The organism is Catellatospora aurea, from assembly GCF_042663325.1.
Lineage (GTDB): Bacteria > Actinomycetota > Actinomycetes > Mycobacteriales > Micromonosporaceae > Catellatospora > Catellatospora aurea.
This window is the reverse complement of sequence record NZ_JBHTAC010000006.1, coordinates 1-55,979: the sequence shown is the minus strand read 5'-3', so window position 1 is coordinate 55,979 and position 55,979 is coordinate 1. Positions and strand designations below refer to the sequence as shown.

Annotated in this window: 48 protein-coding genes and 2 pseudogenes (1 of these 50 running past the window's edge); 27 read left to right on the top strand and 23 right to left on the bottom strand. The window is 71.7% G+C overall.

Going from position 1 to position 55,979, the window contains the following annotated elements; translation table 11 throughout:
- The 4 genes and pseudogenes from ACFQO7_RS07995 to hisN form a co-directional block, all read right to left on the bottom strand.
- Nucleotides 1–154, bottom strand: the beginning of a protein-coding gene (locus ACFQO7_RS07995) for a hypothetical protein (RefSeq protein WP_376805806.1). The gene continues 239 nt to the left of window position 1, outside the view; the window shows 154 of its 393 coding nt (coding positions 1–154); the start codon lies at nucleotides 152–154; the stop codon falls past the left edge of the window.
- A 32-nt stretch (nucleotides 155–186) separates the two neighbouring features.
- Nucleotides 187–1,596, bottom strand: a complete 1,410-nt coding sequence (locus tag ACFQO7_RS07990; RefSeq protein WP_376805805.1) for a DUF1254 domain-containing protein — start codon at nucleotides 1,594–1,596, stop codon at nucleotides 187–189.
- Between the two features lie 538 nt (nucleotides 1,597–2,134).
- Nucleotides 2,135–2,947, bottom strand: a pseudogene (locus ACFQO7_RS07985) (hypothetical protein); the annotation flags it as partial.
- Nucleotides 2,948–3,053: 106 nt separating this feature from the next.
- A complete protein-coding gene (hisN, locus tag ACFQO7_RS07980; RefSeq protein WP_191841793.1) occupies nucleotides 3,054–3,857 on the bottom strand; it encodes a histidinol-phosphatase in 804 nt (267 codons plus the stop codon).
- A gap of 102 nt (nucleotides 3,858–3,959) precedes the next feature.
- On the opposite strand from hisN, the gene ACFQO7_RS07975 reads away from it, so the two are divergent.
- Nucleotides 3,960–4,238 carry a DUF2087 domain-containing protein gene (locus ACFQO7_RS07975; RefSeq protein WP_376805804.1) on the top strand — a complete coding sequence of 93 codons (279 nt, stop codon included), beginning with the start codon at nucleotides 3,960–3,962 and terminating at the stop codon, nucleotides 4,236–4,238.
- Here the strand turns inward: ACFQO7_RS07975 and rsgA are convergent.
- Entirely contained in the window at nucleotides 4,223–5,218 is a 996-nt protein-coding gene (gene rsgA / locus ACFQO7_RS07970; protein ID WP_376805953.1) for a ribosome small subunit-dependent GTPase A, read from the bottom strand. The genes ACFQO7_RS07975 and rsgA overlap by 16 nt on opposite strands.
- Before the next feature lie 49 nt (nucleotides 5,219–5,267).
- Nucleotides 5,268–6,554, bottom strand: coding sequence for a 3-phosphoshikimate 1-carboxyvinyltransferase (gene aroA, locus ACFQO7_RS07965; RefSeq protein ID WP_376805803.1), 1,287 nt, complete (start codon nucleotides 6,552–6,554; stop codon nucleotides 5,268–5,270).
- Nucleotides 6,555–6,665: 111 nt separating this feature from the next.
- Here aroA and ACFQO7_RS07960 point away from each other — a divergent pair, with 111 nt between their 5' ends.
- The 5 genes and pseudogenes from ACFQO7_RS07960 (at nucleotide 6,666) to rsrA (ending at nucleotide 10,077) form a co-directional block, all read left to right on the top strand.
- A complete protein-coding gene (locus tag ACFQO7_RS07960; RefSeq protein ID WP_360521221.1) occupies nucleotides 6,666–7,346 on the top strand; it encodes an SOS response-associated peptidase in 681 nt (226 codons plus the stop codon).
- A 179-nt stretch (nucleotides 7,347–7,525) separates the two neighbouring features.
- Nucleotides 7,526–7,873, top strand: a pseudogene (locus tag ACFQO7_RS07955) (WhiB family transcriptional regulator); the annotation flags it as partial.
- Nucleotides 7,874–8,203: 330 nt separating this feature from the next.
- Complete coding sequence (locus tag ACFQO7_RS07950) at nucleotides 8,204–8,845, top strand: alpha/beta hydrolase family protein (protein ID WP_376805802.1); 642 nt, start codon at nucleotides 8,204–8,206, stop codon at nucleotides 8,843–8,845.
- Between the two features lie 120 nt (nucleotides 8,846–8,965).
- The gene (locus ACFQO7_RS07945; protein ID WP_239168068.1) at nucleotides 8,966–9,802 is read left to right on the top strand and encodes a sigma-70 family RNA polymerase sigma factor; all 837 of its coding nucleotides are present in this window, start codon (nucleotides 8,966–8,968) and stop codon (nucleotides 9,800–9,802) included.
- Nucleotides 9,799–10,077 (top strand): mycothiol system anti-sigma-R factor, encoded by a 279-nt coding sequence (gene rsrA, locus ACFQO7_RS07940; RefSeq protein ID WP_203699406.1) that lies wholly within the window; start codon nucleotides 9,799–9,801, stop codon nucleotides 10,075–10,077. Before ACFQO7_RS07945 ends, rsrA begins: the two co-directional genes overlap by 4 nt.
- 59 nt (nucleotides 10,078–10,136) lie before the next feature.
- Here rsrA and ACFQO7_RS07935 read toward each other — a convergent pair whose 3' ends face one another.
- The 3 genes from ACFQO7_RS07935 to ACFQO7_RS07925 are packed head-to-tail and all read right to left on the bottom strand — an operon-like array spanning nucleotide 10,137 to nucleotide 13,221.
- Nucleotides 10,137–11,987, bottom strand: coding sequence for a vWA domain-containing protein (locus tag ACFQO7_RS07935; RefSeq protein ID WP_376805801.1), 1,851 nt, complete (start codon nucleotides 11,985–11,987; stop codon nucleotides 10,137–10,139).
- A 55-nt stretch (nucleotides 11,988–12,042) separates the two neighbouring features.
- Entirely contained in the window at nucleotides 12,043–13,104 is a 1,062-nt protein-coding gene (locus ACFQO7_RS07930) for an ATP-binding protein (protein WP_376805800.1), read from the bottom strand.
- Nucleotides 13,105–13,146: 42 nt separating this feature from the next.
- Entirely contained in the window at nucleotides 13,147–13,221 is a 75-nt protein-coding gene (locus tag ACFQO7_RS07925; RefSeq protein ID WP_120321693.1) for a 50S ribosomal protein bL37, read from the bottom strand.
- Between the two features lie 125 nt (nucleotides 13,222–13,346).
- Here ACFQO7_RS07925 and ACFQO7_RS07920 point away from each other — a divergent pair, with 125 nt between their 5' ends.
- Both ACFQO7_RS07920 and ACFQO7_RS07915 read left to right on the top strand, forming a co-directional pair.
- On the top strand, nucleotides 13,347–13,562 hold the full coding sequence (locus tag ACFQO7_RS07920; protein ID WP_155374475.1) for a biotin/lipoyl-binding carrier protein: 216 nt from the start codon (nucleotides 13,347–13,349) through the stop codon (nucleotides 13,560–13,562).
- A gap of 14 nt (nucleotides 13,563–13,576) precedes the next feature.
- Nucleotides 13,577–14,077, top strand: coding sequence for a GNAT family N-acetyltransferase (locus tag ACFQO7_RS07915; protein WP_376805799.1), 501 nt, complete (start codon nucleotides 13,577–13,579; stop codon nucleotides 14,075–14,077).
- Here the strand turns inward: ACFQO7_RS07915 and ACFQO7_RS07910 are convergent.
- Complete coding sequence (locus tag ACFQO7_RS07910; protein WP_376805798.1) at nucleotides 14,074–14,652, bottom strand: TetR/AcrR family transcriptional regulator; 579 nt, start codon at nucleotides 14,650–14,652, stop codon at nucleotides 14,074–14,076. The genes ACFQO7_RS07915 and ACFQO7_RS07910 overlap by 4 nt on opposite strands.
- 219 nt (nucleotides 14,653–14,871) lie before the next feature.
- Here ACFQO7_RS07910 and ACFQO7_RS07905 point away from each other — a divergent pair, with 219 nt between their 5' ends.
- Nucleotides 14,872–16,389 (top strand): MDR family MFS transporter, encoded by a 1,518-nt coding sequence (locus ACFQO7_RS07905; protein ID WP_376805952.1) that lies wholly within the window; start codon nucleotides 14,872–14,874, stop codon nucleotides 16,387–16,389.
- 131 nt (nucleotides 16,390–16,520) lie between these two features.
- Here the strand turns inward: ACFQO7_RS07905 and ACFQO7_RS07900 are convergent, their stop codons facing one another.
- Complete coding sequence (locus ACFQO7_RS07900) at nucleotides 16,521–18,353, bottom strand: tetratricopeptide repeat protein (RefSeq protein ID WP_376805797.1); 1,833 nt, start codon at nucleotides 18,351–18,353, stop codon at nucleotides 16,521–16,523.
- Between the two features lie 255 nt (nucleotides 18,354–18,608).
- Here ACFQO7_RS07900 and ACFQO7_RS07895 point away from each other — a divergent pair, with 255 nt between their 5' ends.
- The 5 genes from ACFQO7_RS07895 to ACFQO7_RS07875 all read left to right on the top strand — a co-directional run bounded on the left by ACFQO7_RS07895 (nucleotide 18,609) and on the right by ACFQO7_RS07875 (nucleotide 24,933).
- Entirely contained in the window at nucleotides 18,609–19,643 is a 1,035-nt protein-coding gene (locus ACFQO7_RS07895) for an SIS domain-containing protein (RefSeq protein ID WP_376805951.1), read from the top strand.
- Nucleotides 19,644–19,667: 24 nt separating this feature from the next.
- Entirely contained in the window at nucleotides 19,668–21,194 is a 1,527-nt protein-coding gene (locus ACFQO7_RS07890) for a sensor histidine kinase (protein WP_360521199.1), read from the top strand.
- A 344-nt stretch (nucleotides 21,195–21,538) separates the two neighbouring features.
- Nucleotides 21,539–23,233, top strand: coding sequence for a nitrite/sulfite reductase (locus ACFQO7_RS07885; RefSeq protein ID WP_376805796.1), 1,695 nt, complete (start codon nucleotides 21,539–21,541; stop codon nucleotides 23,231–23,233).
- A gap of 262 nt (nucleotides 23,234–23,495) precedes the next feature.
- Nucleotides 23,496–24,206 (top strand): phosphoadenylyl-sulfate reductase, encoded by a 711-nt coding sequence (locus tag ACFQO7_RS07880; protein ID WP_376805795.1) that lies wholly within the window; start codon nucleotides 23,496–23,498, stop codon nucleotides 24,204–24,206.
- On the top strand, nucleotides 24,196–24,933 hold the full coding sequence (locus tag ACFQO7_RS07875; protein ID WP_376805794.1) for a sirohydrochlorin chelatase: 738 nt from the start codon (nucleotides 24,196–24,198) through the stop codon (nucleotides 24,931–24,933). The genes ACFQO7_RS07880 and ACFQO7_RS07875 overlap by 11 nt, the downstream gene beginning before the upstream one ends.
- A gap of 161 nt (nucleotides 24,934–25,094) precedes the next feature.
- On the opposite strand, the gene ACFQO7_RS07870 is transcribed toward ACFQO7_RS07875, so the two are convergent.
- Together ACFQO7_RS07870 and ACFQO7_RS07865 are read right to left on the bottom strand one after the other, a co-directional pair.
- Complete coding sequence (locus ACFQO7_RS07870; RefSeq protein WP_120318209.1) at nucleotides 25,095–25,349, bottom strand: WhiB family transcriptional regulator; 255 nt, start codon at nucleotides 25,347–25,349, stop codon at nucleotides 25,095–25,097.
- Between the two features lie 410 nt (nucleotides 25,350–25,759).
- Complete coding sequence (locus ACFQO7_RS07865) at nucleotides 25,760–26,701, bottom strand: diacylglycerol/lipid kinase family protein (RefSeq protein ID WP_376805793.1); 942 nt, start codon at nucleotides 26,699–26,701, stop codon at nucleotides 25,760–25,762.
- A 91-nt stretch (nucleotides 26,702–26,792) separates the two neighbouring features.
- Between ACFQO7_RS07865 and ACFQO7_RS07860 the strand changes: the two genes are divergently transcribed.
- Entirely contained in the window at nucleotides 26,793–27,197 is a 405-nt protein-coding gene (locus ACFQO7_RS07860; protein ID WP_376805792.1) for a hypothetical protein, read from the top strand.
- A gap of 129 nt (nucleotides 27,198–27,326) precedes the next feature.
- On the opposite strand, the gene ACFQO7_RS07855 is transcribed toward ACFQO7_RS07860, so the two are convergent.
- Together ACFQO7_RS07855 and sodN are read right to left on the bottom strand one after the other, a co-directional pair.
- The gene (locus ACFQO7_RS07855; RefSeq protein WP_376805791.1) at nucleotides 27,327–27,737 is read right to left on the bottom strand and encodes an ATP-binding protein; all 411 of its coding nucleotides are present in this window, start codon (nucleotides 27,735–27,737) and stop codon (nucleotides 27,327–27,329) included.
- A 119-nt stretch (nucleotides 27,738–27,856) separates the two neighbouring features.
- A complete protein-coding gene (gene sodN / locus ACFQO7_RS07850) occupies nucleotides 27,857–28,267 on the bottom strand; it encodes a superoxide dismutase, Ni (protein ID WP_360521181.1) in 411 nt (136 codons plus the stop codon).
- A gap of 36 nt (nucleotides 28,268–28,303) precedes the next feature.
- On the opposite strand from sodN, the gene ACFQO7_RS07845 reads away from it, so the two are divergent.
- The 3 genes from ACFQO7_RS07845 (at nucleotide 28,304) to ACFQO7_RS07835 (ending at nucleotide 31,272) form a co-directional block, all read left to right on the top strand.
- Nucleotides 28,304–28,681 (top strand): S26 family signal peptidase, encoded by a 378-nt coding sequence (locus ACFQO7_RS07845; protein WP_376805790.1) that lies wholly within the window; start codon nucleotides 28,304–28,306, stop codon nucleotides 28,679–28,681.
- A 223-nt stretch (nucleotides 28,682–28,904) separates the two neighbouring features.
- Nucleotides 28,905–30,029 (top strand): NAD(P)-dependent malic enzyme, encoded by a 1,125-nt coding sequence (locus ACFQO7_RS07840; RefSeq protein WP_361040865.1) that lies wholly within the window; start codon nucleotides 28,905–28,907, stop codon nucleotides 30,027–30,029.
- 271 nt (nucleotides 30,030–30,300) lie between these two features.
- A complete protein-coding gene (locus ACFQO7_RS07835; RefSeq protein WP_376805789.1) occupies nucleotides 30,301–31,272 on the top strand; it encodes a zinc-binding dehydrogenase in 972 nt (323 codons plus the stop codon).
- Between the two features lie 6 nt (nucleotides 31,273–31,278).
- Here ACFQO7_RS07835 and ACFQO7_RS07830 read toward each other — a convergent pair whose 3' ends face one another.
- A complete protein-coding gene (locus tag ACFQO7_RS07830; protein ID WP_376805788.1) occupies nucleotides 31,279–31,533 on the bottom strand; it encodes a hypothetical protein in 255 nt (84 codons plus the stop codon).
- A 44-nt stretch (nucleotides 31,534–31,577) separates the two neighbouring features.
- On the bottom strand, nucleotides 31,578–32,123 hold the full coding sequence (locus ACFQO7_RS07825; RefSeq protein ID WP_376805787.1) for a GNAT family N-acetyltransferase: 546 nt from the start codon (nucleotides 32,121–32,123) through the stop codon (nucleotides 31,578–31,580).
- Between the two features lie 139 nt (nucleotides 32,124–32,262).
- On the opposite strand from ACFQO7_RS07825, the gene ACFQO7_RS07820 reads away from it, so the two are divergent.
- On the top strand, nucleotides 32,263–32,715 hold the full coding sequence (locus ACFQO7_RS07820; protein WP_376805786.1) for a LysM peptidoglycan-binding domain-containing protein: 453 nt from the start codon (nucleotides 32,263–32,265) through the stop codon (nucleotides 32,713–32,715).
- Nucleotides 32,716–32,773: 58 nt separating this feature from the next.
- Here the strand turns inward: ACFQO7_RS07820 and ACFQO7_RS07815 are convergent, their stop codons facing one another.
- From ACFQO7_RS07815 to ACFQO7_RS07795, 5 genes are all read right to left on the bottom strand, one after another.
- On the bottom strand, nucleotides 32,774–33,868 hold the full coding sequence (locus ACFQO7_RS07815; protein ID WP_376805785.1) for an acetate kinase: 1,095 nt from the start codon (nucleotides 33,866–33,868) through the stop codon (nucleotides 32,774–32,776).
- Nucleotides 33,865–35,943 carry a phosphate acetyltransferase gene (pta, locus tag ACFQO7_RS07810; RefSeq protein ID WP_376805784.1) on the bottom strand — a complete coding sequence of 693 codons (2,079 nt, stop codon included), beginning with the start codon at nucleotides 35,941–35,943 and terminating at the stop codon, nucleotides 33,865–33,867. The genes ACFQO7_RS07815 and pta overlap by 4 nt, the downstream gene beginning before the upstream one ends.
- A 52-nt stretch (nucleotides 35,944–35,995) precedes the next feature.
- Complete coding sequence (locus ACFQO7_RS07805; protein WP_170213164.1) at nucleotides 35,996–36,172, bottom strand: DUF6104 family protein; 177 nt, start codon at nucleotides 36,170–36,172, stop codon at nucleotides 35,996–35,998.
- Between the two features lie 70 nt (nucleotides 36,173–36,242).
- Nucleotides 36,243–39,959, bottom strand: coding sequence for a multifunctional oxoglutarate decarboxylase/oxoglutarate dehydrogenase thiamine pyrophosphate-binding subunit/dihydrolipoyllysine-residue succinyltransferase subunit (locus tag ACFQO7_RS07800; RefSeq protein WP_376805783.1), 3,717 nt, complete (start codon nucleotides 39,957–39,959; stop codon nucleotides 36,243–36,245).
- Between the two features lie 210 nt (nucleotides 39,960–40,169).
- Nucleotides 40,170–40,847 (bottom strand): hypothetical protein, encoded by a 678-nt coding sequence (locus ACFQO7_RS07795; RefSeq protein WP_376805782.1) that lies wholly within the window; start codon nucleotides 40,845–40,847, stop codon nucleotides 40,170–40,172.
- Nucleotides 40,848–40,926: 79 nt separating this feature from the next.
- On the opposite strand from ACFQO7_RS07795, the gene ACFQO7_RS07790 reads away from it, so the two are divergent.
- The 5 genes from ACFQO7_RS07790 (at nucleotide 40,927) to ACFQO7_RS07770 (ending at nucleotide 46,612) form a co-directional block, all read left to right on the top strand.
- The gene (locus ACFQO7_RS07790; protein WP_376805781.1) at nucleotides 40,927–41,670 is read left to right on the top strand and encodes a GNAT family N-acetyltransferase; all 744 of its coding nucleotides are present in this window, start codon (nucleotides 40,927–40,929) and stop codon (nucleotides 41,668–41,670) included.
- A gap of 35 nt (nucleotides 41,671–41,705) precedes the next feature.
- The gene (locus ACFQO7_RS07785) at nucleotides 41,706–42,581 is read left to right on the top strand and encodes a lysophospholipid acyltransferase family protein (RefSeq protein ID WP_376805780.1); all 876 of its coding nucleotides are present in this window, start codon (nucleotides 41,706–41,708) and stop codon (nucleotides 42,579–42,581) included.
- A gap of 85 nt (nucleotides 42,582–42,666) precedes the next feature.
- Nucleotides 42,667–43,353 carry a response regulator transcription factor gene (locus tag ACFQO7_RS07780; protein WP_373314440.1) on the top strand — a complete coding sequence of 229 codons (687 nt, stop codon included), beginning with the start codon at nucleotides 42,667–42,669 and terminating at the stop codon, nucleotides 43,351–43,353.
- Nucleotides 43,354–43,409: 56 nt separating this feature from the next.
- Complete coding sequence (locus tag ACFQO7_RS07775; protein ID WP_376805950.1) at nucleotides 43,410–44,954, top strand: sensor histidine kinase; 1,545 nt, start codon at nucleotides 43,410–43,412, stop codon at nucleotides 44,952–44,954.
- Between the two features lie 107 nt (nucleotides 44,955–45,061).
- The gene (locus ACFQO7_RS07770; RefSeq protein WP_376805779.1) at nucleotides 45,062–46,612 is read left to right on the top strand and encodes a S1C family serine protease; all 1,551 of its coding nucleotides are present in this window, start codon (nucleotides 45,062–45,064) and stop codon (nucleotides 46,610–46,612) included.
- A gap of 747 nt (nucleotides 46,613–47,359) precedes the next feature.
- On the opposite strand, the gene ACFQO7_RS07765 is transcribed toward ACFQO7_RS07770, so the two are convergent.
- Entirely contained in the window at nucleotides 47,360–50,569 is a 3,210-nt protein-coding gene (locus ACFQO7_RS07765; RefSeq protein ID WP_376805778.1) for an efflux RND transporter permease subunit, read from the bottom strand.
- 322 nt (nucleotides 50,570–50,891) lie between these two features.
- On the opposite strand from ACFQO7_RS07765, the gene ACFQO7_RS07760 reads away from it, so the two are divergent.
- From ACFQO7_RS07760 to ACFQO7_RS07750, 3 genes are all read left to right on the top strand, one after another.
- The gene (locus ACFQO7_RS07760; RefSeq protein ID WP_376805777.1) at nucleotides 50,892–51,605 is read left to right on the top strand and encodes a response regulator transcription factor; all 714 of its coding nucleotides are present in this window, start codon (nucleotides 50,892–50,894) and stop codon (nucleotides 51,603–51,605) included.
- An 8-nt stretch (nucleotides 51,606–51,613) separates the two neighbouring features.
- Nucleotides 51,614–53,074 (top strand): sensor histidine kinase, encoded by a 1,461-nt coding sequence (locus ACFQO7_RS07755; RefSeq protein WP_376805776.1) that lies wholly within the window; start codon nucleotides 51,614–51,616, stop codon nucleotides 53,072–53,074.
- Between the two features lie 261 nt (nucleotides 53,075–53,335).
- Nucleotides 53,336–55,930: a chitinase C-terminal domain-containing protein gene (locus ACFQO7_RS07750; RefSeq protein ID WP_376805775.1), complete on the top strand. Its 2,595-nt coding sequence runs from the start codon at nucleotides 53,336–53,338 to the stop codon at nucleotides 55,928–55,930.
- Nucleotides 55,931–55,979: the final 49 nt, after the last annotated feature.

Genomic DNA, 55,979 nt, shown 5'->3' with positions numbered 1-55,979 from the left:
CCACCTGGGACCAGAGCACCTCGGTCGCCCAGGCGCCCCGAGTCAGCGCCAGGCTGTGCGCATCGACCCGGAACCCGTGCCACGGACCGTGCCAGAAAGCACTGCTCCAGCGCCGGAACCTGCTGAGCCACCCGTTGAACCGCCCGCCAGCCATCGGGCACATGCTAGGGGACGGCGTTGCGGGAGTCAGCCCGTGCGCTCGATCTCGCCGGGTCGCCAGGTCTGGTCGTACCAGGGCTGGAGCGGGCCGTAGAGGCGCAGCATGGTGAACCAGTTTTTGCCGGGCACGGTCTGGATCCAGTTCGGCTCCCGGCCCGGCGGCGGCGTCGGGCCGAAGAACACGTCGGTGGTGCCGTCGGAGTTCGCGACGACGGAGCCCGAAAGACTGCTCACGCTCGGGTACGGATTGTCGGTGACGAGCAGCGAGCGGGTCTGGCAGTCGTACACGGTGACCGACCAGAACGTCTTCGCGGGCACGTGCCGGGGCAGGCGCAGCCGGTAGGAGCGGCTTCCGTCGAGCCACCGGCCGTCGGCGTCCTCGGCGGTGTAGGCGTACGCGGAGCCGGTGCCCACCGGCGACGCCGCCATCGCGGGCGTGACCACGGTGGCGAGGTAGTGGAACATCGCGCGGGCGTCCAGCAGGCGGGCGCCCTCGCTCAGGAACTCGTGGCTGCCGCCGACGAAGACGCGCTTCCACGAGGAGTCCGGGTAGTAGTAGGCGTGCGGGTCGCGAGGGCGGAAGGCCAGCGCACGGGCGATGCCCGCACCCAGCGGCGCGGCCGTGGAGAGGATCGCGCGCAGCCGTTGGTCGGGGCCGAACACGTCGCCCTTGACGATGCCGATGCTCGCCAGGATGCCGCGCCGTTCGGGGTCCAGCGACTCCAGCGGCTCCTCCTGGACCACCACGTCGACCTCGTCGTAGAAGGTCGCGTCGTTGGCGTGCACGGTGTTGTGCGGCCGGTCGGCGAGGTCGACGAACTCGTTCGGCGGCGGGTAGGCGGCCTGTGCCAGGGGGTACACCCGGACCTGGCGGACCGCGTCGACGCCGTCGAGCGCCCGGAACACCGCCCAGTTGGTGAAGGTCGGGCAGCGGAAGGTGTAGTAGCCGTCGGGCACCTCGTCCTCGTGGTCCGGGGGCAGGAACAGGTACTTGCCGCCCCTGCCCTGGTCGGGCCCGGCCAGGCCGAGGTCGGTCACGTAGCGGAACCAGAAGTCGTCGACGACGCACAGTGAGTTCGGCGGCACCTCGACCACGGTCGGCCCGTCGGTGTCCAGGTCCAGGAAGGTGTGCCCGTACGTGGTGTCGGTGTTGGGGGTCAGGTAGAGGCTGGTGGAGTTCAGGCGCGGGTCGGTGATGCCGATCTGGCGGGCCGAGGTGACGCCGACGTTGCGCAGCCCGGCCCGCATCGCCGACAGCGACGCGGCGGGCATGGCCACCAGGAACGCCTCGATCGCGCGGACCAGGTCGAGGGCTTCGTACAGCCCGTCGACGCTGTCCGCGGCGGGCAGGCCGTCGTGGAAGGCGAACCTGCCGAGCGGGGTGTCCAGGCTCTCGGGCATGCCGACGGCGGCGAGGATCTCCTTCGGGATGGACATGGCGCGCACCTCTCGCGCGGCCGCGCGCCGCGCCCTTACCGCACCGTACGCAGAGCTGATGCGCTATGTCCCGGGTATGCCGAGGAAGTGCCCGCCGGACCGGTGACCTGGTCCGTGGTCAGTCGGCGTTGACCGACAGCGGGCGGCGGACGGGGCCGGGCAGCGTCATCGGCGGGTGGCCGGCCGGGTGGTTCCCGTCGGCGGGGCCATGGCCGTGCGCGGCACCGGGTCCGAAGCCGTTGCCGGGCAGGTAACCGCCGGTCGCCTGCTCGGGGGCCGGGCCTGCCGGCGCGGGCAGGTGACCGTTGGCCGCGGCGTGGCCGTTCGCCGGCAGGTGCGTCGTCGAGACGGGGACCATGACCGGCACGTAGCCGCCGGTCGCGGGCTCGGGGTCGGGGTCGGGGGTGCGGGCGGGCAGCGGGATGGTTCCGGTGCGCGGGCCCGCCTCGCCCGCGCCGGGCACCTGGAACACGCCGCGCGCCGGATGCTCGGGCAGACCGGGCACGGAGACGGAACTGAACCGCACCGGTAGCGGCACCGGCTCGGCGACCAGGTCGTGTTGCGGTTCGGCGTAGCGGGTGAGCGCGATGACCGCGCCCAGCGTGATCACGAAGCCGAGCGCGGCGACCCAGGACATGCCGGGGCGGATCTTGTCGCCGAGCAGCAGCATGCCGATCACCGCGGCGGGCACCGCGCCCGCGGCGTCCATGGCGGCGACCGCGGCGTTGGTGGAGCCGCGCTGCATGGCCAGGCCGAGCAGCAGCTGCCCGGTGAGCGAGTGCGCGATGACCAGGTAGAGCAGCGGGTTCAGGCCGAACTCGACGATGGTCTGGGCCGAGGCCAGCGGCCGGGCCGCGATGGCGGCGGAGGCGAAGCAGAGCCCGGCGAGCGAGCCGAGCACCACCGAACCGAGCACGCCCTTGACCTTGCCGGCGAACGCGCTCACCCCGGCGATCGCCACCAGCGCGACGACCAGCGAGATCACGCCCTTGGTGTCCAGCGGCTCGGCGTGGCCGGGCTCGGCGGACACGGCCAGCATGCCGATGCCGGCCATGACCCCGAACAGCAGCAGGATCTCGGCGAGCGGCAGTTTCCACTTGAGCAGCACGACCCCGGCGAACGCGGTGACGCACAGGCCCGCGGTCACCGCGGACTGGACGAGGAACAGCGGAAGGTCGCGCCGCGCGCCGAGGGCGAGGAAGAAACCGAGGATCTGGCAGCCGAGGCCGAGCAGGTAGGTCGAGTTGCCGAACAGGCGCAGCAGCAGCCCCGGATCAAGGCTGTCCGTCGTCGCTGTGCGTGTCGCCGCGATGGACTGCAGCAGGTTGGCGATGCCGTACGCGGCGATCATCGCCACCAGGAACCACCAGCCAGAGGACACCACCCACGCAGCTTAGACCCTTAGGGGTCGGCTGCGCCCTACCCGCCCGGCGACTTCACCGAGTGAATGAGAGTGACTACAGTGCGCGAAGACCGGCGGGGCTCAACCGTTCCAGCACGTCATCGTGCAACTGCCCGTTGGTGGCCACCGCGGAGCCCCCGCCCGCGCCCGTCCGGCCGGACAGGTCGGTGAAGGTGCCGCCCGCCTCGGTGACGATCGGGACCAGCGCGGCCATGTCCCAGAGCATCAGCTCCGGCTCGATCATGATGTCGAGCGCGCCCTCGGCCAGCAGCATGTAGCCGTAGAAGTCGCCGTACGCGCGGCTGCGCCAGGTCTTGCGCATCAGGTCGAGCACCGAGGCCAGCCGGCCGGTCTGCTCCCAGCCGTCGAGCGAGGAGTAGCAGAAGCTCGCGTCGGCCAGGCGGCGTACGCCGGAGACCCGGATCGGCTGCGCGGCAGCCTGGTGGCGGCCCGCGAACGCGCCGAGCCCCCGCGCGGCCCACCAGCGGCGGCCCAGCGCCGGGGCGGAGACCATGCCGACGACCGGCTCGTCGCCCTCCATCAGCGCGATCAGGGTGCCCCAGATCGGCACGCCGCGGATGAAGTTCTTGGTGCCGTCGATCGGGTCGATGACCCACTGCCGGTTGCCGCTGTTGCCGGTGACCCCGAACTCCTCGCCGAGCACACCGTCTCGCGACCGGGTCCGCGCCAGCGTCGAGCGCAGCGCCTTCTCCACCGCCGTGTCCGCGTCCGAGACGGGCGTCAGGTCCGGCTTGCTCTCCACGTAGAGATCGAGCGCCTTGAACCGGGACATGGAGATGGAATCGGCGGTGTCCGCCAGCACGTGGGCAAGCCCAAGGTCGTCCGAATAGCGGGCCATGGCGAGAACTTATCGGATCTCCGCCCCGCCGAGGTAACGGGTTGGCGGACCCGCCGCAAATGGGAACGCGTGGACCGCGAAAGGAGGGGTACTTTCCCCGTTATGAGCGCGAACCCGGAAAAGGTGCTCCGGACGTTTCTGGACGAGCACGGGCGGCTGACCTCGATGCCGGCGAAGGCGGGCAAGCGCCAGGTGCTGCTGGAGCACATCGTCGCGGCGTTCGAGCCCGGCGTGAAGATGACCGAACGCGAGGTCGACGCGGTGCTGCGCGCCTTCTACGAGACCGACTGGGTGTCGCTGCGGCGCTACCTGATCGAGGCCGGCCTGATGGCCCGCGCCGACGGCGTCTACTGGCGCACCGGCGGCTACGTCGAGGTCTGACCGGGGTCGGTGTCGCCCGCCCGGGAGGCCAGCAGGCGGCGGAACGAGGCCAGGCGGCGAGCGTCGGCCTTGCCCTGGGCCACCCAGGCGTCCAGGGCGCACTCGTCGCCGGTGTGCTCGCAGTTCGGCGGGCAGTCGACGGTGCCCTCGACCAGGTCGGGGAAGCCGTGCAGCAGGTCGTCGGAGGAGACCAGGGCCAGGCCGAAGCTGCGTACGCCCGGGGTGTCGATGATCCACGACTCGCGCTTGTCGGGCAGCCGCAGCGCGACCGCGCTGGTCGAGGTGTGCCGCCCCTTGCCGATGGCGCTGACCACGCCGACCGCCCGGCGGGCGTCCGGGATGAGCCGGTTCACCAGGGTCGACTTGCCCACGCCCGAGTGCCCGACCAGCACCGAGCGTCGCCCGGACAGGCGCTCGCGCAGCTCGTCGAGGTCGCCGTCAGGTCGGGTCAGCACGTAGTCGAGGTCGAGCTCGGCGTAGTAGCCGATCACCTGCTCCGGTCCGGCGAGGTCGGCCTTGGTCAGGCACAGCAGCGGCTCGATGTCGGCGGCGTACGCGGCGACCAGGCACCGGTCGATGAAACCCTCGCGCGGCGGCGGGTCGGCCAGCGCGCTGACGATCACGAGCTGGTCGGCGTTGGCGACCACGACCCGCTCGATGCGGCCCTCGGCGGTGGTCTCGTCGTCGTCGGCGGTGCGCCGCAGCACCGAGCGCCGCTCCTCGATGCGCACGATCCGGGCCAGGCTGCCCGCGTCGCCGGTCACGTCGCCGACCAGGCCGACCTCGTCGCCCACCACGACGGACTTGCGGCCCAGCTCGCGCGCCCGCATGGCGGTGACCTCGAAGACCTTCTTGCCCTCGTGCACCACGCAGGTGTAGCGGCCCCGGTCGACGGCGACCACGAAGCCGGTCACCGCGTCGTCGTGCTTGGGCCGGGTGCGCGTGCGGGGACGCGAACGCGACGACTTGGTGGCCCGCACCTTCACGTCGTCCTCGTCGTACTCCCGCTTCTTCTTCACCGCCGGCCCCTCATCTTCCCGCGACCACCGCGCTCCATAGTGACGGGAATTCGGGCAGCGTCTTGGACGTACACGCCACGTCGCTGAGCTGCACGCCGGGCACCCGCAGGCCGATCACGGCGGCGGCGTGCGCCATCCGGTGGTCGTCGTAGGTCTCGAAGACCGTGCCGGTCAGCGGGCCGGGCGTGATGGCCAGGCCGTCCGCGGTCTCCTCGACCCGCGCGCCGAGCGCCGTCAGCTCGCGGGCCAGCGCGGCCAGCCGGTCGGTCTCGTGGGTGCGGATGTGCCCGACGCCGCGCAGCGTCGACGGCCCGTCGGCGAGCGCGGCCAGCGCGGCGACGACCGGGGTCAGCTCACCCACGTCGGACAGGTCGGCGTCGATGCCGTTGATGGTCCCCGTGCCGGTGACGGTGAGGCCGTGCTCGGAGAGGGTGACCGTGCCGCCCAGCGCGCCGAGCAGCTGCCGGACCTTGTCCACCGGCTGCACGCTGCTGCGCGGCCAGCCGGCCAGGGTGACGCTGCCGCCGGTGACCAGCGCCGCGCCGAAGAACGGGGCCGCCCCGGACAGGTCCGGCTCGATCTGCCAGGCCCGGCCGGACAGCCGGCCCGGAGCCACGTGCCAGACGTCGCGGACCGAGTCGTCGACCGCCGCGCCCGCGGCGCGCAGCATCTGCACCGTCATCCGCAGGTGCGGTGCACTGGGCACGGGGTTGTCGCCGGTGTGGCGCACCGTGATGCCCTCGTCGAAGTCGGCTGCGGCCAGCAGCAGGCCGGAGATGAGCTGGCTGGACAGCGAGGCGTCGACGGCGACGTCGCCGCCGCGCAGGCCGCCCTTGCCGTGCACGGTCAGCGGCAGGCCGTCGATGCTCGACGCCTCGATCGTCGCGCCCAGCGCGCGCAGCGCCTTGAGCAGCGGACCGAGCGGGCGCTGCCGGGCACGCGGGTCGCCGTCGAAGGTGACCGGCCCGTTGGCGAGCGTCGCCACCGGCGGCAGGAAGCGCATCACCGTGCCGGCCAGGCCGACGTCGACGTGGGCGGGCCCGACCGGCGGCCGGGGCCGGATCTCCCAGCGCTCGTCGTCGGAGGTGGACACGTGCGCGCCCAGTGCCCGCAGCCCGGCCGCCATCAGCTCGGTGTCCCGGGCGCGCAGCGGGGCCAGCAGCGTCGACGGCCCCATGCCGAGCGCGGACAGCACGAGTGCCCGGGCGGTGATGGACTTCGAACCCGGCAGGCGCACGACGGCGTCCGTCGCATCGACGGCGGTCGGTGCGGTCCAGGGCACGAGTGCTCTGCTCACGCCTTCTCCTCGCTGCGCTTCTTCGGCGGCTTCTCGGCCGCGCACGGTTCGCTCCCTGCGTTCGCTTACGCTCACAGTCTGCCTGATAACCGCTGGCGTAAGGTGAGCGGCATGTGTGGGCGGTACGCGACGACACGTACGGCGGCGGATCTGACCCGGCTGTTCGGGGCCGAGGACGAGACCGCCGAATCGCTGGCCCCCGACTACAACCTCGCGCCCACCGACCCGGCCCCGATCGTGCGGGTCGACGCGGCGCGCGACGCCCGGGTGCTGAGCCTGGCGCGGTGGGGCCTGGTGCCGCCGTGGGCCGACGACCCGCGCACCGGCCTCAAGATGATCAACGCGCGGGCGGAGACGCTCGCCACCTCGCGGGTGTTCGCGCCCTCGTTCGCCGGCAAGCGGTGCATCGTGCCCGCCGACGGTTGGTATGAGTGGGTCCGCACCGACAGCGGCAAGCAGGCCTACTACATGACCGACCCGGCGGGAGGGCTGGCCTTCGCGGGCCTGTGGACGGCGTCGAGGTTCGGCTTGAGCTGCACGATCGTCACCACGGCGGCGCAGGGCGAGCTGGCCCGGGTGCACGACCGGATGCCGCTGCTGCTGGAGCCGGAGTTGTGGGCGGCCTGGTTGCAAGGCCCGGCGGACCCGGAACTGCTCGCGCCCCCGGCGCCCGGCTACCTGTCCGGTCTGGAGATCCGCCCCGTGGGTCCGGCCGTCGGCAACGTACGCAATGATGGTCCTGAATTGACGGTGCGGCTCGCGGAGCCTGACGTTCAGGCTGGCCTGTTCTGATTTTGCGCTGGATCGTTCCAGTTTGTGTCACCGGTTTTCGGGTAAACCCTTGCCCCGTCCTTCTACCGTGCGGTAGAACGCAGCGTCGGTGGTAAGCGGCAGTGCCGCGCGTCACCGTCTGTCTGAGCCGGATCCTCCCGCCGGGGGCGGGGGGACCGACCCACGGGGGAGGTGGGTGGATGACCCGCGCGCGTATTCCACGCCCGCATGAAGTCGCCGCTGCTCGCAGAGACCCGCGCTTGGTGCGGGCCGTGCGGGAGCGGCATGACAACGCCTGGCGGACCAGAGGAGCCTGCCAGGCCGTCGACCCGGAGACGTTCTTTCCGGCGCCGCTGGAGCCGGCCGACACAGCCGTCCAGCTGTGCGGCAGGTGCCCGGTGTCGGGGGCCTGCCTGGCCTGGGCGCTCAGTGTCGGCGACTGCCACGGTGTCTGGGGTGGCACGACCGCACGTGAGCGGCGGGCCATGCTGGTCGCCTGGCGCACCGAGGAACAGCAGGAGGAACTGCCCTACACGGCGTACGGGCCCCAGCCGGACCTGGTGGTCTCGGCCGGGCAGCTCGCCCCGCCGCAGCGGGCGCCCGGGGTGGCCCGGCAACTGCCGCGCATCCCCACCCAGTCCCGCGCCGAACTCGCCCTCTGCACCCTGGGCGAAGCCGACCGCGACAACGCCCTTCTCCTGACCAGAGAACCCGCCCACGCCGCCTGACCCACACCACCCATCCACCCGCGTTGATCATGAACTTATGGCACGGCTCGACGGTGTGTTGCTGCCACAACTTCATGATCGACGCGGATGGAAGGGGTGTGCCGCACGGAGACCGGGTGGTCGGGGCGGGATGATCGTGGTGTGCGAGGTGTGACGGAGACGGTTGAGACCGGGCGTGGGCCGGCGCAGGTTGCTGTCACGGTGCCCGGTGGGGCGGCCGGGCGAGCAGGAAAGCAGGCGAAGGCCGGTGCTCCGGGCGCGTTGCTGGTGCTCGGGCACGGGGCCGGGGGCAGCGTGGACGCGCCTGATCTGATCGCCGTGCATGACGCCGCGGCCGCGGCCGGGCTGGTGGTGGCCCTGGTCACCCAGCCGTATCGAGTGGCTGGGCGGCGTGCGCCCGCCCCGGCGGGACATCTCGACGAGGCATGGCGGACGGTCGTGGACGGGCTCACCGAGCGCTTCCCCGGACTGCCGCTGATCGTCGGCGGCCGGTCCAGCGGAGCGCGGGTCGCCTGCCGCACCGCCGGTGCGGTCGGCGCGGCCGGCATCGTGGCGCTGGCGTTCCCGCTGCACCCGCCTGGCAAGCCGGAGCGCAGCCGGGCCGAGGAGCTGCGTACGGGGCTGCCGACGCTGGTCGTCAACGGTTCGGCGGATCCGTTCGGCGTGCCCGACACCGGACCCGGGGTCGAGGTCGTTGTTCTCGAAGGAGAGCGGCACGACCTGCGCAAAGCGCCGGAAACCGTCGGTCGGGCCGTGCTCGGGTGGCTGCGCGCCCGCGGCTGGGCGCGGTAGCGGCGAGCCGGAGTGACGGTCGCCACTGCCCAGGTCGTCCCGCGGAATGCGACAGCCGTCGCGTGGCGTTACAGACCGCGAGTGGGCCGGAAGCATGCGGCCCCGGCGAGAGGTGGATCCATGGTGCGGACGGGAACGCGCTGCCTGACGCGGTCGGGCGACGATCCGGTGCTGAAGACCGTGGAGCGGCTGCTGTCGGCTCCCGCGTGGCCGGCGGCGCTGGACGACGACGCCGCATCGGGCATTACCGCGGTGCCCGCCCCGCGGGTGCACCTGGCATCGGTAGAGTCAGCCTCAGCGCTGCGGTCCGCTGTCAAGGAGCCGCGGCAAGAGCGTACTCCGAGGGTGGTCTCGCGGTTGACCAGCACCGACAGCGTCGAAGAGCGTCGTTCCCGCTTCGAGCGGGACGCGATGCCCTTCCTCGACCAGCTCTACGCGGCCGCCCTGCGGATGACGCGCAACCCGGCCGACGCCGAGGACCTGCTCCAGGAGACGTTCCTCAAGGCGTACGCCGCGTTCCACCAGTTCGAGGACGGCACGAACCTCAAGGCGTGGCTCTACCGCATCCTCACGAACACCTTCATCAACTCGTACCGCAAGAGGCAACGGCAGCCCATCCAGGCGCCGACGGACGAGATCACCGACTGGCAGCTGGCCGAGGCGGAGTCGCACACCTCCTCGGGCCTGCGTTCGGCCGAGACCGAGGCGCTCGACCGGCTGCCCGACAGCGACGTCAAGGACGCGCTGCAGTCGTTGCCGGAGGAGTTCCGGTTGGCGGTGTACCTCGCCGACGTGGAAGGCTTCTCCTATAAGGAGATCGCGGACATCATGAACACGCCGATCGGCACCGTGATGTCCAGGCTGCACCGTGGCCGGCGCAACCTGCGCAAGCTCCTGGAGGGCTATGCGGCGGAGCGCGGGTTCTCGGGCACGACCAGCGCTCGGGAGGCGTCATGACGACGGAACACGAGGACGGCGACTGCCGCGAGGTGCTCACCGAGGTATACCTCTACCTCGACCTCGAATGCTCCGACGACCGGCGTTCGCTGATCAAGCAGCATCTCGACGAGTGCTCGCCTTGCCTGCGCGAGTACGGCATCGAGCAGGAGGTCAAGGCGCTGGTGAACCGGTGCTGCGGGCAGGAGCAGGCGCCCGCGGAGCTGAAGGACCGGCTCCGGGCCAAGCTCTCCGAGCTGGTCGTCGAGGTCGAGGTCACCCGCGAGCTGGGCTGACCGGCCCATTTCTGGAATCGAAGCTCCGCCGCCTCCGGGCAGGCGGAGCTTCGATCGTGTCAGCGCAGCCGGAACACCTCGCCGCGCGGGGTGAACGGCAGCCGGGCCCGCTCGGGCATCAGGTACGCGTGCTCGCGGCGCACCCGCAGCACGTCGCACTCGCCGTCGGTGATGATCAGGATCGGGCCGTCGGCGGGGAAGTCCTCGGCCCGCTCCAGCAGCCGGATGCCGGGCTGCAGCTCGGTGCCGCCGCGCCCGCGCACCTTCACCCGGCCGGCGATGTCCTCGACCGGCAGGTAGCCCGCGTCGTAGGCGGCCGCGTCGCAGAACACCACCCGCGCCGCGGGCACGTCGCGAGCCAGCGCGTACGCCGCGATCGCCCCCAGCGCCCGGCCCATCAGCTCGCTGCTCATCGAGCCCGAGGTGTCCAGGACCACGCCGAAGGTGCGCTGCCGCTCGACCAGCTCGGGCCGGGCCTTACCGGGCCGGGGGATGTCCGGGGTCGCCGCCTGGCGGCGGGAGGCACGGGCATACGAGCGGGTCGGCTCCAGCGGTGTGAAGTAGCGGTCGAACCACTGCGCCAGCTGCACGTCCCAGGGCGGCGGCGGGTGGTCCAGCACCCTGATCTCGGCGACCAGTCCGGCCGGGAGCAGCCCGCGGCCGCTCCGCTCGTGGTGCGCGAGCCCGCCGAGCAGCGCCCGGCGGCAGAAGTCGTCGACGTCGCCCGCCCGCCGGGCCTCGCCCACCCCGGGGATCGGCCGGTCGAGCATGTCACCGAGCCCGCGCCCGCGCAGCGTGGCCAGCTTGCGGTAGCGGCGCAGGTTGCCGGTGATCAGGTCGTACACCTCCTCGGCGGAGTGGTCCTTGAGCGCCGGGTCGTAGAGCACGTCCTCGGGCAGTTCGCCGACGCCCATCTGCACCAGCCAGCCGTTGATGACGTAGTCCGCGGCGACGTTCCACAGGTACGGGTCGCGGGGACCGACGCGCTGCCCGTGGCGCAGCGCGGCGTGCAGCATCTCGTGCGCGAGCGTGAACCGGCGCTCCGGGCCGGACATGCGCCGCAGCGGGTTCACGTAGATCTCGCCGGCCGCGGCGTCGACGGCGGCGACGGAGATCTGCCAGGTCCGCGCCAACTCCGCATCGGCAACGATCTTGAAGCCGGCGGCCAAGGCCCCGAGCAGCGGGTACGACGACACGAACCAGCGCCTGGCCTGCTCCCACGGGTGGTCGGGCGGCAGCTCGCCGTCGGTGCGCGGCCGGTGCTGCCCGGCCTCCTCGACGGCCTCGGTCGCGGCCTCGGCCAGCCCGACCGCGAACAGCTCCGACCAGGTCGGCGGGGGAGCCGAGGTGGCGGCGGCCTGCCGCGCCCAGCGCCCGCGCGGCTGCTCCGGGGTGTAGTCCAGGTCCTGATCGGAGGACACGCCGCCGCAGCCCAGCGCGGCGTACTCGGCGGGCACACCGGTGTCGCGCCACAGCGCGGCCAACCGCTCCTCGTCGGCGCCGGGCAGCTCGGCGGGCACCGGGAACGGCGGCACGCCGATCCGCAGCTGCTGCTGGAACCGGGTCACCACCAGGCACGCCGCGGCCTGCGCGGCGTGGTCGGCGGTCCGGCCCGGCTCCAGGTGTCCGAAGCCGAGGTGCAGCGTGCAGTGCGCGAGCACCCACATCCACTCCGCCGGCTCGGCGGGCGCGTGGCGGTTGACGGTGATCCGGCCGTCCGCCCGCACCCGGGCCCAGCCGCGGGCGCGGCTCAGCTCGTCGTCCTCGGTCCACGAGGTGACCAGCGACCGGCCGTCGTACCCGACGTCGTTCATGGTCTGGAACATGCGCCGCTGGAAGACGGCGCGGGCGGCACCGTCGAACGCCTCCCGGCGCGGGTCCTTGCGCGACGCGCCGCGACCGCGGCTCATGCCGGACCACTTCGGCGACCGTGCGGCCGGGGCGCGTCCGGGCGGGCGCGGCCGGTCATGTGCGGGCCGCGACCAGGCGTGGCAGGTCGCGGGTCACCTCCACCAGGAACCAGGCGGGCAGCACGGGGCGACCCTCGGCGTCGGTGGCGACCACGAGCTGCGCGCACTCCAGCGAGATCTCGGCCAGCTCGACCAGCAGACCCTTGGCCCGCAGCGCGAACTCGCGCACGGCCCGGCTCGCGTGCTCGCGGCTGTCCGGCAGGTCCCGGATCAGCCGGGCCCGGAACGCCTCGGCGAAGAAGAACAGCAGGTCGCGGTCGGTCGCGGCGCGCGGCCAGGAGGCGTCGCCGCGCACGATCGCGTCCAGGCCGTAGCGGTGGCGCACCGTCTTGACGTACGCGCAGAAGCCCGACGCGTGCGCCGGGGTGAGCGTGCCGCCCGCGAGCAGGCGCAGCGTGTCCTCGACGATGTCCTCGCCGTAGGAGTGCAGCGCGTCGGACAGCATGTGCCAGGCGCGCGGGGTGGAGAACGGCTCCTCGGTCTTCGGCGGCTGCACCCACAGCTGGTCGGGGCGCTGGGTGAGGTAGTCGAGCACCCACGGGTGGATGCCCGCGCCGGCCGCCCAGTCCAGCCAGTCCACCGCCGACGCCCGCAGGTGCAGGTGCAGTAGGCGGTTGACCAGGGCGGACGCCATCGGGCGGGCGAGCGCGTTGTCGGTGGCGCGGTTGCCGGCGCCGATCACGATCGAGCCCGCGGGCAGCTCGTACTCGCCGATGCGGCGGTCGAGGATCAGCGAGTAGAACGCCTTCTGCACATCGGGGCTGGAGGCGTTGAGTTCGTCGAGGAAGAGGCAGTACGGCTCGGGGCGGGCGATGGACTCGGGCGGCGCGAAGCGGCTGCGGCCGTCCCGCAGCTCCGGAACGCCGATCAGGTCCTCGGCGGCGAGCTGAGTGCCGACGAGCGTGACGCAGGGCAGGCCGAGCGAGTCGGCGAAGGCGCGGACCAGCGAGCTCTTGCCGATGCCGGGCGCTCCCCACACGAAGACGGGCCGGACCACCGCGACGTGCAGGAGCAGGTCGGGCAGCTGGGCCGGGGTGAGCGTGAGGGCGGAGTGCACGGCGGGAAATGATCCGCCCCGGCGTGCACTCCGGCAACGTGTTTAGGCGTTGGGTCGCTTGCCGTGGTTGGCCTTCGAGCCCTTGCGAGCCTTCTTCTTACGGGCCTTCTTGCCCATGGTCACTCCCCTTCCGTCGGCGGTTACGCAGCTCGAATCCTATGCTCAGGTTGAACGGCGCTCGCCAGGCGCTCCGTGATTGGATACGACTCGTCCTGCTTGCGATCCAAGGGAAGGGGCCGGCGATGGCCGAGGAGATCAAGGCCGAGATGGTGGCCAACGTGTGGAAGGTCGTGGCGTCCGCCGGAGACGAGGTGTCCGAGGGCGACACCCTGGTCATCCTCGAGTCGATGAAGATGGAGATCCCGGTCATCGTGGAAGCCGACGGCGTGGTCTCCAAGATCGCCGTCAACGAGGGCGACGTCGTCCAGGAGGGCGACCTCATCGCCGTGATCGAGTAGTAGCGTCACCGGGCATGACCGAGATCCACGTCCGCCCGGCCACGCCCGCCGATCATGACGCGATCGGCGCGCTGTCCGTCGCCGCCTACCGTGGCGACGGGCAGACCAGGCAGGACCATCCGTACGAGCCGCACCTGCGGGACGTGGCCGCCCGCGCGGCCGGCGGCGAGGTGCTGGTCGCCGTGGACGAGGCCACGGGGGCGGTGCTGGGCTCGGTCACCTTCGTGCTGCCCGGCAGCCCCCTGGCTGAACTGGCGACCGACGGCGAGGCCGAGTTCCGGATGCTCGCCGTGTCGCCGCAGGCCCAGGGCCGTGGCGTGGGCGAGGCCCTGGCACGGGCGTGCCTGAGGCGGGCCGGGGAGCTGGGCTGCCGCAGCGTCGTCATCTGCGTACGCGACTTCGCCGCCGACGCGCGCCGCCTGTACGCCCGGATGGGTTTCGAACGCGCCCCCGAGCTGGACTGGTCGCCGCTGCCCGAGGTCACCCTGCTCGGCCTGCGCTACCCGCTGGCCTAACGGAGCAGGTCGAACGCGACCTCCATGGCCGCCGCGCGCCGTTCCTCGTCGCTGATCTCGGTGTCGCGCAGCAGGAACCAGCTGGTGTTGATGGCGAGCACGGCCATGCCCGCGCGCAGCTTCGCGGTCGGCGTCGACTCGTGCTCGACGAGCAGGCCGATGATGTCCATCATGGCCTGGCGCATCTTCGCCCCGGCCGGCGCGTTCTTGAAGGCCGGCTGGTTCTGGTGGAAGAACTGCATCACCTTCGAGTACCGGCCGGTGTAGAGGTCGTCGGCGTAGCGCTGCAGCAGCTCGCGCCGGAACTCCGGCGAGCTGGTGTCCGGCTGGCTGCGGGCCCACTCCACGATCCGGTCGAGCTTCTCCAGCTGGTCGGCGCTGAAGCTGTCGACGATCTCCTCTTTGCTCTTGAAGTGGTAGTAGAGGGCGGCCTTGGTCACCCCGAGCCGCTCCGCGATCTCCCGCAGCGAGGTGGCGTCGTAGCCCTGCTCGGTGAACAGGTCGAGGGCGACGGTCTGGATGCGGGCGCGGGTGTCCGGCCGGGGCTCGGCACGGCTCGCTGCGGGCTCGTTCATCACTGCTCCGTGTTACGTCGACCACACTGTCATCCGGTCGCGCGAACTAACTTGACGGCCGGCAAGTAGGGAACTTACCGTACGGCTAGTAAATATTCTAGCCGGGCGGCAAGTAAGCGTACCGGTGAACGAGTGGAGCCCCCCGTGACCACAGTGCAGGACGCCACGTCCTCCCCCGACATCCCCAAACCGAACCTCCGGGTGGTGCTGCCCGGCCTCATGCTCGCCATTCTGCTGGCGATGCTCGACAACATGATCGTGGGCACGGCCATGCCCCGCATCGTCGGCGAACTGGGCGGCCTCGACAAGCTGTCGTGGGTGGTCACGGCGTACGTGCTGGGCACCACGATCTCGACCCCGATCTGGGGCAAGCTGGGCGACCTGTACGGCCGCAAGACCATCTTCCTGGTCTCGATCGTGATCTTCCTCATCGGCTCGGCGCTGTCCGGCGCGGCCGGTGAGATCGACCCCGCGTCGGGCATGAACCAGCTCATCGCCTTCCGTGCCCTGCAGGGCCTCGGCGGCGGCGGTCTGATGGTCGGCGCGATGGCGATCATCGGTGACCTCGTGCCCCCGCGCGAGCGCGGCAAGTACCAGGGCATGATGGCCGCGATCATGGCGATCGCGATGGTCGGCGGTCCGCTCATCGGCGGCCTCATCACCGACCACGCCGACTGGCGCTGGGCCTTCTACGTGAACCTGCCGATCGGTGGCGTCGCGCTGTTCGTGCTGGCCAGCACGCTGCACCTGCCGAAGTACCGGACCGAGCACCGCATCGACTGGCTGGGCGCGGCCCTGCTGAGCGTCGGCGTCACCGCGCTCGTTCTGATCACCACCTGGGGCGGCAACAAGTACGCCTGGGACTCCAGGCAGATCCTCGGCATGGCCGCCGTGGGCGTGGTGATGATCGGGCTCTTCCTGTGGACACAGACCCGGGTCGCCGAGCCGATCCTGCCGCTGGGCATCTTCCGCAACCGCAACTTCAGCCTGGTCTCGATCATCGGCTTCATGGTCGGCTTCGCGATGTTCGGCGCGATCTCCTTCCTGCCGCTCTACATCCAGACCGTGCAGGGCGCGTCGGCCACCAACAGCGGCCTGCTCCTGCTGCCGATGATGCTGGGCATGATGGTCACCTCGGTCGTCGCCGGCCGCACCATCACCAAGACCGGCAGGTACCGGATGTTCCCGATCATCGGCGGCGTCACGCTGGCGCTGGCGATGTTCCTGCTGACCCGCCTGGACGTGGACACCAGCATCACCGAGTCCTCGATCTACATGGTCGTGCTGGGCGTCGGCATGGGCTTCCTGATGCAGACCACCATGCTGATCGCGCAGAACAGCGTGGAGCAGAAGGACCTGGGCGTCTCCAGCTCGACCGCGACGTTCGTGCGCTCCATCGGCGGCTCGTTCGGCGTCTCGATCTTCGGCGCGGTCTTCGTCAACCGGCTCAAGGACGACCTGTCCGGCGCTATGCCGGCGGGCAGCCCGGCCGGCGGCATGTCGCTGGACGTGGGCGGTCTGCAGCCGGACAAGCTGGAGCTGCTGCCCGAGCCGGTCAAGGCGGCGGTGCTGCACGGCATCGCGTACGCCACCTCGGGCCTGTTCTGGTGGGCCCTGGGCTTCGCGATCCTGGTCCCCGTGGCGGCCTGGTTCGTCAAGGAGGTGCCGCTGCGCGGCTCCGAGCCGGCGGACGGCGCGGCCGAGCAGGCTCCCCGCCCGCTGGTGGCCGTCGACTGATCAGCCCGCGCGTGTCCGGTCGGCACCGAGCCTGAGTCGACCCGCCCGCGCCGGGTGAGGCCCCGTTCCGCTGCTTCGGCAGCCGGGACGGGGCCTCACCCGTTCTGGGGGTTCGCGGCGGCCTGCTGCCCTCAGTCGCGGCCGAGCAGCCGCCCGAGCCAGGAGCGGCGCGGGCGGGGCAGCGGCATGGCCGGGCCGGGTTCGTAGGCCGCAGAAGCCGGCCAGCGGTCCTCGGCCAGGTCCCGGGCGAGCCTGCGCACAGCGGCCGGCATGCCCGGCGTGATGAAGGCGAGCTGGGCCACGGACACGGCGACCGGCACCACACGGGTGCGCCGGGCGTCGAGCACCGCCCGCAGCCGTGCCGTGAGCAGCTCGGCGACGTCGGCACGGCACGACGGGTCCACCCAGGCGGCGGTGACCAGCGCGTAGAGGGCGGCCTCGGTGGTCCAGTCCTCGGCCCCGAAGGCGATCTCCACCAGCAGCCGCCGCCGGGTCGAGGTCGCCCACGGCTCGGCGGTGCGGTGGTGCAGCAGGCCGAGGCACGCCCACGCCTGCAGCTGCCGTTCCGGCACCGACACCCGATCGCGGTCCGTCTCGACGGTCGGGGTCGGCGGGTGCACCAACGCGGCGAGCAGCTCGTCGACCGGCACCCCGGACAGCCGCACCGCCATGTCGTACGCCACCGGCGGGGCTGCCCAGCCGAGTGGCAGCATCGCGGCGAGCTCGCGGCCGGCGTGCGGGCTCGGCGGGTCCAGCGCGGCCGACGGGCGGGTGCCGTCGAAGTCCCAGAGGCGTACCCCCGGCCGCTGCGCCAACCGCGGGTCCGGCGGGCCTGGCTCGCCTGCCGCCACCGCCACGCCGGGCCAGGCGCGCCGCAGCAGCGCGAGCGCGCTGGGCGAGCCCATCGTGGACATGCCCAGCTCACCGCGGTGCGACCGCTCCTCGTCGGTGGTCTGGCGCAGCACGTCGACGTATGGCTCGGCGGCCGCCGGCACGTAGCCGAGCCAGGGCAGCCCGGCGCAGCAGTGCTGCAGGTCGTGGTGCTCGTGGCTGGCGTCGGTGGTGGTGCGCATGAAGTCCGCCAGCGCCACCAGGTGGTCCGGGTCGCCGTCGGACTGGAAGCGCAGGCGGTGCGCGGTGTGCACGGCGCAGTCGTACGAGGGGTTCTTGGCCAGCGCCTGCTCGATCAGCTCAAGTGCCTCCGCCGTGTGGCCGAGTTCGGTGAGCCACAGCGCGAGGTCCGAGGTGACCGACAGGTCGTCGGGGTCGTGCCGCTGGGCCGCGCGCATCGCCTGCACCGCGTCGGTCAGCCGGCCGTCGGCGCGCAGCGCGTTGCCCCACCACATCTCGGTGAGCTTGCTCGACTCCAGCTCCACCCCGCGCTGGGCCCAGCGCAGCGCCAGGGGCACCTCGCGCAGCCGCCGGGCCACCCCGGAAGCCGCTCCGTGCAGCAGCGCCTCCTGCGGGTACGCGGCCAGCGCCCGCTCGGCGAGGTGCAGGTAGGGCCGGGTGGCGGCGGCGATCGGCGCGGGCGCCGGGTCGGGCAGCGCGCCCAGCACGGCGAGCAGCACCCGCACCAGGCGGTCGGCGGTGATCCGTGCGGCGTCCAGGGCCTGCACCCAGCTGACGTCCGCCCACGGTCGGCTCGGGTCGTGCACCGTCGCCTGGGCAAGCAGGCTGAGCGCGTCGGCTTGCGCACCGTGCCGGGCCAGCACGTGGGCGAACGCGACGACCCGGCCCACCGGCGCGCGCTCACCGGGCCGGAACAGCGCGAGGCCGCCGTCGTCGCAGCGAGCGGCCAGCTTCGCCAGCAGTTCGTGCGCCTCGGGCAGGCAGGGCTCGTGGGCCAGGGCCACGGACAGGTGGCTGACCGCATGGTCGAGGTCGTGCTCGTCGAGGGCCAGGGTGGCCAGGGCGAGCTCGCCCAGCGCCTCCTGGTGCGGGTCGTTGACGCCGTCTGCCACGTGCTCTCCCTCGGTCCGCGGAACGCGTGGGGAGTCCCCTGGCATGCGCCGCGCGAGGCGGCTGTGCCCGGACGGGCCATGTTCCGGCACGGACAGGCTAGAGCCGGTCGGGCGAGTTGTGTGCCCCTGCTCATTTCTGCGCAGTGCGTTGCTTTCACGGTCATGAACGTGCAAGACTGCGCACGGAACGCGCGATATCGCGCAGTACTCCAGGTGAAGTGGTAGGAGAGAGAGATGGCCCAGCGTGGCACCGGAATGGCAGCCGACATCGCCGAGCAGCCGGAGGTGTACGCGACGCTGCTGGAACCGGCCCACGCCGGCGCCATCGCGCAGGTCGCGAAGGTGATCGCGGAGCGCCGGCCGCAGCACGTGGTGTTCACCGCGCGCGGCACGTCCGACCACGCCGCGCTCTACGCCGCGTACCTCACCGAGATCCGCCTCGGGTTGCCCGCCGGGCTGGCCTCGCCGAGCGCGATCACCGTCTTCGGCGCCCGCCCCGACCTGTCGCACGCCCTGGTCATCGGGGTCTCGCAGAGCGGCGGCTCGCCCGACCTGGCCGAGGTGCTGCGGGTCGCCCGGGAGTCGGGCGCGCTCACCCTCGCCGTCACGAACAACCCCGAGTCGGTGCTGGCGCAGACCGCGGAGCTGTCCGTGGACGTCGTCGCCGGGCACGAGCGCGCGGTCGCGGCCACCAAGACCTACACCGCCGAGCTGATGGCGCTGCTGATGCTGATCGAGGGCGTACGCGCCGGTGACGGCGTGCTGCCCGCCGACGAGCACGCCGCCCTGGCCAAGCTGCCCGAGCTGGCCACCCGCACGCTGGCCGACACCACCGCGACCGACCTGGCCGCGCGCTACCGATTCGCGGCCCGCATGGTGACCACCGGCCGGGGATACGCCTACCCGTCGGCCCGCGAGGCCGCGCTCAAGCTGATGGAGACCTCGTACCTGCCCGCGCTGGCGTTCTCCGGCGCGGACCTGCTGCACGGCCCGCTTGCGATGACCGACCCGGACGTGCCGGTGCTGGCCATGGTGGGGGCCGGGCTCGGCGGGCAGGCCATGCGCGAGGTGCTCGCGCGCCTCGACGAGCGCCGCGCCGACGTGGTCGCGGTCGGCCCCGAGGCGGTGCCGGGTGCGAAGGCTCTGCTGAACGTGCCTGCCGTCGACGAGCGATACGCCCCGCTGCTGGAGATCCTGCCGCTGCAGCAGCTCGCCCTCTCCCTGGCGCTGGCCCGCGGCGAGGACCCCGACGCCCCCCGCGGCCTGAAGAAGGTCACCGCCACGCTGTAAGGCGTGTCATGAGAGGCTGACAGCGTGTCAACGCTGCGTGAACTGGTCGAGGAGCACACCTCGCTCGGCCCGGTCGACATCGACCACCTGCACCGGCTCGCCGGTGACTGGCAGTTGATCTCCGACCTGTCCTTCGCCGACCTGCTGCTGTGGGTGCCGGTCGAGGGCGATCCCGGCGCTGGCCAGTCGTTCCTCTGCGTGGCGCAGGTCCGGCCGACCACCGCGCCGACGGCGTACCAGGACGACCAGGTGGGGCGCACCTCCAGCGGCGCGGAGGTGGCCCACCTGGGCGTCGCGCGCGAGCAGGGCCGCATCTGGCGTGAGGGCGACCCCGTCTGGTACGGCGACACCCCCGCCCGCCACGAGGCGATCCCGGTCCGCCGGCGCGGCGAGGACGGCGAGGCGGGCGAGGTGATCGCCGTGGTGGGCCGCGACACCAACCTGTCCACCGCGCGCACGCCCAGCCAGCTGGAACTGAACTACCTGACCACGGCCGACGACCTGGCCCAGATGATCGCCGACGGCACCTTCCCGTCGGTGCGCCACCCGGGCGAGACCACCTCAGCGCCGCGCGTCGGCGACGGCCTGATCCGGCTGGACGGCAGCGGCAAGGTCACCTACGCCTCGCCCAACGCGCAGTCCGCGATCCGGCGGCTCGGCTTCTCCGCGCACCTGGTCGGTGAGGACCTGGCGGCGCTGTTCAACCGGCTGGCCGAGGACCCGCTGGAGGGCTCCGAGGCCAGCAACCGCATCCTGGGCGCGCTGCGCGGGGACGCCCCGCCGCGCAAGGAGATCGAGGCGCGCACCGCCACCGTGCTCAGCCGCGCGCTGCCGCTGATGCCCGCGGGCGTGCCGATCGGCGCGCTGGTGCTGGTCCGCGACATCACCGAGGTCAAGCGCCGGGACCGTGCGCTGATCACCAAGGACGCCACCATCCGGGAGATCCACCACCGGGTGAAGAACAACCTGCAGACCGTCGCCGCGCTGCTGCGGCTGCAGGCCCGCCGGGTCAACCATCCGGAGGCGCGGGCCGCGCTGGAGGAGTCGGTGCGCCGGGTCGCCTCCATCGCGCTGGTACACGAGACGCTGGCCATGTCCGCCGACGAGGCGGTCGAGTTCGACGGCATCGTGGACCGGGTGGCCAACGCCGCCGCCGAGGTCGCCTCGCCCGAGTCGCCGGTGCGCACCCGCCGCGAGGGCACCTTCGGCGTGCTGCCCGCCGAGATCGCCACACCGCTGGTCATGGTGCTCAACGAGCTGCTGCTCAACGCCGTCGAGCACGGCTTCGAGTCGCTGGAGGGCAAGGCCACCGACGGGGCGGAGGTCGTGGTGCACGTCGAGCGCGCCAAGCGGGAGCTGCACGTCGTCGTCGCCGACAACGGCCGGGGCCTGCCCGAGGACTTCAACCCGACCACGAACAAGCGGCTCGGCCTGCAGATCATCCGCACGCTGACCACCGGTGAGCTGCGCGGCACCATCGAACTGCGCAACCGCGACGGCGGCGGCACGGAGGCCCTGCTGTTCGTGCCGCTGGCGAAACGCGACAGGTAGTCCCGGTTTTAACAAAGAGCGATCTGCGTCACCCTCGCGTCAATATGTGGGATGCAACGCGACCGGTGATTGGCACGGGCCCGCCCGCCGTGAGAAAGTGACACCATGACCGCCGCTGCCAGCCGCCGCTTGATGGGGCTCGGGCTCACCGCCCGCCGCCACATCGATTTCGGCCGCGTGCGCAGCGCCATCTGTCCGGCTGGCTGACTGCGCCCGTCCGTTTTTTCGAAACCCGGGCGCGCATACGCGCCGGGAGCATTCATTTCTTTGAATCTCGACCGCTGACCCGCGGTGCTGGCGCATAGGCGCGTCCTCGCTCACTGGACTTACAGGAGGACGCTGCGATGGCAGCAAGCACGCCAGCCGCCACCCCGGGCCGGGCCGCGCGCAAACCGCGTGGTGAAGGGCAGTGGGCGCTCGGGCACCGCGAGCCCCTCAACCCGAACGAGCGCACGAAGAAGGACGACAACGGCCTGAACGTGCGCGCGCGGATCGAGAACATCTACGCCCACCGCGGCTTCGCCTCGATCGACCCCGCCGACCTGCGCGGCCGGATGCGCTGGTGGGGGCTGTACACCCAGCGCAAGCCCGGGATCGACGGCGGCCGCACCGCGGTGCTGGAGCCGCACGAGCTCGACGACGAATACTTCATGCTGCGCATCCGCATCGACGGCGGCCAGCTCGACCTGGCTCAGCTGCGCGCCATCGCGAACGTGTCCGGCAAGTACGGTCGCGACACCGCCGACATCACCGACCGGCAGAACATCCAGCTGCACTGGGTGCGGGTCGAGGACGTGCCGGCGATCTGGCGCGAGATCGAGGCGGTCGGCCTGTCCACCACGGAGGCCTGCGGCGACACCCCGCGCGTCGTGCTCGGCAGCCCGGTCGCCGGGATCAGCGAGCACGAGGTCCTCGACGCGACGCCGGCCATCGACGAGATCGTCGAGAAGTACATCGGCGACCCGGCGCTGTCCAATCTGCCCCGCAAGTTCAAGTCCGTGGTGTCCTGGCTGGCCGACGTGCCGTACGAGGCCAACGACATCGCGTTCCTCGGGGTCGAGCACCCGGAGCACGGGCCCGGCTTCGACCTGTGGGTCGGCGGCGGCCTGTCCACCAACCCGATGCTGGCCCAGCGCCTGGGCACGTGGGTGCCGCTGGGCGAGGTCGCCGAGGTGTACGCCGCCGTCGCGCGCCTGTTCCGCGACTACGGCTACCGCCGGCTGCGCGCCCGCGCCCGCATCAAGTTCCTGGTCGCCGACTGGGGCGTGGCGAAGTTCCGGCAGATCCTGGAGGACGAGTTCCTCGGCCGCAAGCTGATCGACGGCCCCGCGCCGGAGCTGCCCGAGCACCCGATCGACCACATCGGCGTGCACCGCCAGCGCGACGGGAAGTTCTACGTCGGCGCGGCGGCGGTCGCGGGCCGGGTCAGCGGCACGGTGCTGGCGCAGGTCGCCGACATCGCCGAGGCGCACGGCTCGGGCCGGGTGCGGCTCACGCCGTACCAGAAACTGCTGGTGCTCGACGTCGCCGAGGACAAGGTCGAGTCGCTGATCGCGGCGCTGGACGCGGTGGGGTTGCAGGCCCGGCCGTCGTCGTGGCGGCGGGACACGATGGCCTGCACCGGCATCGAGTACTGCAAACTCGCCATCGTCGAGACCAAGGCGACCGCGGCGCGCACCATCGAGCACCTGGAGCGCACCATCGGCCGGATCGACGGCTCCATCTCGATCAACGTCAACGGCTGCCCGAACGCCTGCGCCCGCACCCAGGTCGCCGACATCGGCCTCAAGGGACAGCTCGTCCCGGGGCCCGACGGCGAGATGGTCGAGGGCTTCCAGGTGCACCTGGGCGGCGGCCTGAGCATGGCGCAGGGCCAGAACCCGAACTTCGGCCGCAAGCTGCGCGGTCTCAAGACCACCGCCGCGGAGCTGCCCGAGTACGCCGAGCGCCTGGCCCGCCGCTACCTCGACGGCCGCAAGGACGCGTCCGAGCCGTTCGCGGAGTGGGTGCTGCGGGTGGACGAGGAGGAACTGCGGTGATGCGTCGTGAGTGAGCGCAGCGAGCGAATCATGAGGCCCGTCGGACTCGTGGCGACGCCGGAGGCGGCGTCATGAGCGAGGGTGCGCAACGCGCGGTGCCGTATTACTGCCCGTTCTGCGGTGAGGAGGCCTTCCTCCGGCCGCACGCGGGTCCCGAGACCGAGGACGCAGAGCCCGCCAGCACACACGGGCAGTGGGAGTGCCGAGCATGCCGCAGGGTTTTCGCGCTGAAGATGATCGGACTGCTGGGGAGGGTGACGCCATGACCGTGGACGTGCGACGTTCCACCGCCGAGCTGATGGATCTGGCCGCCCGTGCCGGAGCCGAGCTGGAGGGCGCGCCGGCCGAGGAGATCATCGGCTGGGCCGCCGAGACGTTCGGGCCCCGCTTCTGCGTCACCAGCTCCATGGCCGACGCGGTCCTGGCCCACGTGGCCTCGCGGGTGGTGCCCGGCGTGGAGGTTGTCTTCCTCGACACCGGCCTGCACTTCCCGGAGACGCTGCGGGTGCGCGACCAGGTCACCCGCACCATCCCGGTGACCGTGGTCACGGTGCGGCCCGAGCTCACCGTCGAGGAGCAGGACGAGCGCTTCGGCCCGCGGCTCTACTCCCGCGACCCCGACTCGTGCTGCTACCTGCGCAAGGTGAAGCCGCTGGAAGACGCGCTGGCCGGCTACGACGCGTGGGCGGCCGGGCTGCGCCGCGACGAGTCGCCGACCCGAGCCAACACGCCGGTGGTGCACTTCGAGCAGGCCCGCGGCAAGGTGAAGGTCAACCCGCTGGCCACCTGGACCCAGGCCGAGGTCGACCAGTACATCGCCCGCTACGACATCCCGGTCAACCAGCTGTTGAACTCCGGATACGGCTCGGTCGGCTGCTGGCCCTGCACCCGGCGCATCCAGCCCGGCGAGGACGCCCGCGCCGGCCGCTGGGCCATGTTCGACAAGACCGAGTGCGGTCTGCATGCGGCCTGATCCGGAGGTCCGCGCCGCGGCGCCCGTGGTGCTGGTCGCGCACGGCTCCCGCGACCCGCGGGCGCAGGCGGCGACGCGGGCGCTGGCCCGTGCCGTCGCCGCCGCGCGCCCGGGGCTCGACGTGCGGGTGGCGTTCCTGGAACTGGCCGATCCGCGCCCGGCCGACGTGCTGGGCGCGCTGCGGGCGGCGGGGGAGCCCGCGCCCGTGGTGGTCCCGCTGCTGCTCACCCGGGCCTACCACGGCCGGGTGGACCTGCCCGCCCAGGTCGCCGGGTTCGACTGCACGATCTCCGACACCCTGGGTGAGGTGTCCGAGCCGCTGCTGGCCGGCCTGGTCCGGCGGCTGCACGAGTCGGTGACCGGGTACGACGCGGTCGTGCTCGCCGCGGCCGGCACCAGCGTGGCGTCGGGCCGGGCCATGGTCGACGAGGTCGCCGGGGCACTCACCCTGCGGCTGGGCGTGCCGTGTGTCGCGGCGTACGCGAGCGCGGCCGCGCCCACCGGTGGCGAGGCCGTCGCGGCGCTGCGGGCCCGCGGAGCGCGCCGGGTGGCGGTGGCGTCGTACTTCCTCGCGCCGGGCCGGCTGCACGAGGCCGTGCTCGCCGACGCCCGAGCCGCGGGCGCGATCGGGGCGGCAACCCCCTTGGGAGCCTCGAGAGAGCTCGTTCGGCTCGTTCTGCAACGCGTGGACGCGGTCACGCCGCAACGCGCTCTGCTGGCCGTCTGAGCCCGTTCCCGCGCCCGTTCACCAGCCGTAAGCGCCTGCTCACAGCCCTGTCGGCGGGCCGTCAGACGGCGCGCAGTCGGATCCTGGACAACGTAAAAGCCCCGGAGCAGCGGCGCTCGGGGCTTTCTACGTTTTCGGTGAGGCGTTGCGGTGTGCGGTGCTCAGAGCGAGTGTGCGCGGACCCGAAGGCCGCCGCGGCGCTTGACGGCGCGCCGCTCCTCCTCGCTCATCCCACCCCAGACACCAGCGTCCTGCCCGGTCTCCAGCGCCCACTTGAGGCACTCGGTGGAGACGGGGCACCGCCCGCACACCTTCTTGGCCTGCTCGACCTGAAGCAATGCGGGGCCGGACGTCCCGATCGGGAAGAACAGCTCCGGGTCTTCGTCGCGGCAGACCGAATGGTGGCGCCAGTCCATGGCGGAAACACTCCTTGTGATGGCAGTGGAAATTGCTAACGCTTCGTTTGGTACGTTCGGGCTTCTCTGTATGCGAACGCGCGTGAAGCGATTTGGATGCGGATCCAGTTGGTTACGGACCGCTACCGAAATCAGCAGCGCGTGTAGGAGCAACAGGTTCAGCGCTCGGTACGCTTGTGAATGCTTTCACGAACTCCCACGATGTCAAGGGGGGTGCCGGAAATTAGGACAGACGGGTGAGCAAGCTCACGACCGTTTTGTCCGGATCACCGGGCGTTACCCTGACCCCCGACATCCGACAGTCAGTGATCAATGTAGTACGGGGCGTAATAGGCCGCCAGTATTTCCAGCGTGTGTCACGTGTGCCCATTGACACAAATCTCCGCCGCGCTGCCTTTCGACAGCGACTCTTAGCAGATTACGCGCAGTGCCCCGGGCACAGCGGTGAATTTCACCTTTTCGCGTTCACCTAGGTAGTCCCCGTCTAGTTGGAACGCCTGCGGGGTGGCGCAACGGACGACGAACTCCGCCAGATCGTGGCGCACTGTGATCTTCTTTCCGGTCATGTCACCCCGTTCGTCGGGGTCGTCCGGCTGGTGGGCCAGCATCTGCGTGACCGTATGGAGGGTGCTTGGCAGGTGGAGGGCTTGCAGCGCAAGCACATCGAGCCCGCGGTCGAACGATGCGCGAGGGCTGGCGTGGATCTCCCGGTCCCCGAGATAGGTCCACGGCGCGGTGTTCTGGATGATCAGGTTCGCCAGGCCGCTCACGGCTTCGGCTCCCGGCTCCTCCAGGGTGATGCCCGGCTCCCGGCGGCCCTCGACGAAGTACTGCCCCAGCGTCGAGCGCAGGTAGAGGCCCGGGGTCGAGCGGCGGCCCTTGCGCCGCGCTCGCTCGACCCGGCGTACCACCGCGGCGTCGAGGCCCAGGCCCGCGCAGAAGGTGAAGTAGCGGTCGTCGGCCAGCCCCAGGCTGACCCGGCGGCTGGTGCCCCGGCGCAGCGCCTTGAGGATCACCGAGGTGGCGTCGACGGCATGGCGGGGCAGGCCCAGGGCGCGCACGAAGACGTTGGTCGAGCCGCCGGGCACCACCGCCAGCGCGGGCGTCGCCGCCCCCTGCTGCGCCGCCATCAGGCCGTTGACGACCTCGTTGACGGTGCCGTCGCCGCCGAGCGCGACGACCACGTCGACGCCGCCCGCAGCCGCGTCGCGAGCGAGGTCGAAACCGTGGCCGCGGCGGCGGGTGAAGCCGAGGGTCAGCTCCATCTCGCTGCGCAGCGCGCCGGCCAGCACGTCCCGGGTACGGGCGGACGTGGTGGTCGCCTTGGGGTTGACGACGAGCAGACCTCGCATGACCGGCAATGTACCGGGTGTGGTGACCTCGCGTTACGCCGCCCGCACGCGGCGAGACGGCGGCCACCGCGGGTTCGCTAGGGTGTCATTCATGTCCGCCGCAGAGACGACCACCGCCCGCCCGCCCGCCACCCTGACCGGCGCGGTGGCGCTGATGGCGCTGCAGGCGGTCGCGGTCACCGTGCTGGGCGCGGTGCTGATCTACGCCGACCTGACCGCCGAGGCCGCCGACATCCGGCTGGCGGTCGGGGTCACGCTGTTCGCGCTGGCCATCGCCGGCAGCCTGGGCGGGCTCGCCCGCGCGCTGAGCCGCCGCCGCCCGGGGGCCCGGGGGCCGTCGCTCGCGCTGGAGCTGATGCTCTGCGCGCCCGCCTATTTCATGATCAATGGCGGGATGCCGCAGCTCGGCTGGACCGTCCTGCTCGGCGCGCTGGCCGTGATGGCCCTCATCCTGGCCCCGGCCACCACCCGCTGGCTCGGCTGGAACCCCCGCTGACCGATCCGCGCCGCCCGGTGTGGGAATGCCTGCCCGCGACGTGGAGATCGGCGTTTCGGGTCACTTCCTGTGGTCAGGTGCCGTCTTCTGTCCTGAAACGGCGATCTTGGCCGCAGTCCGTGCGGGCCGTCAGGAGGTGGGGAGTTCGGTGACCAGGCGGATGGTGGCGCGGCCGTCGGCCTGCTCGGCGTCGACGCGTGAGGTCAGGCCGCTGAGGACCTTCCAGGCGAACGCGGACTGCTCCGGGAGCTTGCGCTTGCCGTTGACCGGTGCGGAGATCGCCACGGTCAACTCGCTGTCGCCGATCTCGAAACGGCAGTGCAGCTGCCCGCCGGGTGGGGCGATGACCAGCAGCATCGCGCACGCCTCGTCGACGGCGATGCGGAGATCCTCGATCTTGTCGCCCGCGAAGCGCAGCCGGGCGGCGAGGCCCGCGGTCGCGGTGCGCAGCACACCCAGCCAGCCGCCGTCGGCAGGCACGGTGACAGCGACGACGTTGTCGGTAAGCGCCGTCGCCGCCGGTTGCAGAATCTGACTCACCTGGCCCAACCCCCCGCGCGGAGCCTAGCTCATAGCCGGGCGGTTGTGCGCACTCGTCGTCCGGTGATGCCGGGTGGCCGTGCGGGCCACCCGGCATACGTCGGCGCTGACGTCCAGGCTCAGGCCTGCTTGGTCTCCCAGAAGATCTTGGAGATCTCCTCGATCTTGCCCAGCAGCTGCTCGGCCACGGCCGGGTCGGCCTGACCCTTGGTGCCGGCGGCACCGGACAGCTTGGTGGCCTCGTTGAACAGCTGGTTCAGGTTCGGGTACTTCTCGAAGTGCGGGGCCTTGAAGTAGTCGGTCCACAGCACCCACAGGTGGTGCTTGACCAGCTCGGACCGCTGCTCCTTGATGATCAGAGCCCGGGTGCGGAACTCCGGGTCCGTGTTGGCCTGGTACTTCTCGCAGATGGCCTTGATCGACTCAGCCTCGATCCGGGCCTGGGCCGGGTCGTAGACGCCGCACGGCAGGTCGCAGTGAGCACTGACCACCGTGCGCGGCTTCAGGCTGCGTCCTTTCAAGAACTGCATCGGATCCTCCATGAGGTACGTGGTCTGAACGGGACAATGATCCCCTTGCGACCCTACTCCGCCGGGGAGGCTCAGTTGCGCTGGCCGCTGTTTCCCGTACTGGTTCACGGACCGTCCATGGCGCCGACCCTGCGGCACGGGGACATGCTGCTCGTGCGCTGTGGCGGCCGGCCGGTGCGGCCCGGCGACGTGGTGGTCGCGCGCTTCCGGTCCCGGCCCGACCTGCTGGTCGTCAAGCGCGTCGAGCGCGCCCAGGAGGGCGGCTGGTGGCTGCTCGGCGACAACGGCCTGGTCACCGACGACTCGCGGGCGTACGGCGTCGCCGACGTGCTCGGCCGGGTGCTGTGCCGGTACTGGCCGCACCCGGCGCGGATGCCCGCCCGCCCGCCGGCCGGCCTGGGCGACGACGCGTGAACCGGACACCGTCCCCAGCAGGTGTGAAATGCTCCACGACCGGCGGCCCCGCTCATTGATCAAGTGCAGGCCCGGGTCTAGACTCCTGACCTCGGGAGAACCCCGTGACCTCGCCGCGCCGTGTCAACGCTGACCCGTCGTTGAACCGACCCGGCTCTGTGCGTTGTCATCGTGGGAGTCCAAAGTGGATCATCCAGCATTCGAGCGGCATCGCGGCGGCAAGATGGCCGTCGCCAGTACGGTGCCCCTGAGCACCCGAGAAGACCTCTCCCTCGCCTACACACCCGGCGTCGCGCTGGTGTGCGAGGCGATCGCGGAGAACCCGGCCCTGATGGACGACTACACCTGGGTCGGGCACACCGTCGCGGTGGTGACCGACGGCTCGGCCGTGCTCGGCCTGGGCAACATCGGCCCGCGCGCGGCGATGCCCGTGATGGAGGGCAAGGCCGTCCTGTTCAAGCAGTTCGGCGGGGTGGATGCGGTGCCGGTGTGCCTGGACACCCAGGACCCCGACGAGATCGTGTCGATCGTCAAGGCGCTCGCGCCCAGCTTCGGCGGGATCAACCTGGAGGACATCGCCGCGCCGCGCTGCTTCGAGATCGAGCGGCGGCTGGTCGAGGCGCTGGACATCCCGGTGTTCCACGACGACCAGCACGGCACCGCGGTGGTCGTGTTCGCGGCGCTGCGCAACGCGGCGACGCTGCTCGACCGCAAGCTGTGCGACCTGCGCGTGGTGGTCTCCGGCGCCGGCGCGGCCGGGGTCGCGGTCACCAAGATGCTGATCGCGGGCGGGGTCGAGGCGTCCGCGGTGATCGTGTGCGACTCGCGCGGCGCGATCCACGCGGGGCGGGCCGACCTGGTGCCCGGCTCGGCCAAGGCCGACCTGGCCGAGCGCACCAACGCGGCCGGGGTCACCGGTGGCATCGAGGCGGCGCTGGACGGCGCGGACGTGCTGATCGGCGTCTCCGGTGGGCAGATCCCCGAGCGGGCGGTGGCGGGCATGGCCCCCGGCGCGATGATCTTCGCCCTGGCCAACCCGACGCCCGAGGTGCACCCGGACGTGGCCGGCCGGTACGCCGCCGTCGTGGCCACCGGGCGCAGCGACTTCCCGAACCAGATCAACAACGTGCTCGCCTTCCCGGGCATCTTCCGCGGCGCGCTCGAGGCCCGCGCGACCCGGATCACCGAGGGCATGAAACTCGCCGCCGCGACCGCCATCGCCGACGTGGTCGCCGCCGAGCTCTCCGCCGAGGCCGTCGTGCCCAGCGCGCTCGACCCGCGGGTGGCCCCCGCCGTAGCGGCCGCCGTGGCCGACGCCGCGCGCCGCGAGGGCGTGGTACGCGCCTGACCGGCCCTGCGGGGCCGTCGGGCCCCGCTGAAGCCGCCACGGCGGTGGAGCCGGGGCCCGACCCCCGCCCCGCACCACGGGCCTCGCAGCGCCCTCCCCGCACCCCCCCCGCAGCTGGGCTCCCGGGCATTCCTGTGCCCGGAGTCGCGACCGCGGCCCGAGCCCTGACCCCGGACTGCGGGCCGGCCGCAGCGTCGATGTGACGCGTTACTCCTTAACGGACCCTCAGGCTGGTCTGGGCCGGGGCCGGGGTGGCTGTTAGCGTCGGGTCATGCGTGCCGTCTATGCCGACTCGATCAATCCGGACAACCCGCTGGCGGGCCTCGTGGTGGGCGAGCGGCCCGAGCCGCAGGCCGCCGAAGGCTGGACCACCGTGCGCGTGATGGCCAGTGCGCTGAACCATCACGACCTGTGGTCGCTGCGCGGCGTCGGCCTGTCCGCCGAGCAGCTGCCGATGATCCTGGGCTGCGACGCGGCGGGCGTCGACGAGGACGGCAACGAGGTCGTCGTGCACGCGGTCGTCGGCGACCCGGCGGCCGGGGACGGCGACGAGACGCTCGACCCGAAGCGCTCGCTGCTGTCCGAGCGCCACCAGGGCACCCTCGCAGACCTGGTGACCGTGCCGCGGCGCAACCTGGTCCCCAAGCCCGAGGGCATGACCTGGACGGATGCGGCGTGCCTGCCGACGGCGTGGCTGACGGCGTACCGCATGCTCACCACCCGCGGGCGGCTGCGCGAGGGCGGCAGCGTGCTGGTGCAGGGCGCGGGCGGCGGCGTGGCCACGGCCGCGATCGTGCTGGCCGGTGCGCTGGGCGCGCGGGTGTACGCCACCAGCCGGGACGCCGCCAAGCGGGAGAACGCCGCCGGGCTGGGCGCGACCGTGCTGGCCCCCGGTGAGCGGCTGCCCGAGCGGGTGGACGTGGTGATCGAGACCGTCGGCGAGGCCACCTTCGACCACTCCGTGAAGAGCACCAAGCCGGGCGGCCGGATCGTGGTGTCCGGCTCGACCTCCGGGCATCTGGCCACGGTGGACCTGCGCCGGATCTTCTTCCTGCAGCAGGAGGTCGTCGGCTCGACCATGGGCACCCGTGACGAGCTCGCGGCGCTGCTGGAGCTGATGGCGGCCCGGAAGATCGCGCCGGTGGTGGACACCGTCTTCGACTTCGCCGACGCCCGCGGGGCCTTCGAGCGGCTGGCCGCGGGCGCGGGCTTCGGCAAGATCGTGCTCGACCACCAGGGCTGAGCCGGGTCAGACCCGCGGGGCCGCCGCCGGCTCCGCGGTGGTCTCGGTCAGGCCGCCCCACAGGTCACGGCAGACGTAGCTCAGGTCGGCGTGGATCCAGCGGCTGTCGTTGTCGCGCAGCACCGGACGTGAGCAGTGCCGGCACGGCGAGACCCGGGGGTACGCCGCCCGGCCGCTCGCACCGATGGAACCCGTACGCGTGGTCGGCTCGTGCACGCACCCTCCCCGGACTCGGCTGTCGACGGTGTCGTTCATCGACATTGTCGATGATGGTCTGTCCGATCAGGATGCGCAAGTCCCCCTGCTCAGGCGGGCGGCCACTCGTGCGCCAGCATCGACCAGAACTCGCTGTCGTAGCGCTTGCCGCGGTACGGGAAGGACTCGCGCAGCACGCCCTCCCGGGTCATGCCCAGCCGGGCAGCCGCGGCCAGGCTGCGCGCGTTGTCGGGCCGGGTCACCCACTGCACCCGGCTCAGGCCGCGCTCGCGGAACGCCCAGTCGAGCATCGCCCGGCACGCCCGGGTGATGAGCCCTCGGCCCTGGGCGGCGGGCTCCAGCCATACCCCGATCTCGCCGTTGCCCGCCTCGGCGTCGACGCCGAACAGCATCGTGCCGCCCACCAGCGTGCCGTCCAGCCAGATGCCGACGATCCGGCCGGTGCCCGCGGCCTGCAGGTCGGCGTAGCGCTGCAGAGTGGCACGGGCCGAGTCCAGATCGGTGGAGCGGCTCGCGAACGGGATCCACGGGTCGACGTCGTCGCGCGCGCGGTCCATGTGGGCCAGGAACTCCTCGGCCTTCCACGGCTCCAGCGGCCGCAGCTCCGCGCCGTCGCCGAGGGGATAGGTGAACATGCCGGTCCTCTTTCACTTGCGATGATCACGACGGTGGCCATTGTGCCCCATCCGAGGTTCCGGCGAACCAGTCCGAAACGGTTTCAAACGGGGCTAGTCTGGCGTCGGATCGTGATCGATCACCGACACGGGGGGACAGATGAGCGAGCCGCAGGACAAGGAAGGCCGCCTGGAGGACCTGGAACATGAGGCTGCCGGCTTCATGAACCCGTTCAAGTGGGGCAAGAAGAAGAAGGAAGAGGAGGAGGCGAAGAAGGCGCAGGAAGCCCAGGCGCAGGCCCAGGCTCAGGCACAGGCAGCTCCTCCGCAGGCCGCACCGCCTCCGGCCGCGCCCTCGGTCACCGAGCCGTCGGCCGCCGCGCCCAAACCCGCTCCGCCGCCCGCCAAGCCCGCCGCCCCGGCCGCCGCCGCGACGACCAAGGCTCCGGCCGCGGCCGAGCGCACGTACAAGGTGAAGTCCGGCGACACGCTCTGGGACATCGCCGCTCAGTACTACGGCGACGGCCGGCAGTACATGAAGATCGCGAAGGCGAACAACATCGCGAACCCGAACCTGATCAACGTCGGGGTGGTCCTGAAGATCCCCGAGTGACAGCTCGTGTCACGCGGCGGCGGGCCGGCCGGTCCGCCGCCGCTGTCGTCTGCGCCGTTCAGCGGGCCAGCAGTTCCGCGGTCTGGTTGGCGATCTCCAGCTCCTCGTCGGTCGGCACGACGCAGACGACGGGGCTCGCGCCGTCGGGCGAGATGATCCGCTCGCCTCGCTCGGCCGCGGTGTTGCGGGCCGGGTCCACCACGATGCCCAGCGCCTCCAGCCCGGACAGCGAAGCCTCCCGCACCGGGGCGGCGTTCTCGCCCACGCCCGCCGTGAAGGTGATCGCGTCGACGCGGCCCAGCAGCGCGTAGTACGCGCCGACGTACATCTTGATGCGGTCGCAGTACACGTCGAAGGCCAGTGCGGCCGCCTCGTCGCCCTCCTCGCGCCGGCGCAGCACCTCGCGCATGTCGTTGTCGCCGCACAGCCCCTTGAGGCCGCTGCGCTGGTTCAGCAGGTCGTCGATGGCGTCGAAGGACATGCCCGCGACCCGGTGCAGGTGGAACACCACCGCGGGATCCACGTTGCCGCTGCGGCTGCCCATCACCAGGCCTTCCAGCGGGGTCAGGCCCATGCTGGTGGCGCTGCTGCGCCCGGCGCGCACCGCACAGGCGCTCGCCCCGTTGCCCAGGTGCAGCGTGATCACGTTGGTCTGGGCCGGGTCCCGGCCGAGCAGCTCGGCGGTGCGGTGTGAGACGTACTCGTGGGACGTGCCGTGGAAGCCGTAGCGGGCGATCCCGTTCTCCTGCGCCACCTCGACGTCGATGGCGTACATCGCCTGCGCCGGGGGGATGGTCCGGTGGAACGCGGTGTCGAAGACGGCGACCTGCGGCACCCCCGGCAGCATCTCGCGGGCGATCTTGATGCCCGCCAGGTTCACCGGGTTGTGCAGCGGCGCCAGCGGGACCAGCCGGGTGATCGATTCCAGCACCGCGTCGTCGATCAGCGTCGGGGCGGTGAAGCGCAGGCCGCCGTGCACCACCCGGTGGCCGACCGCGTCCACGTCGGACACGTCGGCGGTGAAGAGCACCTCGCGCACCGCCTGGGAGCAATCGGTGACCCGCTCGATCAACCCGCCGTCGACGGACTTGCCGTCGGTGTACAGGCCCCACTTCACCGAGGCCGAGCCACAGTTGAGCACCAGGATCTTCATGACACCACCTGAGACTGGATGGCCGTGATGGCGACGGTCGAGATGATGTCGCGCACGGTCGCGCCGCGGGACAGGTCGTTGACCGGCTTGCGCAGGCCCTGCATCACCGGGCCCACCGCGACCGCGCCCGCCGAGCGCTGCACCGCCTTGTACGTGTTGTTGCCGGTGTTCAGGTCGGGGAAGATCAGCACCGTGGCCCGGCCGGCCACCTCGCTGCCGGGCAGCTTGGTCGCCGCGACGCTCGGGTCGACCGCGGCGTCGTACTGGATCGGGCCCTCCACCGGCAGGTCCGGGCGGCGCTCGCGGACCAGCTTGGTGGCCAGCGCGACCTTGTCCACCTCCGCGCCCTGCCCGGAGCCGCCGGTCGAGTACGACAGCATCGCCACCCGCGGCTCCACCCCGAACCGGGCCGCCGTCTCCGCCGACGACAGCGCGATGTCGGCGAGCTGCTCCGGCGTCGGATCCGGGTTGATCGCGCAGTCGCCGTAGACGAGCACGTGGTCGGCCAGGCACATGAAGAACACGCTGGACGCCACGCCCACCCCGGGCTGCGTCTTGATGATCTCGAAGGCGGGCCGGATGGTGTCGGCGGTCGGGTGCACCGCACCGGAGACCATCGCGTCGGCCCGTCCGGTGTGCACCATCATGGTGCCGAAGTAGTTCACGTTGGTCATCAGGTCGTACGCGATGTCGCGGGTCATGCCCTTGTGCGCGCGCATCCGGGCGTACTCGGTCGCGAACTCCGAGCGCCAGCGCGCGTCCGCGGGGTTGACCAGGCGGGCGTCGCCCAGGTCCAGGCCGAGTTCCCGCGCCTTCTGCTCGATCTCGTCCACCGGGCCCAGCAGGGTCAGATCGCACACGCCGCGGCGGTTGAGCGCCTCGGCGGCGCGCAGGATGCGCTCCTCGACCCCCTCCGGCAGCACCACGTGGCGGCGGTCCGCGCGGGCGCGCTCGATCAGCTCGTACTCGAACATCAGCGGGGTGACCCGGTCCGGCCGGCTCAGGTCCAGCCGCCCCGCCAGCTCGATCGAGTCCACGTGCGACTCGAACAGGCCCAGCGCCGCGTCCACCTTGCGCTGGTTGTCACCGCGCAGCCGGCCCTCCAGCCCGGTCAGCGCGGCCACGGTGTCGTAGCTGTCCGAGGGCACCGTGAAGATCGGCAGCTCCACCCGGAACCGGCTGACCAGCGCCACCACCCGCGGATCGGGCTCCACGCCCAGCGTCAGCAGCAGCCCCGACACCGCCGCCTGGCCGCCCAGGTGCGCGGCGAACGTGGCCACGATCAGGTCGGCCCGGTCGCCGGGCGTCACCACCAGGCAGTTGTCCCGCAGGTGCTCCAGGAACGTCGGCACCGAGGCCGCGCCGACCACGGCGCTGACCACGTCCCGGGCCATCGCGCCCGGCGTCGCGCCGTGCACCGGCGAGGCGTGCAGCGCGGCGGCCACCTCGGCGACCGTCGGCGCAGCGATCGCGGGCAACTGCGGGATCGCGTACACCGGCACCGGCAGCAGCGGCAGGCGCGAGTCCGCGCCCGGGGCCACCCGGTTGGCGATCACGGCCAGCACCGGCAGCTCGTCGCAGGCGTAGTACGCGGCGCGCACGGCGTCGGCGATGTCCCCGGAGTCCCGGCGGTGCCCGTTGACCACCGGCAGCACCGAGGCCCCGAGCTCACCCGCGATGCGCAGGTTGAGCTGCAGCTCTTCGGGCAGGGCGGGCTCGTCGTGGCCCTCGCCCAGGGTGCGGCCGAAGTCGGTGCCCACGATGATCACGGCGTCGCAGGAGCGCTCCAGCGCGTGGTAGTGCTCCAGGATCTCGCCGACCAGGTCGTCGACCCGGTGCGCGCCCAGCAGCTCCGATGCGTGCTGGTAACTCGGCCCGGCCGCGCCGACCGTGCCGTAGCGGCTGCGCAGCAGCGCCACCACCGGATCGGTCTCGCCGTCGTCCCGGGTGAGCGGGCGGAACACGCCCAGCCTGCGCACCCGTCTGCTGAGCAGTTCCGCGAGGCCCAGAGCCACGGCGGACTTGCCGCCGCCCGCCTCGACGCCGGTCACATATACGCCACGAGCCACAGTCATACCGTACGGCGTGGCTGTGGCTCGTCGTGTGTCACCCGGCCTATCGGGTGATCTACTCGTCGTCCTCGTCAAGGCGGGCGAGCCAGGTCGCGAAACGCTCGACGGGGGTCTCGAACTCGGGGTTCAGGTCGATGAAGTCGCGCAGGCGCTCGGCCAGCCACTCCAGGGTGACCTGCTCGTCGCCCCGGCGCTCGACCAGCTCCTCGATGCCGCGGTCGGTGAAGTACATGGCAGTCCTTAAGGAGAAGCCGCCGTCCCCGCCCCGCGCCTGCGGGCCGGGGACGGCGGTCATCGTCGGTTCAGGAGCGGGGCAGCGCCGCCTCCAGCAGCGCGGCCTGCTCGACGTCGTGCAGCTTGGTGGAGCCCACGGCCGGGGCCGCGGCGGCCGGGCGGGAGATGCGGCGCATGCGCACCCCGTCCAGGTGCTCCAGCAGGTTCAGGGCGACGAACGACCAGGCGCCCTGGTTGGCCGGCTCCTCCTGCACCCAGCAGAAGTCCTCGGCGCCGGCGTACTTGGCCAGCTCCGCCTTCAGCTCCTCCACCGGCAGCGGGTAGAGCTGCTCCAGGCGGATGATCGCGGTGTCGGTGACGCCGCGCTCCTGGCGCGCCTGGACCAGGTCGTAGTAGACCTTGCCCGAGCACAGCAGCACCCGCTTGACCTGCGCGGCGTCGAGCTGCGCGGTCTCGCCGAGCACGGGGGAGAAGGTGCCCTCGGTGAAGTCGGCCACCGACGACACCGCGAGGCGGTGCCGCAGCAGCGACTTCGGCGTGAACACGACCAGCGGCTTGCGCTTGCTCGACAGCGCCTGGCGGCGCAGCAGGTGGAAGTGGCTGGCCGGGGTCGACGGGATGGCGATGCGCATGTTGTCCTCGGCGGCCAGCTGCAGCCAGCGCTCCGGGCGGCCCGAGGTGTGGTCGGGGCCCTGGCCCTCGTGGCCGTGCGGCAGCAGGATCGCGAGGCTGGACCGCTGACCCCACTTGACCTCGCCCGAGCTGATGAACTCGTCGATCACCGACTGGGCGCCGTTGACGAAGTCGCCGAACTGGGCCTCCCACAGCACCAGCGCGGACGGGTCCTCGACCGAGTAGCCGTACTCGAAGCCGAGGGCGGCGTACTCGCTCAGCAGCGAGTCCTGCACGTGGAAGCGGGCGTCGTCGGCGGCCACCGCGGTGGCGGGCAGGAAGTCGCCGCCGGTCTGCGCGTCCACGATCGCCGCGTGCCGCTGCACGAAGGTGCCGCGGCGCGAGTCCTGGCCGGACAGGCGCACGGTCACGCCCTGGGCCAGCAGCGAGGCGAACGCGATGATCTCGCCGAAGCCCCAGTCGATGTCGCCCTCGACGGCCATCTTCGCCCGCTTGTCCAGCAGCTGCTGGATACGCTTGTGCGGGGTGAAGCCCTCGGGCAGCGCGGTGTGCGCCTCGCCGATGCGGCGGACCAGGTCGGTCGGGATCGCGGTGGCGACGGTCGGCTCCGGCAGCACCTCGCGGGCCCGGGTGAGCCGGCTGGACACCCCGGCGACCGCGTCGCGGGTGGCCTTGAACACCGTCTCCAGCTGCGTCTGGTAGTCGCGCAGCGCCTCCTCGGCCTGCTCGACGGTGATGTCGCCGCGGCCGATGAGCTCCTCGGTGTACAGCTTCCGCACCGAGCGCTTGGCGTCGATGATCTGGTACATCAGCGGGTTGGTCATCGACGGGTCGTCGCCCTCGTTGTGACCCCGGCGGCGGTAGCAGACCAGGTCGATCACGACGTCCTTGTTGAACGCCTGGCGGTACTCGAACGCCAGCCGCGCCACCCGGACGACGGACTCGGGGTCGTCGCCGTTGACGTGGAAGATCGGCGCCTGGATCATGCGGGCGACGTCGGTGCTGTACAGCGACGAGCGGCTGTACTCCGGGGCGGTGGTGAAGCCGACCTGGTTGTTGACGACCACGTGCACGGAGCCGCCGGTGCGGTAGCCGCGCAGCTGGGACAGGTTGAGCGTCTCGGCGACCACGCCCTGGCCGGCGAACGCGGCGTCGCCGTGCACCAGCAGCGGCAGCACCGTGTAGCCGTGCAGGCCCAGGTCGAGGCGGTCCTGCTTGGCCCGGACGATGCCCTCCAGCACCGGGTCCACGGCCTCCAGGTGCGACGGGTTGGCGGCCAGCGACACCGTGGTCGAGAACTGCCCGTCCGGCGAGGTGAACTTGCCGGTCATGCCCAGGTGGTACTTCACGTCGCCGGAGCCCTGCGCGGTCTTCGGGTCGAGGTGGCCCTCGAACTCGCCGAAGATCTTCTCGTACGGCTTGCCGACGATGTTGGCCAGCACGTTGAGCCGACCGCGGTGCGCCATGCCGATGACGACCTCGTCCAGGCCGCCCTCGGCGGAGGCCTGCAGGATCTCGTCGAGCAGCGGGATCAGCGACTCGCCGCCCTCCAGCGAGAATCGCTTCTGGCCGACGTACTTGGTCTGCAGGAAGGTCTCGAAGGCCTCGGCGGCGTTGAGCCGGCCCAGGACGTGCTTCTGCTCCTCCGGGCTGGGCTTGGTGTACTTGCGCTCGACCCGCTGCTGGATCCAGCGGCGCTCCTCCGGGTCGGTGATGTGCATGTACTCCACGCCGACGCGGCGGCAGTAGGAGTCGCGCAGCACGCCCAGGATGTCGCGCAGCTTCATCACGTCCTTGCCGGCGAAGCCGCCGACCGGGAAAGTGCGATCCAGGTCCCACAGGGTCAGGTCGTGCTGGCGCACGTCCAGGTCCGGGTGCTTGCGGATGGTGAACTCCAGCGGGTCGGTGTCGGCCATCAGGTGGCCCCGGACCCGGTAGGAGTGGATCAGCTCGATGACCCGCGCGGCCTTGTCGATCTGGCCCTCGGAGGTGTGCGCGATGTCGCGCACCCAGCGGACCGGCTCGTACGGGATGCGCAGCGCGGTGAAGATCTCGTCGTAGAAGCCGTGCTCGCCGAGCAGCAGCTCGTGCATGACCTTGAGGAACTCGCCGGACTGCGCGCCCTGGATGACCCGGTGGTCGTAGGTGCTGGTCAGCGAGATGATCTTGCTGACGGCCATGTCGGCCAGCTGCGACTCGCTCATGCCGGAGAACGGCGCCGGGTACTCCATCGCGCCGACGCCGATGATGGCGCTCTGGCCCTGCATCAGGCGCGGGATCGAGTGCACCGTGCCGATGCCGCCGGGGTTGGTCAGCGAGGTCGTGGTGCCGCTGTAGTCGTCCATGGTCAGCTCGTTCTTGCGAGCCCGGCGCACCACGTCCTCGTACGCCTGCCAGAACTGGCGGAAGTCCATCTGCTCGCAGCCCTTGATGGACGGCACCACCAGGTTGCGCGTGCCGTCGGGCTTGGCCAGGTCGATGGCGATGCCGAGGTTCACGTGCTCCGGCTTGACCAGCGACGGCTTGCCGTTGACCACGGCGAAGTGGTTGTTCATCTCCGGGTGCATGCCGATGGCGCGCACCATCGCGTACCCGATGAGGTGGGTGAAGCTGACCTTGCCGCCGCGGCCGCGGGTCAGGTGGTTGTTGATCACGATGCGGTTGTCGGAGATCAGCTTCGCCGGGACGGCGCGCACGCTCGTGGCGGTCGGCACCTCCAGCGAGGCGTCCATGTTCTCGACGATCTTGGCGGCGATGCCGCGCAGCGGCACGACCTGCGCACCGGCGGGCGCGGCCTTCTCGGCGGGCTTGGCCTGCGCCGGGGCCGCCTTGGCGGCGGCCGGGGCGGCCTGCGTCGCGGGAGCCGCGGCCGCGGCCTGTGCCGCGGCGGGGGCGGGCTGCGCCGGAGCGGCCGGCTGGGCGGGCGCGGCGGCCTTCGCGGAGGCGGCCGGCTTGGTGGCGGCCGGGGCGCTGTCGGCCGGCTTGTAGTCGGCGAAGAAGTCGTGCCACGCCGGATCGACGCTGGTCGGGTCGGCGAGGTACCGCTGGTACATCTCCTCCACGATCCACTCGTTCGGACCGAAGCTCGCCAGTGGGTTGTCCTGAACTGAGCGGCCAGTCGGGCCGGTGCCCGACGTGTGCTGGGTCGACACGGGTTCTTTCGCCTCTTCCGCACGTCTTTAACGAGTACTCAGAAAACCGGCTCCCAGGCTACGCGGTGCGCTGTGGGGCGGCACTCGCGGCACGGCTCCGTGTCGCATGACACACGTCGTCGTGTCCGCGACAGTACGCCCGGGGCGAAACCGCAGCTCCGAGGGTGACCCGCGGCACTACCGGGCCTCACCCGCGGTGACCGGACCGCCTCAGGCGGCCACCGCGATCCACGTGGCCTCGGCCCGTGCCAGCAGGGCCCCGTCCGGGGCGTAGAGCGACGAGCGGACCAGCGCCTTGCGGCCCTCCCGGCGTACCGGCTGCCCGACGACCACGCACTCGTCGTCGGACTCGGGCAGCCCGTCCACGGCCACGGCGTATCGGCCGAGCACGAACGCCTGGTCGCGGTCGATGACGGCCCAGCCGCCGGGACAGTCCAGCGCCGCCCAGACGACCGTCGGCGAGACGTCGGGCGGCACCACGAAGGTGGCCGCCGTCCGCCCGTCGGGCAGCCGCCCGGGGAAGATGCGCAGCCCGTCGGGGCGCAACGGCCCGCACACGAAACAGGTCGGGAACGGGTGGTCGGTGTGCCCGGCGTAGCGGCCGGACGCGGCCAGCGCCTCGGTCCGGCTCACCGGCGGCACGGCCGGGATGTCGTCGGCGCGGCGGGCGGCCGAGGCGATCAGCGCGCCGTCCGGATCGGTCAGCGCCCAGCCGTCGGCCGTCGCCGTGACCTCCAGCCCGGTGTCCAGTGGGGGCGGCTTGCGCAAGGTGATCTCGATCAAACCGTCGACCGTGCCGACAGCCCCCGCGACCAGGCCACTCGTCCAGCCGCCGTTGCCGGAGCCGGGCGGGCCGCTGTGCCGGGCGTCGATCACCAGGGAGGTCATGCCTCCAAGCCTCTCACTCTTCATGTGCCGGTCATCCAGCACGGGCCCAGGTGTCAAGCAGGGCTTCTACACAGGGCACATGACAACGATGTTGCTCACCGCCGCCCCCACCGGCTACTCCGCGCTGATCGCCGGGGACGCGGCCACGGTCGAGGCGGCCCAGCGGCTGCGCTACCGCGTCTTCGCCGAGGAGATGGGCGCCCAGCTTCCCGACACCGGGGGCCTGGACGTCGACGAGTACGACGCGTACTGCGATCACCTGGTGGTGCGGGAGGACCGCACCGGGGAGATCGTCGGCACGTACCGCCTGCTGCCCCCGCAGCGGGCCATCTGGCTGGGCCGCCGGTACGGCGACAGCGAGTTCGATCTGACCGCGCTCACCGTGCTGCGTGACCAGCTGGTCGAGGCGGGACGCAGCTGCGTGCACCCCGACCACCGCACCGGCGCCGTGATCAACCTGATGTGGGCCGGCATCGCCAAGTACCTCGACCGGATGGGGCACCGCTGGCTCAGCGGCTGCGCCTCGGTGCCGCTGGCCGACGGGGGCGCGCAGGCGTCGCAGGTGTGGGACCTGGTGTCCCGCAAGCACCTGTCCCCGCCGCAGCTGCGCGTGCTCCCGCGCAACCCGTGGCAGGCACAGCCGGTCGAGCGGCCCGCCACCATCGCCGCCGCACCCCCGCTGCTGCGTGGCTACCTGCGGCTGGGCGCCTGGGTCGCCGGCGCGCCCGCGTACGACCCGTCCTTCGGCGTGGCCGACTTCTACGTGCTGCTCGGCGTGGATCGGATCGACCCGCGCTACCTCAAGCACTTCCTGGCCGCGTGAGCGGCTCGCGACAAGGGGTGGACACCGTGCGAGCGATGAGAACCGCGCCCCGGGCGGCGGCCCTGCCGCCCGTTCAGGTCCGGCCGACCGCGCCGCCGCGCATACCGTTCGACCAGCTGTGGCGGCCGTACGCCGACTGCGGCCGGCAGTGCGGATGCGACGGCGGACCGCAGGTCGGCCGGGCGCGGCGGGTGCTGCGGGCCGTGGCGGGCGGGCTGGTGCTGCTGCTCGGGGTGCTGCTGCCGTGGCGGCCCGATCTGCTGGCCCGCGCGCTGCTGCGGGCCATGGGCATCCGGCTGCGGGTCACCGGGCCAGGGGTCGTGCCCGGCGCGCTGCTGGTCGGCAACCACGTGTCGTGGCTGGACATCGTCGTGATGACCGCGCTGAGCCGCCGCGCGGGACGGCTGCGCATGGTGGCCAAGACCGAGGTCGCCGCGTGGCCGGTGATCGGGCGGATCGCCCGCCGGCAGCGGACGATCTTCGTGGACCGGGCCCGGCCCCGCGTGCTGCCCGACACGGTCGCCCAGGTGTCGGCGGCGTTACGGGCGGGTCAGGCGGTGCAGGTGTTCCCGGAGGGGACCACCACGTGCGGGCCGCACCCGGTGCCGTGGCGCGCGGCCTTCCTGCAGGCCGCGATCGACGCCGAGGCGCCGGTGCAGACGTTCACGCTGCGCTACGCCCACCCGGCGGCCGGTTTCGTCGGGGACGACACGCTCGTCGTCTCGCTGCGACGGGTGCTCGCGGCCCGGGGCATGTCCGCAGCCGTGCTGCTGGGCGCGCCGCGTCCGGCCGACGCGCCCCGGCGGGAACTCGCCGCCCGGCTCTCGCACGCCGACCTCCCGCGACCTGAGCGTGTGGACGGGGCTGGCGTCATGGGCCGAACCAGCGGCGATACTTCCGAATTCAGCTGATTCGCCGGTTTCTGTCGTCCAATTCACAGGAAGCGTTCAGGGTATCCACAGCGCCGGGCGAGTGACCCGGCGCAGGATGGAGGACATGCCTGAGGCGAATCTGCTCGTGGTGGAGGATGACCCGAACATCCTGGAGCTGCTGTCGGCCAGCCTGCGTTTCGCGGGCTTCGAGGTCAAGGCGGTGGGCGACGGCGCGACCGCGCTCGACGCCGCCGCGAAGGCGCGGCCCGACCTCGTCGTGCTCGACGTGATGCTGCCGGACCTGGACGGCTTTGAGGTGATCAAGCAGCTGCGCCAGGACCGCGGCCGCGTGCCGGTGGTGTTCCTGACCGCGCGCGACGCCACCGACGACAAGATCCGCGGGCTGACCCTGGGCGGCGACGACTATGTCACCAAGCCGTTCAGCCTGGAGGAGCTGACCGCCCGCATCCGTGCGGTGCTGCGGCGCACCAACGGCGAGACCGGCACGCCCCGGCTCACCTTCGCCGACCTGGAGCTGGACGAGGAGACGCACGAGGTGCGCCGGGCGGGCAACCTGGTGCAGCTCTCGCCGACCGAGTTCAAGCTGCTGCGTTACCTGATGCTGAACCCCAACCGGGTGCTGTCCAAGGCGCAGATCCTCGACCACGTGTGGAACTACGACTTCCGGGGCGACGACAACATCGTCGAGTCATACATCTCGTATCTGCGCCGCAAGGTCGACAACGTCTCACCCCGCCTCATCCAGACCCTGCGCGGCGTCGGTTACGTGCTGCGCAAGCCGACGTCGTGAAGCTGGCCCGGCCGACCCGCGACCAGCCGCTACGCGTCAAGCTCGTGGCGTACACCATGCTGCTGCTGGTTCTGGCGATCGTGCTGATCGGCGTGGCCAGCCACATGGCGATGCGCCGCTACCTCACCGATCGCCTCGACGGCGACCTCGACGGCGCCATGACGGCGCTGAAGGCACAGGTGGCCAAGGTTTCCTTCCAGCCCGGCACCAACACCACCGTCCTGCTGCCCAGCGACTTCATCATCGGCGGTGAGAAGGGTGGCGAGCTCGCACCGGGCGCGGAACCCTGGTGGCTGCACGGTCCGCCCAACGTGACCGAGCAGGACCTGCCCCGGTTGCCGCCGCCCAGCGAGCTGCGCGACCGGGCCGGCCAGTACCTCACGGTCCACGCGCGCGACGGCGCACCGAACTGGCGGGTCCTCGTGGGGGAGCTGAAGCTGGGTGACCGCACCGACGTGTTCCTGGTCGCGGAGCGGACCACCACCATCGACGACGCGGTGAACCGCCTGCTGTGGATCAACATCTACGGCGGCGCGGCAGTGCTCATCCTGGCCGCGATGATCGGCACCGAGCTGGTCCGGCGCAGCCTGCGGCCGCTGGCCGCGATCGAGAAGACGGCACGGGCGATCGCCGGCGGCGACCTGACCCAGCGCGTGCCCGACCCGGAGGAGGGCTGCGGGACGCCCCGCACCGAGGTCGGCTCGCTGGCCCGCGCGCTCAACGCGATGCTGGCGCAGATCGAGACCGCGTTCACGGCGCGCGCCGCCTCCGAGACGTCGGCCCGCGCGGCCGAGTCCGCCGCCCGCGACGCCGCCGAGGCGGCACAGGTCTCCGAGGGGCGGGCGCGCCGCTCGGAGGAGAAGATGCGGCGTTTCGTCGCCGACGCCTCGCACGAGCTGCGTACGCCGCTGACCACCATCCGCGGCTTCGCCGAGCTGTACCGGCAGGGCGCGGCCCGCGAGCCGGCGGAGACCGCCGCACTCGTGAAGCGGATCGAGGACGAGTCCCGCCGGATGGGGCTGCTCGTCGACGACCTGCTGCTGCTGGCCCGGATGGACCAGGAACGCCGGCTGCAGCCCGGCCCGGTCGAGCTGCGCGTGCTGGCGGTGGACGCGGTGCAGGCGGCGCGGGTGATGGACCCGACGCGACAGGTCGAGCTGGTCGTCGCGCCTGACGCGGGCCACCTGGTGGTCGCCGGAGACGACGCCGCGCTGCGCCAGGTCATCGGCAACCTCATGAGCAACGCCCTGGCACATACGCCCCCGGGCACCCGCGTCGAGTTGCGGCTGCGCTCCGAGTCGGAGCAGGCTGTGCTGGAGGTGGCCGACGAAGGCCCCGGCCTCGACCCGGCCCAGCGGGACCGGGTGTTCGAGCGGTTCTTCCGCGCTGACGCCGCGCGGACCCGCCGGGCCAACGGCCACGTCAGCACCGGACTGGGCCTGGCCATCGTGGCCGCGCTGGTGGAGGCGCACCACGGCACGATCGAGGTCGACAGCGAGCCCGGCAAGGGTGCCGTGTTCCGGGTACGGGTGCCGCTCGTTGAGATCACCGACGATGCAGATGATCAGTTCGACAGCCCGTCGGAGCAGGTGGATGCCTGATGAAACGCGCCTTCGACCCCGTGTTCGACCCGTGACCGGGCCCGACTCACAGACATTTTCCAGATCCAACCCAGAACAGACGCAGCGTCGCACGGAAGACTGAGGACATGAGCGAGTACGACAAGCCCCAGACCGCAGCGGAGCCGGCCGGACCGGTCGAGCCTGCCGCCGTACCCCCGCGTCCGGAGGCGACGGCCGGCTCCGTGCCGGCCACTCCTGCTCACGCGGCACCCGACGACACCGTCGTCACCCCGCCCCAGACGGCGGTTCAGACGCCCGGCCTGCCGGTCGAGCCCGCGCCGGCGACGGCCCCGGCGACGTGGCAGCAGCCCGCCGCGGCGGCTCCGGCCGGTCCGCAGCCCCCGGCCGGTCCGCAGCCGCCCGCCTACCCGGGTGCTGCGCAGACCGGTTACCAGCAGCCGGGATACCCGCAGGCCGCTCCGGCCTCCGCGCAGCCCGGCTCCGCTTACCCGGGGACTCCGGCGACCTACCCGACGTCCGGTTACCCCGGCGCCCCGACGTCCGGTTACCCCGGCTCGGGGTACCCCGCCGCGGGCTACCCGACCGGTTCGTATCCGACCGCCGCACAGCCCGCGTGGACCCCGCCCGGCACGCCCGGCAAGAGCGTCGGCGGCACCATCGCCAAGGTGGCCCTCGGCTCGGTGGCCGCGGTGCTGCTCGCGCTGGGCTCCGGCGTGGCCGGTGCGGTGATCGCGACAAACTACGCCCAGGACGGCAAGATCACGGTTTCTTCCGGCAGCACCGCCGCCGCGCCCGTGGTGGACCGCTCCTCGCTGTCCGGCGTGGCCAAGGCGATCCAGCCCAGCGTGGTGAACATCAGTACCGGAACCGGAGAGGGCTCGGGCATCATCCTCACCGAGAACGGCTACATCCTCACCAACAACCATGTGGTCGCCGGTGCCGAGGGGCGTGACGTCACGGTCACCCTGTCCAGCGGCAAGAAGGTGCCCGCCAAGATCGTGGGCACCGATCCGCGGACCGATCTCGGCGTGGTCAAGGCCGAGGCGACCGGGCTCACGCCCGCCCCGTTCGGCAACAGCGACCAGGTCGCCGTCGGCGACACCGCGCTGGCCATCGGCAGCCCGCTGGGCCTGCGCGGCTCGGTGACGGCCGGCATCATCAGCGCCCGCGACCGCACCATCTCGGTCGGCGAGGGCCGCTCCACCTCGCTGTCCGGCCTGCTGCAGACCGACGCCCCGATCAACCCGGGCAACTCCGGCGGCGCGCTGGTCAACACCAAGGGCGAGGTGATCGGCGTCAACACCGCCATCGCCACGAACGGCAGCAGCGACGGCAACATCGGCGTCGGATTCGCCATCCCGAGCAACAAGGCCAAGGGCATCGCCGAGCAGATCATGAACGGCAAGCCGGTCAGCCACCCGTACCTGGGCGTCTCGGTGACGGCCTCGGACACCGGCGGCGCCGCCATCAGCGCGGTGACCGAGAACAGCCCGGCCAACAAGGCGGGGCTGCAGAAGGGCGACATCATCAGCAAGTTCAACGGGAAAATCATCAACGACAGCGATGACCTGGTGTCTGCCGTCCAATCGGGCACCGTCGGGCAGCAGGTGACCGTCGAGTTCAGCCGAAACGGCGAGGCCAAGACGGCAACTGTCACGCTCGGCGAAGCGTCCTAATAGCAGCGCACAGGATCTGTGCCTCCTCCCCACCCGGCGGCGGGCGGGGGTGACCATCGGGGTTGGTCACCACCGCCCGCCGCCACCTTTGTGCCCGGCCTGTCGCGCGCCGTGATCGCCCGACTTGCCGGGCACCTGTGCGTATCTTGAGCACGCATTCGCCCGGTTGCCAGGCGCTCGGCGATCATGTCGGAGCATTCGGTTCTGGGTCTCCTCGGGCGGCAGCATGCCAGGCCGGCGGGCCGGCAGGCCGGTGCGAACGGGGCGTTGGGTGGCGATCCGCGAGTCGGTAGTGCCCCTTTCCGGGAAATGGTTGCCTCAGGGTGGGCGAGCCGGCTCAGTGCTGGACCAAGATCTGTTTTTGTGGACGATGGACGCCCCTATAAGGGCAGTTGGCGTCCACAAAAACAGATCTTGTCGCTGGGCGAAGGCGCGGGCGTGCCGGCGTCGAGGCGAGAATGTCTCGCCGTCTCGCCGTCTCGCCGTCTCGCCGTCTCGCCGCGCGCCCGCGTGGCGGCGTGGCGGCGTGCCTGGGTTGCGGTGCGAATGCTGACGCTCTGGCTGACCGGCCCCGTGGCGATCACGGGCGTGCTCGGGTAGACGGATTCGGTGAGCAGCTCACCGGCTGTGGCGCGTTAAGAAGGGCACCTTCTATATCGCGGAGCGATAAGAAGGTGCCCTTCCTTTGGTTGCTGCCCGTCCCGGGGAGGCGGCCCCGGGACGGGCAGGGTTGGGGGAGGACCGGCGTCAGCGGAGGGCTTCGGCCAGGTCCTCGTCGGTGAGGTCGGTACGCGGCTGCTGGGCGACGGTCGCGGCGGTCGCCTCGGTGTGCTGCTCGGCGCGCGGGGAGGCGTGCTTGCCGCCGTTGCGCTTGCGCTTGACCCGGGCCTTGAAGCCTTCCACCAGGGAGTAGAGGACCGGCACCAGGACCAGTGTGAGCAGCGTGGAGCTGACCAGACCGCCGATCACCACGACGGCCAGCGGCTGCGAGATGAACGCGCTGGACTCGGTCAGGCCCAGTGACATCGGCAGCAGCGCGAAGATGGTCGCCACCGCCGTCATCAGGATCGGGCGCAGGCGGCGACGCCCGCCCTCGATGATCGCGTCACGCGTGGTGTAGCCGTCGGCCCGGTACTGGTTGATCAGGTCGAGCAGCACGATCGCGTTGGTGACCACGATGCCGACCAGCATCAGCAGACCGATCATGGCGGCCAGGCCGAGCGGCTGACCGGTGACGGCCAGCAGGCCCAGCGCGCCGGTCGCCGCGAACGGCACCGAGATCAGCAGGATCAGCGGCTGCACCAGCCCGCGGAAGGTGGCGATCATGATGATGAACACCAGGGCGATGGCGACCAGCATGGCCAGTCCCAGGTCGCCGAAGGCGTCCTGCTGGGCCTCGGTGACACCGCCGATGGAGTACGTCGCGCCGTCGGGCAGGTCGAGACTCTTCAGCTTCTTGTCCAGCTCGGCGTTGATCGTGCCCAGGGCCTCCTGGCTCGGGGTGCCCGTCACTTTGGCGGTGCGGACCTGGTCCACGCGGTTGATCTGGCTCGGGCCGGCCACCGTGTTGACGTCGGCGACGGCGTCCAGGGTGACGCCGGGGCCGATCGGCAGGGCGCGCAGCGCGGCGATGTCGGCCGGGGCCGCGCCGGTACGCAGCACGACCGGCTGCTCGATGCCGTTGAGCACGACGCGGGTGAGCGTGGTGCCACGGAACGCCTGCCCGATCAGCTGACCCAGCGCGGCGTCGCTCAGCCCGGCCCGAGCCGCGGCGGCCCGGTCCAGGGTGACCTGCACCTGCGGGGTGTTGGCGGCCAGGTCGCTGTCGACCTCGGTGACGTTGGGCAGCTCGGCCACGGCGGCGCGGATCTGCTCGGCCGCGGCGCGCAGCGTGGCGTCGTCGGCCGCCTCGACCGCGACCTCCAGGCCGTTGCCGCCGAAGCCGCCCTGCACCGCGCCGACCACGACCTCGCCGACGGCGCTGTCGTCCAGCGCGTCGATCTTGTCGCGCAGCGTTTCGGTGAGCTTCGCCTGGTCGGTGCCGGTCTCCGAGGTCACCTGGAAGCGGGCCTGGGTGGTGTTGGCGCCGCCGCCACCGCCGAAGATGCCGCCGCCGCCACCGACGGTGACCTGGTACGACTTCACGCCGTCGGTCTCGTCGAGGATCTTCTCGACCCGCTTGGCGGCCTCGTCGGTGCTGGCCAGCGAGGTGCCGATCGGCATCGTCTGGCTGATCGAGAACGAGTTGCCGGAGCTCTCGATGAAGCTGGTCTCGATCTTGGTGGCGAGGTAGCCGGTGCCCGCGATCACGCCGAACGCCAGCAGCAGGGTCACGAAGCGGTGGCCCAGCGACCAGCGCAGCACGGGCACGTACGCCCGCTGGAGCGGGTTGCGCAGTTCCTTGGCCTCGGCCTCGGCCCGGATCTGCGCCAGCTCCTCGGCGGTGCCCTGCGGCGACTTGAGGAACCAGTACGCCATGACGGGGACGATGGTCAGCGAGACCAGCAGGGAGGCCAGCAGCGCCGCGGTCACGGTCAGGCCGAACGGGCCGAACAGCTGGCCGACCATGCCGCCGACGAGCGCGACGGGCAGGAACACCGCGACGGTGGTCAGCGTCGAGGCGGTCACCGCGCCGGAGACCTCCTTCACCGCGGTGAGGATGGCCTGCTTCTTGGGTTCGCCGTACTCCAGGTGGCGTTTGATGTTCTCCAGGACCACGATCGAGTCGTCGACCACCCGGCCGATCGCGATCGTCAGGCCGCCCAGGGTGAGCAGGTTGAGCGAGTAGTCGCCGGCCCACAGCGCGATCAGCGCGATGACCACGCTGACCGGGATCGACACGGCGGTGACCAGGGTCGAGCGGACCGACAGCAGGAAGACCAGGATCACCAGCACGGCGAAGGCCAGGCCGAGCGCGCCCTCGGTGGTCAGGCTGCTGACCGAGCGCTCCACCTCGGGGGCCTGGTCGAAGATGACCTGCAGCGCGCCGCCCGCGCCGAGCTGTGCGGCGAGCTCGGGCAGCTTGTCGTTGACCTGGTGCGAGATCTCGACGGCGTTCGCGCCGGGCAGGGCGGTGACGCCGACGCCCAGGCTCGGCTTGCCGTTGGTACGGGTCAGCGTGGTCGCCTCGGCGGGCGCGGAGGTCACCGTGGCGACGTCCTTGAGCTGCACCGGGGCGGCGGCGGGCTGGCCGGCCACGGGGCGCTGGGCGCCGGCCGCGCCGAGGTACAGGTTGCCGATCTCGTCGACGGTGCTGAAGCGGCTGCCGACCGCCACGGAGTAGACCAGGCCGCCGTCGGTGATCACGCCGCCGGGCATGCTGATGCCGTTGGCGGTCAGCGCGCCGGTCACCGCCTGTGCGGTCAGGCCCTTGGCGGCCAGCTTGACCGGGTCCAGGTCGATGGTGACCTGCGGGGTGCGGTCGCCGGACAGGGTCGCCTCGCGTACGCCCTCGATGTTGTTCAGGGCCGGCAGCACGGTGGCCCGCACCCGGCGGGCCAGCTCCTGGTCGTCGCCGCCGGCGCCGCTGGCGGCCAGCTGGATGACCGGGATGTCGTCGGTGGTGCCCGCGAAGACCGCCGGGTCCACGTTCTGCGGCAGGCGGGCGTCGATACGCGCCAGCGCCTGCTGGATGTCGCCCTCGACCTGCTCGACGTCCGCGCCGTAGTCGAAGCTGACGCCGATGGTGGCGGAGCCGTTGCGCGACGTCGACGTCACGTTGGTGACCCCGGTGACGCCCGCGACCGCCTGCTCGATCGGGATGGCGACCTGCTGCTCGACGATCTCCGGCGTGGCGCCGGGGTACGCGGCGACCACGGAGACCATCGGGAACTGCAGGTCAGGGAACATCTGCTGCCGCAGTTGCGGCAGCACGAAAGCGCCCGCTCCGAGGATCGCCACGGTGATCAGCGCGACGAGCCCGCGGTTGGCGAGGCTCAGCCTGGCCAGGAAGGACATGACGACTCCAGGTGCAACACGGTCGAGCGGTATGGGGGAATGACGACCGCCGCAGTCAACCAGCTCAACGCGCAGGAACTGTGAACCGAACCTGAAAGCCAGCCGAAAGCCGCTTCGAGTTCGTCACAGTCGGCCCGCGCCAGTTGCCGGGGGACAGGGGGAACGAGTCCCCAAGGTACGCGCCGTCGACCGGCGAATCGGTCGATATCGGGCGTGAGCTCGGTGACTTTCAGCATCTATTCGGGTTCTCTGCAGGGGGCATGCGGGCCGGACCGGGCACACTTGCCACGCCCGACGAAGCGCGCACCCCTGGGAGCTGTCGATGAAACCCGAGAAGGGCGAGCAGCGCCGCCTGCTCGTGGTGGACGACGAGCCCACCATCGTGTCGCTGCTGTCGGCCAGCCTGCGGTTCGTCGGCTTCGAGGTGCGCACCGCCGCCACCGGCGCGGAGGCGCTGGCGGTGGCCGCCGAGTTCAAGCCCGAGCTGCTGGTGCTCGACGTGATGCTGCCCGACTGCGACGGCTTCGAGGTCGTCCGGCGGCTGCGGGCCGGTGGCGCGCACGTGCCGGTGCTGTTCCTGACCGCCCGCGACGGCGTGCAGGACAAGATCACCGGCTTGACCGTGGGCGGCGACGACTACGTGACCAAGCCGTTCAGCCTGGAGGAGGTCGTCGCCCGGATCCGCGCCGTGCTGCGCCGCACCTACACCGGCGCGGCCGCGCCCACCGACGACACCACGCTGCGTTTCGCCGACCTCGAACTCGACGAGGAGACCCACGACGTGCGCCGGGCCGGCAAACTCGTGCGGCTCAGCCCGACCGAGTTCAAGCTGCTGCACTACCTGCTGGTCAACGCCGACCGGGTGGTCAGCAAGGCGCAGATCCTCGACCACGTCTGGCGGTACGACTTCGGCGGCGACGCTCGCATCGTCGAGTCCTACATCTCCCTGCTGCGCCGCAAGGTCGACACGGTCGATCCGCCGCTCATCCACACCCTGCGCGGGTTCGGCTACTCCCTGCGACTGCCGAGATCGTGAGGCGGCTGATGCGCGGGCCGAAGCGCTGGTCACTGCGAGCCCGGCTGCTGGCCGGGGTGCTCGCGCTGGTCTGCGCCGGCTTCGTCGTCGCCGACATGGCCAGCGTGTCGCTGCTGCGCATGTACATGATCCAGCAGATCGACGACCAGCTCGACCTCGCCATGCACGACCTCACCGCACGCGACCGGAGCGAGTTCACGCAGGACGAGGTCGACAAGTTCACCAAGGACAAGGCCGAGGGCCGGTCCTTCTTCGACGCGTACGTCCTGGAGCTGCGGGACAACGACGGCGGCGTCCAGGCGCAGTACGGCCGGGACCAGCGCGGCGGGCCCGCCCTGCCGCGCCTGGACATCGAGTCGGTGCGGCGGCTGGCCGGCAAGCCGTTCTTCGTGCCCAACGAGGTCTCCTACCACCGGCACCCTGGATACCAGGTGCTGGTGGGGGAGCGGCTCGACGGCACGGGCAGCGTCGTCATCGCGTACGACCTCACCGGGGTGGCCAAGACGATGGCCCGGCTCGGGGCGATCGAGATCGCGGTGACGCTCGCGGTGCTCGGGCTGGCCACCGCGCTCGGGGTATGGGTGATCCGGATGGGCCTGCGGCCGCTGACCGAGGTCGAGCAGACCGCCGAGGAGATCATCGCGGGCGGCGACCTGTCCCGCCGGGTGCCCGAACAGGTTGCCCCGCGCACCGAGATGGGACGGCTGTCACGCACCCTCAACACGATGCTGGCCCAGATCGAGGGCTCGTTCGCCGAACGCACCGAGTCCGAGGCGCGGCTGCGCCGCTTCGTCGCGGACGCCTCGCACGAGCTGCGCACCCCGCTCACGGGCATCCGGGGCCTGGCCGAACTGCACCGCCAGGGCGTGGTCACCGACCCGGCCGAGGTCTCCGCGCTGCTGGCCCGCATCGAGACCGAGGCGACCCGGATGGGCCTGCTCGTCGAGGACCTGCTGATGCTGGCCCGGCTCGACGAGCAGCGGCCGCTGCGCAGCGAGCCCGTCGACCTGGTGCCCATCGCCGCCGACGCCATCGAGTCCGCGCAACTGCGCGAGCTGGACCGGCCGCTGCGGCTGGAGCTGCTCGACGGCGAGCCGCCCGTCGTCCTCGGCGACGAGGACCGGCTCCGTCAGGTGGTCACGAACCTGCTCGGCAACGCCCTCACCCACACCCCGGCGGGCACGCCGGTGACGGTGCGGGTCGGCGTCGAGGGCGACCGGGCGGTGCTCCAGGTCATCGACAGGGGCCCCGGCCTGTCCCCGGCCCACGCCGAACGGGTCTTCGAGCGCTTCTACCGCGCCGACCCGGCCCGCGCCCGCGATTACGAGCGCTCGCCGGCGGCCGGGTCCGGGCTGGGCCTGTCCATCGTGGCCGCCCTGATCGCCGCCCACGGCGGCGAGGTCTGCCACCGTCCCACCCCCGGCGGCGGCGCCACCTTCCGCATCACCCTCCCCCTCTTCCCCGCCTGACCCTCCGCCTTGGACGAAGGAAGGGCACCTTCCCGCCGCCGTAGGTAAAGGAAGGGAAGCAGAAGTTGATCATGAAGTTGTGGTTGCGACACGCCGCTGAGCCGTGCCATAGGTTCATGATCAACGCGGGTGGGTGGGGAACCTTAAGTGCGGGTTAAAGATCGGCGGTGACCTCTTGTGTGGTCGGGGTCACCGGATTAACTTTTAGCAAACTTAACTAAAGGTTTCTCCATAGCTGCTCTTCGCCCCAGGAGGGTGATCGTGCAACGTAAACCGCTTCTCAACATCTTCGTCGCCGTGGCGACGGCGCTGGTCGGGACCGCTGTCGCCGTCGCGGTGTCGGGCACCGCCGGTGGTGCCGCGGTCGACCACAACGCCTGCCGACCGGACGGTCTGTACCAGACGCCCGGCGTGACCGTGCCCTACTGCGACGTCTACGACACCAACGGCCGCGAGTCGATGGGGGCGGGCCACCCGCGCCGCATCATCGGCTACTTCACCAACTGGCGCACCGGCAAGAACGGCGCCCCGGCGTACCTGGCCAACCAGATCCCATGGTCGAAGGTCACGCACATCAACTACGCGTTCGCGCACGTTGACGGCACCAACAAGATCTCGATCGGCAACCCGACCGAGGCGAACAACGCCTCCACCAACATGACCTGGCCCGGCGTGGCCGGCGCGGAGATGGACCCGGCGTTGCCGTACACCGGGCACTTCAACCTGCTCAACAAGTTCAAGAAGCAGTACCCGGACGTCAAGACGCTGGTCAGCGTCGGCGGCTGGGCCGAGACCGGCGCGTACTTCGACGGCAGCGGCGCGCGGATCGACTCCGGCGGCTTCTACCGGATGACCACCAACACCGACGGCTCGATCAACACGGCCGGCATCAACACCTTCGCCGACTCCGTGGTGACGTTCCTGCGCACGTACGGCTTCGACGGCGTGGACATCGACTACGAGTACCCGACGTCCAACAAGGACGCCGGCCACCCGCTGGACTTCACCCAGTCCAACGCGCGCCGGGCCGGCCTGAACGCGTCGTACCAGATCCTGATGAAGGCGCTGCGGGAGAAGCTCGACACGGCCGCCGCGTCCGACGGCAAGTACTACATGGTCACCGTCGCGGCCCCGGCCTCCGGCTGGCTGCTGCGCGGCATGGAGTCGTTCCAGGCCACGCAGTACCTCGACTACATCAACATCATGTCGTACGACCTGCACGGCGCGTGGAACCAGTACGTCGGCCCGAACGCCTCCCTGTACGACGACGGCCAGGACAACGAGCTGACCGCGGGCGGGGTCTACAACGCCTACGCGGGCATCGGCTCGCTGAACACCGACTGGGCCTACCACTACTACCGCGGCGCGGTGCAGAGCGGGCGCATCAACATCGGCGTGCCGTACTACACCCGCGGCTTCCAGAACGTCACCGGCGGCACCAACGGCCTGTGGGGCACCGCGGCCAAGACGGCGAACTGCCCGATCGGCACGCAGAGCCCCTGCGGCAACGGCGCGATCGGCATCGACAACCTGTGGCACGACCTGGACACCGCGGGCAACGAGGAGCCGGCCGGCTCCAACCCGATGTGGCACGCCAAGAACCTGGAGAACGGCATCGCCGGCTCCTACCGGGCGGCGTACGGCCTCACCCCGGCGACCGACCCGGCCGACACGCTGACCGGCACGTACGTGCGCAACTACTCCTCGACCCTGGTCGCGCCGTGGCTGTGGAACGCGCAGAAGAAGGTCTTCCTGTCCACCGAGGACGAGCAGTCCATCGGGGTCAAGGCCGACTACGTGGTGAACAAGGGCATCGGCGGCATCATGATCTGGGAGCTGGCCGGCGACTACGCGTACGACTCGGCGGCCGGCGAGTACCGGATGGGCAACACGCTCACCAACACCATCGCCGCCAAGTTCGCCACCGCCTCGGCGTACGGCGCGAGCCGGTCGAACACGGCGCTGCCCGCCCAGACCATCAACGTGGACGTGCAGCTCGGCGGGTTCGCCCTGGGCGACTCGAACTACCCGATCAACCCGAAGCTGAAGCTGGTCAACAACACGACCACCACCATTCCCGGCGGGGCGGTGCTCGACTTCGACTACGGCACCTCGGCGCCGGGCAACATGAGCCAGCAGTCCGGCTGGACGATGGCGGTCACCCCGGGCCACACCGGCAACAACGTCGGCGGTCTCAAGGGCGACTTCCACCACGTGAAGCTGACCCTGCCGAGCTGGCAGACGGTGGCCCCGGGCGCGTCGATCGAGCTGACGCTCAACTACGTGCTGCCGATCGCGTCGCCGTCGAACTACACGCTCACCTTCGGCGGGCAGACCTACAACCTGGCCGTCAACCGCAGCCGGGGCGGGGTCGCGCCGACGGTGTCGCCCTCGGGCTCGGTCCCGCCGAGCGCGTCCGCGTCGCCGAGCACCCCGCCCGGCACCTGCACCGACCCGGTGTGGAGCCCGACGCAGATCTACACCGGCGGCAACCGGGTGTCGTACAACGGCCGCGCCTACCGTGCCCAGTGGTGGACGCAGGGCGAGACCCCCGGCGTCGCGTCGGTGTGGGTCGACCTCGGCCCGTGCACGGGCGGCAGCGCCTCGCCGTCGGCCTCGCCCAGCGCGTCGCCGTCGAGCAGCCCGTCGGTCTCGCCGAGCGTGTCGCCCAGCGCTTCGCCGAGCGCCAGCCCGTCCACCTCGCCCGGGGCCTACCCGGCGTGGGCGCCGAACACCGCGTACGCGGTCGGCACGCGGGTCACCTACGGCGGCCGGTCGTACCAGTGCCGCCAGGCGCACACCTCCATCACCGGCTGGGAGCCGCCGAACGTCGGCGCGCTCTGGCTGGCCCTGTAACCGGTCCGGCCCGGCGCGCCGCCCCTTCCAACCGGCGCGCCGGGCCGGC

Excerpts from the sequence above, each read along its gene's own strand:
- ACFQO7_RS07990 (WP_376805805.1), bottom strand. The coding sequence starts at position 1,596 with ATGTCCATCCCGAAGGAGATCCTCGCCGCCGTCGGCATGCCCGAGAGC.
- hisN (WP_191841793.1), bottom strand. The coding sequence starts at position 3,857 with ATGGCCCGCTATTCGGACGACCTTGGGCTTGCCCACGTGCTGGCGGAC.
- ACFQO7_RS07975 (WP_376805804.1), top strand. The coding sequence starts at position 3,960 with ATGAGCGCGAACCCGGAAAAGGTGCTCCGGACGTTTCTGGACGAGCAC.
- ACFQO7_RS07960 (WP_360521221.1), top strand. The coding sequence starts at position 6,666 with ATGTGTGGGCGGTACGCGACGACACGTACGGCGGCGGATCTGACCCGG.
- ACFQO7_RS07945 (WP_239168068.1), top strand. The coding sequence starts at position 8,966 with ATGGTGCGGACGGGAACGCGCTGCCTGACGCGGTCGGGCGACGATCCG.
- rsrA (WP_203699406.1), top strand. The coding sequence starts at position 9,799 with ATGACGACGGAACACGAGGACGGCGACTGCCGCGAGGTGCTCACCGAG.
- ACFQO7_RS07935 (WP_376805801.1), bottom strand. The coding sequence starts at position 11,987 with ATGAGCCGCGGTCGCGGCGCGTCGCGCAAGGACCCGCGCCGGGAGGCG.
- ACFQO7_RS07920 (WP_155374475.1), top strand. The coding sequence starts at position 13,347 with ATGGCCGAGGAGATCAAGGCCGAGATGGTGGCCAACGTGTGGAAGGTC.
- ACFQO7_RS07915 (WP_376805799.1), top strand. The coding sequence starts at position 13,577 with ATGACCGAGATCCACGTCCGCCCGGCCACGCCCGCCGATCATGACGCG.
- ACFQO7_RS07910 (WP_376805798.1), bottom strand. The coding sequence starts at position 14,652 with ATGAACGAGCCCGCAGCGAGCCGTGCCGAGCCCCGGCCGGACACCCGC.
- ACFQO7_RS07905 (WP_376805952.1), top strand. The coding sequence starts at position 14,872 with ATGCTCGCCATTCTGCTGGCGATGCTCGACAACATGATCGTGGGCACG.
- ACFQO7_RS07895 (WP_376805951.1), top strand. The coding sequence starts at position 18,609 with ATGGCAGCCGACATCGCCGAGCAGCCGGAGGTGTACGCGACGCTGCTG.
- ACFQO7_RS07885 (WP_376805796.1), top strand. The coding sequence starts at position 21,539 with ATGGCAGCAAGCACGCCAGCCGCCACCCCGGGCCGGGCCGCGCGCAAA.
- ACFQO7_RS07880 (WP_376805795.1), top strand. The coding sequence starts at position 23,496 with ATGACCGTGGACGTGCGACGTTCCACCGCCGAGCTGATGGATCTGGCC.
- ACFQO7_RS07875 (WP_376805794.1), top strand. The coding sequence starts at position 24,196 with ATGCGGCCTGATCCGGAGGTCCGCGCCGCGGCGCCCGTGGTGCTGGTC.
- ACFQO7_RS07870 (WP_120318209.1), bottom strand. The coding sequence starts at position 25,349 with ATGGACTGGCGCCACCATTCGGTCTGCCGCGACGAAGACCCGGAGCTG.
- ACFQO7_RS07865 (WP_376805793.1), bottom strand. The coding sequence starts at position 26,701 with ATGCGAGGTCTGCTCGTCGTCAACCCCAAGGCGACCACCACGTCCGCC.
- ACFQO7_RS07860 (WP_376805792.1), top strand. The coding sequence starts at position 26,793 with ATGTCCGCCGCAGAGACGACCACCGCCCGCCCGCCCGCCACCCTGACC.
- sodN (WP_360521181.1), bottom strand. The coding sequence starts at position 28,267 with ATGCAGTTCTTGAAAGGACGCAGCCTGAAGCCGCGCACGGTGGTCAGT.
- ACFQO7_RS07845 (WP_376805790.1), top strand. The coding sequence starts at position 28,304 with ATGATCCCCTTGCGACCCTACTCCGCCGGGGAGGCTCAGTTGCGCTGG.
- ACFQO7_RS07840 (WP_361040865.1), top strand. The coding sequence starts at position 28,905 with ATGGCCGTCGCCAGTACGGTGCCCCTGAGCACCCGAGAAGACCTCTCC.
- ACFQO7_RS07835 (WP_376805789.1), top strand. The coding sequence starts at position 30,301 with ATGCGTGCCGTCTATGCCGACTCGATCAATCCGGACAACCCGCTGGCG.
- ACFQO7_RS07830 (WP_376805788.1), bottom strand. The coding sequence starts at position 31,533 with ATGTCGATGAACGACACCGTCGACAGCCGAGTCCGGGGAGGGTGCGTG.
- ACFQO7_RS07825 (WP_376805787.1), bottom strand. The coding sequence starts at position 32,123 with ATGTTCACCTATCCCCTCGGCGACGGCGCGGAGCTGCGGCCGCTGGAG.
- ACFQO7_RS07820 (WP_376805786.1), top strand. The coding sequence starts at position 32,263 with ATGAGCGAGCCGCAGGACAAGGAAGGCCGCCTGGAGGACCTGGAACAT.
- ACFQO7_RS07815 (WP_376805785.1), bottom strand. The coding sequence starts at position 33,868 with ATGAAGATCCTGGTGCTCAACTGTGGCTCGGCCTCGGTGAAGTGGGGC.
- pta (WP_376805784.1), bottom strand. The coding sequence starts at position 35,943 with ATGACTGTGGCTCGTGGCGTATATGTGACCGGCGTCGAGGCGGGCGGC.
- ACFQO7_RS07805 (WP_170213164.1), bottom strand. The coding sequence starts at position 36,172 with ATGTACTTCACCGACCGCGGCATCGAGGAGCTGGTCGAGCGCCGGGGC.
- ACFQO7_RS07795 (WP_376805782.1), bottom strand. The coding sequence starts at position 40,847 with ATGACCTCCCTGGTGATCGACGCCCGGCACAGCGGCCCGCCCGGCTCC.
- ACFQO7_RS07790 (WP_376805781.1), top strand. The coding sequence starts at position 40,927 with ATGACAACGATGTTGCTCACCGCCGCCCCCACCGGCTACTCCGCGCTG.
- ACFQO7_RS07785 (WP_376805780.1), top strand. The coding sequence starts at position 41,706 with ATGAGAACCGCGCCCCGGGCGGCGGCCCTGCCGCCCGTTCAGGTCCGG.
- ACFQO7_RS07780 (WP_373314440.1), top strand. The coding sequence starts at position 42,667 with ATGCCTGAGGCGAATCTGCTCGTGGTGGAGGATGACCCGAACATCCTG.
- ACFQO7_RS07775 (WP_376805950.1), top strand. The coding sequence starts at position 43,410 with ATGCTGCTGCTGGTTCTGGCGATCGTGCTGATCGGCGTGGCCAGCCAC.
- ACFQO7_RS07770 (WP_376805779.1), top strand. The coding sequence starts at position 45,062 with ATGAGCGAGTACGACAAGCCCCAGACCGCAGCGGAGCCGGCCGGACCG.
- ACFQO7_RS07765 (WP_376805778.1), bottom strand. The coding sequence starts at position 50,569 with ATGTCCTTCCTGGCCAGGCTGAGCCTCGCCAACCGCGGGCTCGTCGCG.
- ACFQO7_RS07760 (WP_376805777.1), top strand. The coding sequence starts at position 50,892 with ATGAAACCCGAGAAGGGCGAGCAGCGCCGCCTGCTCGTGGTGGACGAC.
- ACFQO7_RS07755 (WP_376805776.1), top strand. The coding sequence starts at position 51,614 with ATGCGCGGGCCGAAGCGCTGGTCACTGCGAGCCCGGCTGCTGGCCGGG.